The organism is Corynebacterium sanguinis (genome assembly GCF_007641235.1).
Classification (GTDB): domain Bacteria; phylum Actinomycetota; class Actinomycetes; order Mycobacteriales; family Mycobacteriaceae; genus Corynebacterium; species Corynebacterium sanguinis.
In genome coordinates this window covers 1,196,570-1,253,258 of record NZ_CP038157.1, presented here as the reverse complement: position 1 = coordinate 1,253,258, position 56,689 = coordinate 1,196,570, and the positions used below count along the sequence as shown (strand labels likewise).

50 protein-coding genes, 7 tRNA genes, 3 rRNA genes and 1 pseudogene (2 of these 61 cut by a window edge) are annotated in these 56,689 nt (G+C 61.8%); 15 read left to right on the top strand and 46 right to left on the bottom strand.

Annotated elements, in window-relative coordinates; genetic code table 11:
- Window position 1, top strand: a 1-nt sliver of a protein-coding gene (locus E3227_RS06115) for a FadR/GntR family transcriptional regulator (RefSeq protein ID WP_136652899.1). 701 nt of this gene lie to the left of the window's left edge; only 1 of the gene's 702 nt is visible here; its start codon lies beyond the left edge, outside the window; the stop codon is cut by the window's left edge — 1 of its three bases falls inside, at window position 1.
- A 25-nt stretch (window positions 2-26) separates the two neighbouring features.
- Here the strand turns inward: E3227_RS06115 and nrdE are convergent, their stop codons facing one another.
- The 4 genes and pseudogenes from nrdE to ykgO form a co-directional block, all read right to left on the bottom strand.
- Complete coding sequence (gene nrdE / locus E3227_RS06110) at window positions 27-2,192, bottom strand: class 1b ribonucleoside-diphosphate reductase subunit alpha (protein WP_144317898.1); 2,166 nt, start codon at window positions 2,190-2,192, stop codon at window positions 27-29.
- A gap of 126 nt (window positions 2,193-2,318) precedes the next feature.
- Window positions 2,319-2,750, bottom strand: a pseudogene (gene nrdI / locus E3227_RS06105) (class Ib ribonucleoside-diphosphate reductase assembly flavoprotein NrdI); the annotation flags it as partial.
- A 54-nt stretch (window positions 2,751-2,804) separates the two neighbouring features.
- A complete protein-coding gene (nrdH, locus tag E3227_RS06100) occupies window positions 2,805-3,035 on the bottom strand; it encodes a glutaredoxin-like protein NrdH (protein ID WP_006839680.1) in 231 nt (76 codons plus the stop codon).
- Window positions 3,036-3,342: 307 nt separating this feature from the next.
- Window positions 3,343-3,465 (bottom strand): type B 50S ribosomal protein L36, encoded by a 123-nt coding sequence (gene ykgO / locus E3227_RS06095; RefSeq protein WP_006839679.1) that lies wholly within the window; start codon window positions 3,463-3,465, stop codon window positions 3,343-3,345.
- Window positions 3,466-3,582: 117 nt separating this feature from the next.
- Here ykgO and nadE point away from each other — a divergent pair, with 117 nt between their 5' ends.
- Window positions 3,583-4,419 carry an ammonia-dependent NAD(+) synthetase gene (gene nadE / locus E3227_RS06090; protein ID WP_186309891.1) on the top strand — a complete coding sequence of 279 codons (837 nt, stop codon included), beginning with the start codon at window positions 3,583-3,585 and terminating at the stop codon, window positions 4,417-4,419.
- 725 nt (window positions 4,420-5,144) lie between these two features.
- Here the strand turns inward: nadE and bioD are convergent.
- From bioD to pgm, 11 genes are all read right to left on the bottom strand, one after another.
- A complete protein-coding gene (gene bioD / locus E3227_RS06085; RefSeq protein WP_144317896.1) occupies window positions 5,145-5,816 on the bottom strand; it encodes a dethiobiotin synthase in 672 nt (223 codons plus the stop codon).
- A complete protein-coding gene (locus E3227_RS06080; RefSeq protein WP_144317895.1) occupies window positions 5,813-6,955 on the bottom strand; it encodes an 8-amino-7-oxononanoate synthase in 1,143 nt (380 codons plus the stop codon). Before E3227_RS06080 ends, bioD begins: the two co-directional genes overlap by 4 nt.
- Complete coding sequence (locus E3227_RS06075) at window positions 6,945-8,225, bottom strand: adenosylmethionine--8-amino-7-oxononanoate transaminase (protein WP_144317894.1); 1,281 nt, start codon at window positions 8,223-8,225, stop codon at window positions 6,945-6,947. Before E3227_RS06075 ends, E3227_RS06080 begins: the two co-directional genes overlap by 11 nt.
- Entirely contained in the window at window positions 8,225-8,992 is a 768-nt protein-coding gene (locus E3227_RS06070; protein ID WP_006839674.1) for a fructosamine kinase family protein, read from the bottom strand. Before E3227_RS06070 ends, E3227_RS06075 begins: the two co-directional genes overlap by 1 nt.
- Before the next feature lie 104 nt (window positions 8,993-9,096).
- Window positions 9,097-9,606 (bottom strand): methylated-DNA--[protein]-cysteine S-methyltransferase, encoded by a 510-nt coding sequence (locus E3227_RS06065; protein WP_144317893.1) that lies wholly within the window; start codon window positions 9,604-9,606, stop codon window positions 9,097-9,099.
- Window positions 9,607-10,440: 834 nt separating this feature from the next.
- Window positions 10,441-10,812, bottom strand: coding sequence for a DUF4440 domain-containing protein (locus E3227_RS06060; RefSeq protein WP_006839671.1), 372 nt, complete (start codon window positions 10,810-10,812; stop codon window positions 10,441-10,443).
- A 69-nt stretch (window positions 10,813-10,881) separates the two neighbouring features.
- Window positions 10,882-10,954 (bottom strand) — tRNA-Ala (locus tag E3227_RS06055).
- A 30-nt stretch (window positions 10,955-10,984) separates the two neighbouring features.
- Window positions 10,985-11,057, bottom strand: a tRNA-Ala gene (locus tag E3227_RS06050).
- A 93-nt stretch (window positions 11,058-11,150) separates the two neighbouring features.
- Window positions 11,151-11,897, bottom strand: coding sequence for a DsbA family protein (locus tag E3227_RS06045; RefSeq protein WP_006839670.1), 747 nt, complete (start codon window positions 11,895-11,897; stop codon window positions 11,151-11,153).
- A gap of 50 nt (window positions 11,898-11,947) precedes the next feature.
- Window positions 11,948-12,382 (bottom strand): MauE/DoxX family redox-associated membrane protein, encoded by a 435-nt coding sequence (locus E3227_RS06040; protein WP_144318606.1) that lies wholly within the window; start codon window positions 12,380-12,382, stop codon window positions 11,948-11,950.
- Between the two features lie 116 nt (window positions 12,383-12,498).
- On the bottom strand, window positions 12,499-14,157 hold the full coding sequence (gene pgm / locus E3227_RS06035) for a phosphoglucomutase (alpha-D-glucose-1,6-bisphosphate-dependent) (protein WP_144317892.1): 1,659 nt from the start codon (window positions 14,155-14,157) through the stop codon (window positions 12,499-12,501).
- Between the two features lie 103 nt (window positions 14,158-14,260).
- On the opposite strand from pgm, the gene E3227_RS06030 reads away from it, so the two are divergent.
- Together E3227_RS06030 and E3227_RS06025 are read left to right on the top strand one after the other, a co-directional pair.
- Window positions 14,261-14,596, top strand: a complete 336-nt coding sequence (locus tag E3227_RS06030) for a CrcB family protein (protein WP_144317891.1) — start codon at window positions 14,261-14,263, stop codon at window positions 14,594-14,596.
- Window positions 14,548-14,964, top strand: coding sequence for a fluoride efflux transporter FluC (locus E3227_RS06025; RefSeq protein WP_144317890.1), 417 nt, complete (start codon window positions 14,548-14,550; stop codon window positions 14,962-14,964). The genes E3227_RS06030 and E3227_RS06025 overlap by 49 nt, the downstream gene beginning before the upstream one ends.
- On the opposite strand, the gene E3227_RS06020 is transcribed toward E3227_RS06025, so the two are convergent.
- The 9 genes from E3227_RS06020 to ramA form a co-directional block, all read right to left on the bottom strand.
- Window positions 14,961-16,619 (bottom strand): hypothetical protein, encoded by a 1,659-nt coding sequence (locus E3227_RS06020; protein WP_144317889.1) that lies wholly within the window; start codon window positions 16,617-16,619, stop codon window positions 14,961-14,963. The genes E3227_RS06025 and E3227_RS06020 overlap by 4 nt on opposite strands.
- A 123-nt stretch (window positions 16,620-16,742) precedes the next feature.
- On the bottom strand, window positions 16,743-17,279 hold the full coding sequence (locus E3227_RS06015; RefSeq protein ID WP_170228641.1) for a DUF3558 family protein: 537 nt from the start codon (window positions 17,277-17,279) through the stop codon (window positions 16,743-16,745).
- A 214-nt stretch (window positions 17,280-17,493) separates the two neighbouring features.
- Window positions 17,494-20,037, bottom strand: a complete 2,544-nt coding sequence (locus E3227_RS06010) for an ABC transporter permease (RefSeq protein ID WP_246062631.1) — start codon at window positions 20,035-20,037, stop codon at window positions 17,494-17,496.
- A gap of 12 nt (window positions 20,038-20,049) precedes the next feature.
- Window positions 20,050-20,823 carry an ABC transporter ATP-binding protein gene (locus tag E3227_RS06005; RefSeq protein ID WP_144317886.1) on the bottom strand — a complete coding sequence of 258 codons (774 nt, stop codon included), beginning with the start codon at window positions 20,821-20,823 and terminating at the stop codon, window positions 20,050-20,052.
- A 1,145-nt stretch (window positions 20,824-21,968) separates the two neighbouring features.
- Window positions 21,969-22,086 (bottom strand): 5S ribosomal RNA (gene rrf / locus E3227_RS06000).
- A gap of 128 nt (window positions 22,087-22,214) precedes the next feature.
- Window positions 22,215-25,303, bottom strand: a 23S ribosomal RNA gene (locus E3227_RS05995).
- A gap of 478 nt (window positions 25,304-25,781) precedes the next feature.
- Window positions 25,782-27,302: ribosomal RNA gene (locus tag E3227_RS05990) — 16S ribosomal RNA — on the bottom strand.
- The 16S, 23S and 5S rRNA genes sit together here, the layout of an rRNA operon.
- A gap of 575 nt (window positions 27,303-27,877) precedes the next feature.
- The gene (murA, locus tag E3227_RS05985; protein WP_144317885.1) at window positions 27,878-29,137 is read right to left on the bottom strand and encodes a UDP-N-acetylglucosamine 1-carboxyvinyltransferase; all 1,260 of its coding nucleotides are present in this window, start codon (window positions 29,135-29,137) and stop codon (window positions 27,878-27,880) included.
- A 24-nt stretch (window positions 29,138-29,161) separates the two neighbouring features.
- The gene (ramA, locus tag E3227_RS05980) at window positions 29,162-30,001 is read right to left on the bottom strand and encodes an acetate metabolism transcriptional regulator RamA (protein WP_136648870.1); all 840 of its coding nucleotides are present in this window, start codon (window positions 29,999-30,001) and stop codon (window positions 29,162-29,164) included.
- A 286-nt stretch (window positions 30,002-30,287) separates the two neighbouring features.
- On the opposite strand from ramA, the gene cysK reads away from it, so the two are divergent.
- Window positions 30,288-31,223, top strand: a complete 936-nt coding sequence (gene cysK / locus E3227_RS05975; RefSeq protein ID WP_144317884.1) for a cysteine synthase A — start codon at window positions 30,288-30,290, stop codon at window positions 31,221-31,223.
- A gap of 116 nt (window positions 31,224-31,339) precedes the next feature.
- On the top strand, window positions 31,340-31,939 hold the full coding sequence (gene epsC / locus E3227_RS05970; RefSeq protein ID WP_136648872.1) for a serine O-acetyltransferase EpsC: 600 nt from the start codon (window positions 31,340-31,342) through the stop codon (window positions 31,937-31,939).
- A gap of 3 nt (window positions 31,940-31,942) precedes the next feature.
- Here the strand turns inward: epsC and E3227_RS05965 are convergent, their stop codons facing one another.
- The 5 genes from E3227_RS05965 to E3227_RS05945 all read right to left on the bottom strand — a co-directional run bounded on the left by E3227_RS05965 (window position 31,943) and on the right by E3227_RS05945 (window position 32,859).
- A complete protein-coding gene (locus E3227_RS05965; protein ID WP_136648873.1) occupies window positions 31,943-32,230 on the bottom strand; it encodes a GNAT family N-acetyltransferase in 288 nt (95 codons plus the stop codon).
- A 109-nt stretch (window positions 32,231-32,339) separates the two neighbouring features.
- A tRNA-Phe gene (locus tag E3227_RS05960) sits at window positions 32,340-32,412 on the bottom strand.
- A gap of 29 nt (window positions 32,413-32,441) precedes the next feature.
- A tRNA-Asp gene (locus tag E3227_RS05955) sits at window positions 32,442-32,515 on the bottom strand.
- A 165-nt stretch (window positions 32,516-32,680) separates the two neighbouring features.
- A tRNA-Asp gene (locus E3227_RS05950) sits at window positions 32,681-32,754 on the bottom strand.
- A gap of 32 nt (window positions 32,755-32,786) precedes the next feature.
- Window positions 32,787-32,859 (bottom strand) — tRNA-Glu (locus E3227_RS05945).
- 95 nt (window positions 32,860-32,954) lie between these two features.
- Here E3227_RS05945 and E3227_RS05940 point away from each other — a divergent pair.
- Both E3227_RS05940 and E3227_RS05935 read left to right on the top strand, forming a co-directional pair.
- Window positions 32,955-33,284 (top strand): metal-sensitive transcriptional regulator, encoded by a 330-nt coding sequence (locus E3227_RS05940; RefSeq protein ID WP_144317883.1) that lies wholly within the window; start codon window positions 32,955-32,957, stop codon window positions 33,282-33,284.
- Window positions 33,284-33,868, top strand: a complete 585-nt coding sequence (locus tag E3227_RS05935; protein ID WP_144317882.1) for a CG0192 family protein — start codon at window positions 33,284-33,286, stop codon at window positions 33,866-33,868. The genes E3227_RS05940 and E3227_RS05935 overlap by 1 nt, the downstream gene beginning before the upstream one ends.
- Here the strand turns inward: E3227_RS05935 and E3227_RS05930 are convergent.
- Window positions 33,865-34,239: a YccF domain-containing protein gene (locus tag E3227_RS05930; protein ID WP_144317881.1), complete on the bottom strand. Its 375-nt coding sequence runs from the start codon at window positions 34,237-34,239 to the stop codon at window positions 33,865-33,867. The genes E3227_RS05935 and E3227_RS05930 overlap by 4 nt on opposite strands.
- Window positions 34,240-34,316: 77 nt before the next feature.
- Here E3227_RS05930 and E3227_RS05925 point away from each other — a divergent pair, with 77 nt between their 5' ends.
- Window positions 34,317-35,375 (top strand): hypothetical protein, encoded by a 1,059-nt coding sequence (locus tag E3227_RS05925; RefSeq protein ID WP_144317880.1) that lies wholly within the window; start codon window positions 34,317-34,319, stop codon window positions 35,373-35,375.
- Here E3227_RS05925 and E3227_RS05920 read toward each other — a convergent pair.
- Window positions 35,372-35,788 carry a hypothetical protein gene (locus E3227_RS05920; RefSeq protein ID WP_144317879.1) on the bottom strand — a complete coding sequence of 139 codons (417 nt, stop codon included), beginning with the start codon at window positions 35,786-35,788 and terminating at the stop codon, window positions 35,372-35,374. The two genes, E3227_RS05925 and E3227_RS05920, sit on opposite strands and share 4 nt — an antisense overlap.
- A gap of 445 nt (window positions 35,789-36,233) precedes the next feature.
- Window positions 36,234-36,920, bottom strand: a complete 687-nt coding sequence (locus tag E3227_RS05915; RefSeq protein WP_144317878.1) for a hypothetical protein — start codon at window positions 36,918-36,920, stop codon at window positions 36,234-36,236.
- Between the two features lie 627 nt (window positions 36,921-37,547).
- Here E3227_RS05915 and E3227_RS11940 point away from each other — a divergent pair.
- Window positions 37,548-37,790 carry a helix-turn-helix domain-containing protein gene (locus E3227_RS11940; RefSeq protein WP_144317876.1) on the top strand — a complete coding sequence of 81 codons (243 nt, stop codon included), beginning with the start codon at window positions 37,548-37,550 and terminating at the stop codon, window positions 37,788-37,790.
- 11 nt (window positions 37,791-37,801) lie between these two features.
- Entirely contained in the window at window positions 37,802-38,452 is a 651-nt protein-coding gene (locus E3227_RS05900) for a hypothetical protein (protein WP_144317875.1), read from the top strand.
- Here E3227_RS05900 and E3227_RS05895 read toward each other — a convergent pair.
- From E3227_RS05895 to scpC, 9 genes are all read right to left on the bottom strand, one after another.
- Window positions 38,442-41,267, bottom strand: coding sequence for a DNA methyltransferase (locus tag E3227_RS05895; protein WP_144318605.1), 2,826 nt, complete (start codon window positions 41,265-41,267; stop codon window positions 38,442-38,444). The two genes, E3227_RS05900 and E3227_RS05895, sit on opposite strands and share 11 nt — an antisense overlap.
- A 248-nt stretch (window positions 41,268-41,515) precedes the next feature.
- Window positions 41,516-42,073, bottom strand: a complete 558-nt coding sequence (locus tag E3227_RS05890; protein WP_144317874.1) for a helix-turn-helix domain-containing protein — start codon at window positions 42,071-42,073, stop codon at window positions 41,516-41,518.
- A 2-nt stretch (window positions 42,074-42,075) separates the two neighbouring features.
- Window positions 42,076-42,204 (bottom strand): hypothetical protein, encoded by a 129-nt coding sequence (locus E3227_RS11805; RefSeq protein ID WP_259810506.1) that lies wholly within the window; start codon window positions 42,202-42,204, stop codon window positions 42,076-42,078.
- A gap of 153 nt (window positions 42,205-42,357) precedes the next feature.
- Window positions 42,358-43,623, bottom strand: a complete 1,266-nt coding sequence (locus tag E3227_RS05885; RefSeq protein ID WP_144317873.1) for a DUF3631 domain-containing protein — start codon at window positions 43,621-43,623, stop codon at window positions 42,358-42,360.
- Window positions 43,624-43,930: 307 nt separating this feature from the next.
- The gene (locus E3227_RS05880; RefSeq protein ID WP_144317872.1) at window positions 43,931-44,419 is read right to left on the bottom strand and encodes a hypothetical protein; all 489 of its coding nucleotides are present in this window, start codon (window positions 44,417-44,419) and stop codon (window positions 43,931-43,933) included.
- Between the two features lie 114 nt (window positions 44,420-44,533).
- Window positions 44,534-44,725 carry a helix-turn-helix domain-containing protein gene (locus tag E3227_RS05875; protein ID WP_144317871.1) on the bottom strand — a complete coding sequence of 64 codons (192 nt, stop codon included), beginning with the start codon at window positions 44,723-44,725 and terminating at the stop codon, window positions 44,534-44,536.
- A gap of 225 nt (window positions 44,726-44,950) precedes the next feature.
- Window positions 44,951-46,198, bottom strand: a complete 1,248-nt coding sequence (locus E3227_RS05870; protein WP_144317870.1) for a tyrosine-type recombinase/integrase — start codon at window positions 46,196-46,198, stop codon at window positions 44,951-44,953.
- Window positions 46,199-46,354: 156 nt separating this feature from the next.
- Window positions 46,355-46,427, bottom strand: a tRNA-Lys gene (locus tag E3227_RS05865).
- A 115-nt stretch (window positions 46,428-46,542) separates the two neighbouring features.
- On the bottom strand, window positions 46,543-48,051 hold the full coding sequence (scpC, locus tag E3227_RS05860) for a succinyl-CoA:acetate CoA-transferase ScpC (RefSeq protein WP_144317869.1): 1,509 nt from the start codon (window positions 48,049-48,051) through the stop codon (window positions 46,543-46,545).
- A gap of 185 nt (window positions 48,052-48,236) precedes the next feature.
- On the opposite strand from scpC, the gene dusB reads away from it, so the two are divergent.
- Both dusB and phoU read left to right on the top strand, forming a co-directional pair.
- Entirely contained in the window at window positions 48,237-49,406 is a 1,170-nt protein-coding gene (gene dusB / locus E3227_RS05855; RefSeq protein ID WP_170228640.1) for a tRNA dihydrouridine synthase DusB, read from the top strand.
- Window positions 49,407-49,442: 36 nt separating this feature from the next.
- The gene (gene phoU, locus E3227_RS05850) at window positions 49,443-50,171 is read left to right on the top strand and encodes a phosphate signaling complex protein PhoU (protein WP_136648881.1); all 729 of its coding nucleotides are present in this window, start codon (window positions 49,443-49,445) and stop codon (window positions 50,169-50,171) included.
- 97 nt (window positions 50,172-50,268) lie between these two features.
- Here the strand turns inward: phoU and pstB are convergent, their stop codons facing one another.
- The 5 genes from pstB to mshD form a co-directional block, all read right to left on the bottom strand.
- A complete protein-coding gene (gene pstB / locus E3227_RS05845) occupies window positions 50,269-51,042 on the bottom strand; it encodes a phosphate ABC transporter ATP-binding protein PstB (protein WP_144317867.1) in 774 nt (257 codons plus the stop codon).
- Between the two features lie 41 nt (window positions 51,043-51,083).
- Window positions 51,084-52,094: a phosphate ABC transporter permease PstA gene (gene pstA / locus E3227_RS05840; RefSeq protein WP_186365393.1), complete on the bottom strand. Its 1,011-nt coding sequence runs from the start codon at window positions 52,092-52,094 to the stop codon at window positions 51,084-51,086.
- Between the two features lie 15 nt (window positions 52,095-52,109).
- Window positions 52,110-53,186 (bottom strand): phosphate ABC transporter permease subunit PstC, encoded by a 1,077-nt coding sequence (pstC, locus tag E3227_RS05835; protein WP_144317866.1) that lies wholly within the window; start codon window positions 53,184-53,186, stop codon window positions 52,110-52,112.
- 177 nt (window positions 53,187-53,363) lie between these two features.
- On the bottom strand, window positions 53,364-54,497 hold the full coding sequence (gene pstS / locus E3227_RS05830; protein WP_136648884.1) for a phosphate ABC transporter substrate-binding protein PstS: 1,134 nt from the start codon (window positions 54,495-54,497) through the stop codon (window positions 53,364-53,366).
- Window positions 54,498-54,699: 202 nt separating this feature from the next.
- On the bottom strand, window positions 54,700-55,590 hold the full coding sequence (gene mshD, locus E3227_RS05825; protein ID WP_144317865.1) for a mycothiol synthase: 891 nt from the start codon (window positions 55,588-55,590) through the stop codon (window positions 54,700-54,702).
- A 28-nt stretch (window positions 55,591-55,618) separates the two neighbouring features.
- On the opposite strand from mshD, the gene E3227_RS05820 reads away from it, so the two are divergent.
- Together E3227_RS05820 and E3227_RS05815 are read left to right on the top strand one after the other, a co-directional pair.
- Window positions 55,619-56,386 (top strand): LmeA family phospholipid-binding protein, encoded by a 768-nt coding sequence (locus E3227_RS05820; RefSeq protein WP_136648886.1) that lies wholly within the window; start codon window positions 55,619-55,621, stop codon window positions 56,384-56,386.
- Window positions 56,387-56,407: 21 nt separating this feature from the next.
- On the top strand, window positions 56,408-56,689 hold the 5' portion of the coding sequence (locus tag E3227_RS05815; protein WP_144317864.1) for a heme-binding beta-barrel domain-containing protein. 366 nt of this gene lie beyond the right edge of the window; the window shows 282 of its 648 coding nt (coding positions 1-282); the start codon lies at window positions 56,408-56,410; its stop codon lies off the right edge, out of view.

The following is a 56,689-nucleotide window of genomic DNA, read 5'->3' as shown; positions in this document are numbered from 1 at the left end:
GCAGGGGGGCGTCGATACGCACGCTCTTAGAGCATGCAGGAGACGCAGCCCTCGACCTCGGTGCCTTCGAGTGCCATCTGGCGCAGGCGGATGTAGTAGAGCGACTTGATTCCCTTACGCCACGCGTAGATCTGGGCGCGGTTGATGTCGCGGGTGGTGATAGTGTCCTTGAAAAACAGCGTCAACGACAGACCCTGATCAACGTACTTCGTGGCCACGGCGTAGGTGTCGATGATCTTCTCGTACCCGATTTCGTAGGCGTCCTTGAAGTAGGACAGGTTCTCGTTGTCCATGTGCGGGGCCGGGTAGTAGACGCGGCCGATCTTGCCTTCCTTGCGGATCTCGATCTTCGAGGCGATCGGGTGGATCGACGAGGTGGAGTTGTTGATGTACGAGATCGAGCCAGTCGGCGGCACCGCCTGCAGGTAGCGGTTGTAGATACCGTCGCGCGCGACATCGGCCTTGAGCTGCGCCCACTCCTCGGCGGTGGGGACGGCAACGTTGGAGCGGGCGAAGAGCTCCTTGACCTTGTCCGTCTTCGGCTGGAAATCGGCCGGGTCGTAGCGGTCGAAGAACTCGCCCGTGGCGTACTCGGACTTGTCGAAGTCGGCGAAACGCTCCCCCTTTTCCACGGCGATGGCATGGGAAGCCTTGATCGCCTCGTACATCACGGCGGCGAAGTAGGCGTTGGTGAAGTCGAGGCCCTCCTCGGAGCCGTACTCAATGTGCTCGCGGCCGAGGTAACCGTGCAGGTTCATCTGGCCCAGGCCGATGGCGTGCGAGGCGTTGTTACCGTCGCGCACGGGCGGCACGGACTCAACCGACGTCTTGTCAGCCACTGCGGTCAGCCCGCGGATCGCCGTTTCGACCGTGCGGGAGAAGTTGTCGGAATCCATCGTCTTCGCGATGTTGAGCGAGCCCAAGTTGCACGAGATGTCGTGGCCGACCTCCGCGTAGCTCAAGTCCTCGTTGAGCACGGACGGCGAGTTGACCTGCAGGATCTCGGAGCAGAGGTTGGACATGTTGATGCGGCCCGTCTTCACCGGGTTGGCCCGGTTAGCGGTGTCCTCGAACATGATGTACGGGTAGCCGGACTCGAACTGGATCTCCGCGATCGTCTGGAAGAACTGGCGCGCGTTGATCTTCGACTTGCGGATGCGCGGGTCCTCGACCATCTCCTCGTACTTCTCAGTCACGGAGATGTCGGCGAAGGGCACGCCGTAGACGCGCTCCACGTCGTACGGAGAGAACAAATACATAACATCGTTGCGCTTGGCCAGCTCGAACGTGATGTCCGGGATGACCACGCCGAGCGAGAGGGTCTTGATGCGGATCTTCTCGTCGGCGTTCTCGCGCTTGGTATCCAGAAAGCGCATGATGTCGGGGTGGTGCGCGTTGAGGTACACCGCGCCTGCGCCCTGGCGCGCGCCAAGCTGGTTGGCGTAGGAGAAGGAATCCTCGAGCAGCTTCATTACCGGGATGACGCCGGAGGACTGGTTTTCAATGTGCTTGATCGGCGCGCCCGCCTCGCGGATGTTCGACAGCAGCAGCGCCACGCCGCCGCCGCGCTTGGACAGCTGCAGCGAGGAGTTGATCGCGCGGCCGATGGACTCCATGTTGTCCTCGATGCGCAGCAAGAAGCAGGAGACGAGCTCGCCACGCTGTGCCTTGCCGGCGTTGAGGAAAGTCGGGGTGGCGGGCTGGAACCGGCCGGTCATGATTTCGTCGACAAGCGCGGAGGCGGTCTCCTCGTTGCCGCTGGCGAGGAACAGGGCGGTCATGGCGACGCGGTCCTCGAAACGCTCGAGGTAGCGGCGCCCGTCGAAGGTTTTCAGCGTGTAGGAGGTGTAGTACTTGTACGCGCCCAGGAAGGACTGGAAGCGGAACTTAAACGCGTAGGCGCGCTTGAAGGTTGCCTTCACGAACTCCCAGTCGTAGGCCTCGAGGACCTCCGGCTCGTAGTACTTGTTCTTTACCAGGTAGTCGATCTTTTCCTCCAGGTCGTGGAAGAAGACGGTGTTTTGGTTGACATGCTGGATGAAGTACTGGTTCGCGGCCTCGCGGTCCTTCTCGAACTGGATTTCGCCATTCTCGTCGTACAGGTTGAGCAGCGCGTTGAGCGCGTGGTAGTCGAGCTGCTCAGCCTGCGACACGGGCTCTGCGACGTTCTTGCCGAGGGTAGGGGTAGACACGGTTCAAGGCTCCTATGCTGTTTTCTTGGTGTTGTGGCGGTCGTACTTCTTACGGAGTCTTTCGAGGCGCTGCGCGGACTCCTGCTGGATTTCGTCCGCGCGAGCAGCGAGCTTATCGACGTCCGCCGGATCGAGCGGGTTCAGCCCCAAGGCCTGGGCGTTGTCGACGAGTTGTTCGCGCACGTAGACCACGTCGTTTTCATCGCCCATTAATTCAAAGCGGTACAGGTGCGGGACGCGGCACTTGCGGGAGATGACTTCACCCGCAAGGCAGAAGTCCGGCCCGAAATTAGAATTGCCCGCGGCGATCACGCCGCGGATCAGTGAGCGATTGTGTTCGTTGTTGAGGAACTTGATCACTTGCTTCGGCACCGGACGGGTGTTTTCGCTCGTGAGCGACGCTCCACCGCCGTAAGTGGGGCAGACGAGGACATAGGGCTCGTTGACGATGAGCTCGTCCTCGGTGCGGTACAGCGGGATACGGGCGGCGGGTAGGCCGACCTTTTCAACAAACCGCTGGGTGTTTCCGGTGGCGGAAGAGAAGTAGACGATAAGCATCGCTTCCCTCGAACTCCCCTCTCCGTTTTTAGGTGTGTGGCGCCTTTCGGCTGTTTAAGCGGCCTGTGCCAAGCGCTGGATGCGCTCCGGGCGGAAACCGGACCAGTGCTCCCCGCCGACCTCGACGACCGGGGCCTGAAGGTAACCCAGCGCCATGACGTAGTCGCGGGCCTCGTTGTCGACGGTGATGTCAACGAGGGTGTATTCGAGTCCGGCCTTGTCGAGGGCCTTGGTGGTGAAGTTGCACTGGACGCAAGCTGGCTTGGTGTAAACGGTGATGGACATAACCTGTGCGCTCTTCCTCGGTGAGATTGAACTTGTCTTCTGGGCGGTCTAGCTCGGCTCCGAACCCCGTCGGAGTAACACTGATAAACACTATACTTTGTGGCCGATTTAGGCAACCGATACTATATATAGTAGTTACACCGGTGGAATTACCAGGATATAAGCGAGTCGCGGCCCACATGTAGGCCTACGTTTGCTCTCGCGACTTACATCAGTGTGCTTTCACGCCCCGAAACAGCAAAGCGCCCCGCTTCCTCTGCGTGAATGAGAGGTGGCGGGGCGCTTTGTTGTAGCGGAGTCTGCGCGACTAGCCCTGGCGGGCCTTGAAGCGCGGGTCGCGCTTGTTGATGACGTAGACCTTGCCGTGGCGACGCACAACCTGGGCGCCCGGCTTGTTCTTCAGCGACCGAAGCGACTTGCGAACCTTCATCGGGCGCTCCTTTCTTCTCTCGGTTTCCTCAAACACGACCCCCGAGCGGGAGTCGCAACACGAAGTACGAGATTACCTCACCCAGGCCGGATAACCAAAAGCGCTACGATGAACGTCATGAACGCGCAGAGCACCACCCTCCAACAGGCAATTATTGAGCAGCTTGGCGTCAAACCCAGCATCGACGCCGCCGCGGAGATTGACGCGCGTGTCGACTTCCTCGCCGACTACCTCATCGCGTCCGGGGCCAACGGTTTCGTCCTCGGGATTTCCGGCGGCCAGGATTCCACGCTTGCGGGCCGGCTTGCGCAGTTGAGCGTCGAGAAGCTTCGGGCGAACGGGACCGAGGCCACGTTTTATGCCGTGCGGCTGCCCCACGGCACCCAGGCGGACGAGGCCGACGCCCAGCGCGCGCTCCAGTTCATCCGGCCGGACGAGCGGGTCACCGTGAACATCAAGCCCGCCACCAGCGCGCTTGCCGACGCCGTCACCGACGCCCTCGGAAGCGAGGAGCTGCGCGACTTTAACAAGGGCAACGTCAAGGCCCGCATGCGCATGATCGCGCAGTACGCGATTGCCGGGGAGCGCGGCCTGCTGGTCATCGGTACCGACCACGCGGCGGAGAACGTCACCGCGTTCTTTACCAAGCACGGCGACGGCGCGGCCGACCTGCTGCCGCTCGCAGGGCTGAACAAGCGCCAGGGTGTCGCGCTGCTTCGCGAGCTCGGTGCGGATAAGCAGTTCTGGGAGAAGATCCCCACCGCGGACCTCGAGGATGACCGCCCGGCGCTTCCCGACGAGGAGGCACTCGGCATCACTTACGCACACATCGACGATTACCTGGAAGGCAAGAGCATTCCTGACGACGCCCGCGAGCGCCTCGAACACCTCTGGCGCGTCGGCCAGCACAAGCGCCACCTTCCGCCGGCGCCGTTTGATACGTGGTGGCGTTAGGTTCTCTGCTTTGTGGGATCTCACGGTCGGGCAGTGGCCGGGGGCAAAACTCCGGGTCAGAAACCCCCGAATCGGCTTCATCGTGACATCTCGCGCGGTGCAATGTCACGGTCAGGCAGCTGCCAGCCGCAGAACCCCAGGTGGGTAACCCCCGTATCGGCTTCACCGTGGCATCTCACGCGGTGCAATGTCACGGTCAGGCAGCCACCAGCCGCAAAACCCCAGGTGGGTAACCCCCGTATCGGCTTCATCGTGACATCTCGCGCGGTGCAATGTCACGGTCAGGCAGCTGCCAACGGCAAACCCCCAGGTCAGCAGTACCCAGACAGGCTTCATCGTGACATCTCACCCGGCGCAATGTCACGGTCGAGCAACCACCAGTCACAAAACCCCAGGTCGGCGACACCCGAAACGGCTTCACCGCGACATCTCACCCGGTGCAATGTCACGGTCAAGCAACCACCAGCCACAAAACCCCAGGTCAGCGACACCCGAAACGGCTTCACCGTGACATCTCACGCGGTGGAATGTCACAGTCAAGCAGCCACGGGCGGCAAAGCCCCAGGTCGGCAACCCCCGTATCGGCTTCACCGTGACATCCCACCCACCGCAATGTCACGGTCAAGCAGCCCCGGGAAACAAAACCCCAGGTCGGCAACACGCAGTCCGCCTTCACCGTGACATCTCCCCCGCCCAACAACCAGCGCCAACCCCCACCGCGACATCTAACGGCGAAACCAGCCTGGTGCCCGGCGCGCAAACTCCTCCGGCGCGAGGGATCCCGCCCCGCGGGGCACTGCGCCCAGCAGTTTCTCCCCCGTCAGTCGTGGGAGATCTTCGACGTTGCACCTCTGGGCCAGGTCCGGGGCTTCCGGCCACGAACCGATCATCATGCCCAGGCACTCGAGGCCCTCGGCGCGCAAGCATCGCGTCGCAAGCTCGGTCGCCGACAGCGTGCCGAGCTCGGCGGAGGTAACCAGCACGACCGGCGCGTTGAGCTCGCGCGCGACGTCGATGATCGTCACGTCGGTGCCCAACCGCGCGAGGACCCCTCCGGCGCCCTCGAGGAACACCACGTCCAGGTCTTCGTTGCCTGACCACCGCCGCACCGCATCCGCAAGCTCAATGGCGGTGGACTGTTCTTCCCCCGCGCGGTGCGCCGCCGTCTCCGGGGCGAGCGGCTCGAGCAGGCGGCGGTACTCGAACGCCGCCGCAACCCCGGCGAGCCGCGCCGCCACTTGGCAGTCCCCCTCCTCACCCGGTTCAAGTCCGGTCTGGATGGGCTTGGCTATTCCCACGCGACTACCTGCCGCCACCTCGCGGGCCGCTAGCGCCGCGGTGGCGATTGTCTTGCCAATCTCGGTGCCTGTGCCCGAGACCACGATGAACTTCGTCATAGGTGCGAAAACTCCTCTACTACGTCGCGCAGAATGGCCTCGGCACGGGAAACATCGGCATCACTTAAATCGGCGCGGGCCGTCAAACGCAGCCGCGACGTGCCCGCCGGCACGGACGGCGGACGGAAACACCCCACCTCGAGCCCGCGTTCACGCGCGGCGTCGCGGGCGGCCACCGCGCGCTCCGGGTCGCCAAGAATGACCGACACGACCGCACTCTCCGGCTCAATCGCCCCCGTCGCCTCAGCCAATTGCTTAGCGACGCCCAACACCCGCGCAGCTCGATCCGGTTCGCGCTCCACAATGCCCAACGCCGCACGCGCCGCGCCGACCATCGGCGGGGCCAGAGCGGTATCGAAGATAAAAGAGCGTGCCGTGTCCACCAAGTGCGCGCGCACCCGCGGAGAGCCGAACACCACCCCGCCCTGCGCGCCCAGCGCCTTCGACAGCGTCGCGGTGACAACGAGGTCCTCCTGCCCGGCAAGTCGCAGCTCATGGACAAAGCCGCGCCCGCCGGAGCCGCGCACCCCAAGCCCGTGCGCCTCGTCGACAACGAGCACGGCGCCGTGCTCCCGCGCAACGCCGTGCAGCGCAGCGACTGGCGCGAGCGTCCCGTCTGCGGAGTACACGCTGTCGGTGAGCACCACAGCGCGCTGCTCGATACGCGAGCTCAGCGCCTCAGCCACCGCGTCGACATCGCCGCGGGGCGTGACGACGACCCGGGCACGCGATAACCGGCAGGCGTCGACAAGCGAGGCGTGCGAACCCGCATCGGAGACCACCAGCGCGCCTCGCCCGCTCAGCGCCGTGACGAGACCCAGGTTGGCCATGTAGCCGGAGGAAAACACCAGCGCCGAGGGCTGGCCGCAGAACGCAGCGAGCTCGCGCTCGAGCGCCTCATGCTCATCGAGAGTGCCGGTGACCAGGCGCGATCCCGTCGAACCTGCCCCGCAGCGCTCCAGGGAGCGGCGCGCCCCGGCGATGACCTCCTGGTGACACGAGAGCCCCAGGTAGTCGTTGGATGCGAGATCCAGCAGGGGCGCTGCCGGGTCCCGGGGCCGCAGCACGCGGTGCAGGCCGGCCGCGCTGCGCCGGCGGCTGTCGTCGTCAAGCCAGTCCAGAGGCGATTTAGCTTCCATGGGAAAACGACGTTACTCCCGCAATCGCCGCGCGGCAGATCGCGGCGATGTCGTCGTGGGTGCAGATGTAGGGCGGCATGGTGTAGATCAGGTTGCGAAACGGCCGCAGCCACACGCCGTGCTCCGTGACCGCATCGGTGGCGACCTGCATGGGTACGTCGCGCTCGAGCTCGATCACGCCGATGGCGCCCAGGACGCGGACGTCGCGCACACCGGGGAGCTCTCGCGCGGGTGCGAGACCTTCCTCGAGCCAGCCGCAAATACGCGGCACCTGCGTGCGCCACTGCCTGCCGTCGACGAGGTCCAGCGAGGCGTTCGCGATCGCGCAGGCCAGGGGGTTGCCCATAAACGTCGGGCCGTGCGCCAGCCCGCCGGCCTCCCCGCGGCTGATCACCTCGGCGACGTCTTGCGTGGTCAGCGTCGCCGCGAGCGTGACGTACCCGCCGGTCAGCGCCTTGCCTACGCACATGATGTCCGGCACCACCTGCGCGTGGTCGGCGGCGAAAAGCTCGCCCGTGCGGCCGAACCCGGTGGCGATCTCGTCGAAAATCAGCAGCACGCCCGTCTCGTCGCACACGCGGCGCAGCTCGCGCAGGTAGGCGGGGTCGTGGAAGCGCATCCCGCCGGCGCCCTGCACCACCGGCTCCACGATCACGGCGGCGAGCTCATGGGCGTGGGACTGCACCATCTGTCTCAGTTCGGTGGCGTAGGCCGCGTCGAACTCGCGCGGCGGGGCGTCCGCGAACACCTGCGCCGGCAGAACCGCGCGCCACATCGCGTGCATCCCGCCGTCTGGGTCGCACACGCTCATCGGGGTCAGCGTGTCACCGTGGTAGCCGCCGCGCCACGTCGCCAGCTTCGTGCGCCCAGCATGGCCCCGCGAGCGCTGGTACTGAATCGCCATCTTGGCCGCGACCTCCACGCTCACCGAGCCGGAGTCCGCGAGAAACACCTTGTCCAGCTCCCCCGGCGCCATCGCGGCGAGGCGCGCGGCGAGCGTTACAGCCGGCTCGTGCGTCAGCCCGCCAAACATCACGTGGCTCAGCTCGTCGACCTGGCGGTGCGCCGCGGCGTCGAGATGCGGGTGGTGGTAACCGTGGATCGCCGCCCACCAGGAACTCATCCCGTCGATAAGCTCGCGGCCGTTGGCAAGCTTGAGGCGCACGCCGCTTGCCGACGCCACAGGCAGCGGCGCCGTCGTCGGAGGAAACGCGCCGTAGGGGTGCCACACGTGGCGTGCATCGAGGGCCAGCAGGCTTTGGTCGTCCATCACACACCAGAATGTACAACCCGCAGTGTCTGCTCCGCCGCGCGCACCAGCGCATCCGCGTAGCTCGGCCCGTGGGTCTGGGCGTGCACCGCCAATGGGTGCAGCTGGTGGATGGGGATTCTGCGGCGCCAATCGGCGCCAAGGACACCCTCTTCTAAGTACCCCTCGGCGATCTCCTCGACAAACGGGGCGCCGAACAGCTCCAGCATCGCGATATCGGTCAGCGGGTGCCCGCCGTGGGCCGCGGGGTCGATAAACCGCGGACCATGTGCGGAAAACAGCAGGTTTCCCGACCACAAGTCGCCGTGGATGCGCGCGAGCGGGGCGTTTTCGTCTTCCTCCAGCAGCGCCTCGCATGCGCGCTCGACCGTTTCGAGGCCGGTGTCCCGCAGGTTTCCCGCCGCGTGGGCCCTGTGGGCGAAGGGCAGGACGCGCTGGTGTACGTAGAAGTTGGCCCACCTTTCGGTTGGAGTGCATTCCTGCTCGACGCGCCCGATAAAGTTCGGTCCGCCCCAGCTGGCCGGCGGAGCGCCGAAGGCCTGCGCACCGCAAGCGTGGATCTTGGCCAGTTCGCGGCCCGCCCCCATCGCCGCGGCGGGTGTTGGCCGGACGGTGTCGACGTGCTCTATGGTGAGCGTGTTGGCTGCGGCGTCAACGTCGTAGACTTCCACCACCGCGTCGCTGCCCTCACGCAGCCAACGCAGGCCCGCGGCCTCCGCAGTGGCGGATTGAGGAGCACTCCCGTGCTTTGTAAATTTGCGACTCATGTCGCGCCACCGTACCTCACCTCCCGCCGTTGCTTCAGGTGAAGACCGGAAGGGAAAGAATGCGTCCAAAACCGACTAAACGGCGCATTCTTGCCCGTCCGCTCTTAGCCTGAAGTAGGTGCATTACCTGACTCCAGCTCAAGCAGGTACTGCTTGATCTCCAAGCCGCCTCGATAACCGCCGAGGGAGCCGTCGCTGCGCAGCACCCGGTGACACGGTACGACGATCGGCAGCGGGTTGGTGGCGCAGCCGCTGCCGACCGCGCGCACGGCCGTGGGGCTTCCCACACGCTGCGCGAGCTGGCCGTAGGTCTGAGTCTCGCCGTAGGCGATACCTGTCAATGCACGCTGTACCTGGGCTCGAAACCCCGTGCTCAGGCGCCAGTCGAGCGGTAGGTTGAATTCCCTGCGCTGGCCTGCAAAATACTCGGCGAGCTGCTTTTCTGCCTGTCCGAGCGGACCTGGCTCAAGCTGCTCGCCGGTGCGGTCCGAGATGTTGCGGCGCACGTCATCGAGGTCCTCGCACTCAAACGCGATGCGCACCACACCTTCGGGGGACCCGACGAGCAACAGCTCACCGATCGGGCTGTCGATGGTGGTCCAGGAAAGTGGCATGCCCCCTAGTGTAGCGGTGCACCCGGGGGCGAAAATGAATTCGGACAGACGAGAAAGCGCCCCGGCACGGTTCTTCAGGCAGGGCGCTAAGGTTAATAGATCAGTGCGACGCTTAGAACCTCAGACTTTTCAGGCGAAGGTAACTCGACGGCTTCATCGAACGGAGGCACGATTTCGAGACCGGAAGGTCAGTCGTTATCGATGAACAGCAGAACCAAGATGTTGTCGTCAGTGTAGGCATTGAGGATGATGCGATTCCCGCACTCGACGGGTGCACCTTTGTAGGCGAAATCGACTGACGGACACAAGCCACACCCGCAGCCCCGAAATACCGTAAGGCCATCGAGGCAAGAGCACCACCGTTGACGGTCAACGCGGGTCACCGAGCGCGCATCGTCGTTGTCGTGACGGATCATCGCTGCACACACGGCACGCTCTGCTGCCGTCAATGCCCTTTGCTCTGAAACCCTCAATCCTGAATCCCAGCAGTAATGGTGTCGTCGACCCCTACAACACCGTTTAAGGAGGCCGCATGAACCGGTCCCAATCGGGCTCGCGCCGGTCCTGAGATCGTCAGGTTACCTGTTTTATCGAAAGGCAGATACTCCACTCGTGTGGGCTTGACCTTTTGTCCCCATCATTGAACATGACCTCACGTGAGGCGCAAGCCCCCATCATCAATACTTTGGATGGCACTCAAGATTCGGTTGTGGGTGTTTTTGCATGATCGCACAACGTTGAAAAGCCCGTGGAACCGAAGGGTCAGAAGGTTTCCATTTTCGAATCACCAAGCTCAATCACTTCGTGGGCCCCACAGTAGGTGGGCGGCGCAATTCAGTGGGTGATTGTCGTCTGCTGGTAGAGCGCGAGCCGGGGCTTACCGTCCACCAGCGCGTAGGTGCTGCTCATTATCGCCTCAAATGGCTCCTGACCACCGCGACTCGCCATGGCGTTGTAGACAATGGTGGCCGCCCCGTCTCCAACTGCAACTATCCGGGCATCTGTGATCTCGTAGGTGTCCCAACTCGGAGCCTCGTTAAGGGAGAGGATGACGGCTTCGCGGTCCAACACGAACCCGTTCACCAGGACCATAAGTCCATCTACCGTCATAAGCTCCCCGTAAAAGTCGGCCCCCGAGCTATTACAGAGTGAATCCCATCCTGCTCTCTCGAGGTGCAAAAGGGAATCCAGAGACAACTGATCCATGGCCAGAAACTTTAAAGCAGTGCGTAGCCTTCGGCAACAGTGCACGAAGCGCAGCAACGCTCAAAATTGTGGAGCTAAGGGGATTCGAACCCCTGACCCCCACACTGCCAGTGTGGTGCGCTACCAGCTGCGCCATAGCCCCATGGTGAAAAACGTATGTGGTTGTATGAAGTGGAGCTAAGGGGATTCGAACCCCTGACCCCCACACTGCCAGTGTGGTGCGCTACCAGCTGCGCCATAGCCCCAAGTTGCACTTGTGACCCGCGGGCGTTACCTGCGGACAACTCCGCTCAATATACACCCGGGCGCGAAGTGCAACCAAATCCCCTGTAATCGGGTTACGCGGTGGCCGCGTCGACCCAGTTGGTGATCTCCTGGCCCTCGACGAGGTCCTTGTCGTCGCGCATGACGCGCGGCGTGTAGGCGGTGCCGGTCTTTTCGTTCTGGTAGTTCAGGTTGGCCTCGCCCATCGCGGTGGCCTGCTCCTCGAACGCGCCGTCGCGGATGGCCTGGACGGCTTCGTCAGAGGCGCCAAACTCCTTGGCGCGGTCGGCGAAATCGTCCTTGTCCAGCTTGTTGAACACGCTCTGCTGGTTCTCAAAAAGCATTGCGCGCAGGTTCCACAGCGCCTCGGCCTCACCGTTGGCGGCCAAGGCGAGCTCAGCGGCCAAGGCGTGGGTGGAGTGGCCCGGGCTGTACTGCCCGCCCTGGGAGTCGAGAATGGTCATCGGGCGGACGTTGACCTCAAGTTCGCCGGCCTGGATCTTCTCCAGGGCATCGCCGTCGGTCGTCGTTGCCAAGTCGGCGCAGTAGGAGCAGGAGAAATCCTCGAACAGATCGACCGACTTGGCGCCTTCGCCGCCCTCGGCGGCCGAGAGGGTGAAGTAGGGGTCACCCTCCGTGTAGCTGACCTCGAGGTTCTCCACGGGGACCATTTGTTCGGCGATCGCCTGGCTGCGCTGGGAGCGCCCGTTGAAGACGATCAGCCCAATCACCAGAGCTGCGATGGCGACGACGGCGACGAGAGCCCAGATGAAGGCGGCGCCGCCCTTGTCGTTGGGGTTTTGAACTTTACGCGTGGTCATGGTTTAAACACCTTCGCTTTGATGACTCGTACACAAACTTCCCCTTTAGTTTAGGGGTAGATCGCCCATTTCTTAAACGGGCGGTAGATCATGAACAACGTGATAGCGATGTAGAACACGTCTCGGGCCATCGTCGCCAGGATGTTGGTGCCGGTTTCCGTCGGCTCCGGGTTAAAGCACCCGCAGTCGATGACCAGGCCCCGCGACCACGCCGAGCCCAATCCGATGATGAACAGGATCAACACCCCGATGGAGACCCATCCCGCCGGGCGTAGCGTGATGCCCAGCAACAGCAGCAACCCACCCGCCAACTCCATCGGGCCGATGAGGCGCGCCAGCAAGTCCGACCAGGCTGGGGTGAAAATCTCATACGCCTGGATGGTCTGAGTGACATCCATGTGCGCACCGATCTTGGACCACCCAGCGGAGATCCAGATGTAGGCCATAAAGAACCGCGCTGCGGCAGAGAGGATGTCGAGCACCATCTCGCGGGTGCCTCCAGGCGCTTGAGACACCTGCGCTTCGTGGGCATCGTACGTCGTTATCACCCCTAGCACCTTAGCCGAGACCCCTGACAGGTCATACCCCGGTAAACTGTGAGCTACTGCCCAAGTACCTCGGAAACTAATGCTTGGGCCTCCTCTTGTACCTTTGCGAGGTGCTCGTCGCCCTTAAAGCTTTCGGCGTAGATCTTGTACTTGTCCTCGGTTCCCGACGGTCGCGCGGCGAACCACGCGCTTTCCGTGGTCACCTTGAGCCCGCCGATGGCGGCGCCGTTGCCGGGGGCGTCGGTAAGCTTCGCGGTGATCTCCTCCCCCGCGAGTTCGGTCGCGGTGACCTGCTCCGGGGAGAGCTTCTTTAGGGTGGCTTTCTGCTCGCGGTTGGCGGGGGCGTCGATACGCGCGTAGGCGGGCTCGCCGAATTTCCCGGCCAGCACGCGGTAGCGCTGCGACGGCGTGTCCCCGGTTACGGCGGTGATCTCGGCTGCGAGCAGGTCCATGATCAGACCGTCCTTGTCGGTCGACCACACGGTTCCGTCGTGGCGCAGGAACGAAGCGCCCGCGGATTCCTCGCCGCCGAAGCCGATGGTGCCGTCGATAAGCCCAGGCACGAACCATTTGAACCCGACGGGAACCTCGACGAGCTCACGGCCCAGCGAGGACACGACGCGATCGATCATGGATGACGACACCAGCGTTTTGCCCACCGCGGTGCGCTCGCCCCAGCAAGGGCGGTGCGAATACAGGTACTCAATCGCCACCGCCAGGTAGTGGTTCGGGTTCATCAGCCCGGCATCGGGGGTGACAATGCCGTGGCGGTCCGCGTCCGCGTCGTTGCCCGTCGCGATGTCGAACTTGTCGCGGCTGGCCACCAGCGACGCCATTGCGTCCGGGCTGGAGCAGTCCATGCGGATCTTGCCGTCCGTGTCCAGCGTCATGAACCGCCAGGTGGCGTCGACAAGCGGGTTGACCACGGTGAGGGTGAGCTTGTGGGTCTCGGCGATGGCTTGCCAGTAGTGCACGCTGGCCCCGCCCATCGGGTCCGCGCCGATTCTCAGCCCGCTTGAGCGGATCGCGTCGATGTCGACCACGTTCGCCAGGTCAGCGACGTAGGAGCCCATAAAATCGAACTTTCCGGCCCGCTCATCGAGCACGCCGCTTATCGACGCCCTTTCCACGCCCCGCAAGCCATCCCCGATGTAGGAATTGGCCCGCGCCGCGATCCAATCCGTCGCATCGGTGTCCGCCGGCCCGCCGTTGGGCGGGTTGTACTTGAAACCACCGTCGCGCGGCGGGTTGTGCGAGGGCGTGATCACGATGCCGTCGGCACGCTTCGGGTCCGTGCCGGTCACGCCGCCGCTGAGCGCGGCGTTGTGTCGCAGGATCGCGTGCGAGACCGCGGGGGTCGGGGTGTAGGCGCCGGCGGCGTCGACAAGCACCTCGATGCCGCCGGCGATGAGCACCTCGAGGGCCGAAATCATGGCTGGCTCGCTCAACGCGTGGGTGTCGCGCCCGATGTAGATCGGTCCGCCGATGTTGTTGTCGCGGCGGTAATCCACGATCGCCTGCGTAATCGCCCAGATGTGCTGCTGGTTAAACGCGTTGTCCAGTGACGACCCGCGGTGCCCGGACGTGCCGAACGCAACCTGCTGGTCGGGATTGTCCGGGTCAATCTCGCGGGTGTAGTACGCAGAGACGACCTCGGCGATGTCAATCAGGTCGCTCGGCTGGGCGGGCTGACCCGCGCGTTCGTGTGTCATGTCGGAAATGCTCCTTCGCGTCGATAGGTAACGCCATCAATCATTCCCGCACCCGCCGGTTTTCGCCACGGATCCGCGGCTGCGAGGGGTAAGGTGAGCGTTCGTGAAAGAAGCCCTCATCGTCGGTGCCGGTGCCACGCTCGGCGCGCTGACCAGGTGGGCAATCACCCTCGCGCTCCCCGTCGTACTCCCCGTGCCGCTCGACGGCATCCACCTGGTCAACGTCCTCGGCTGTCTGGCCATGGGCTTCTTCGCTCCCGGCAAGTTCTGGGGGACCGGCTTCTTAGGCGGCTTCACGACGTTCTCCGGCGTCGCCATCGCCGCCGCGCTCAGCTCGCCCCTGGGTGCGATCGCCCTGCTCGCGGTCTACTTCGTGGTCTGCGTCGGGGCATGGCTGCTTGGCGACGCCCTGCGCACCCGCACCAGGGGCACCGCATAATCTCCCTGGCCATCATCTTCGTATTGATGCCCGCCGGGGCCGTCACCGTCGGCGCTTTCCTCGGCGGGCTCGCCCGCTGGGGGCTCAGCCGCATCCCCGGGGGGCTGACGGGAACGCTGCTGGCCAACCTGTTCGCCTCTATCGTGATCGGGCTCTCACTCGGTCTGGAACCCCGGTGGCAGGTGTTTCTCGGTGTCGGATTCGCCGGGGCGCTGTCGACGTGGTCCACGCTTGCGAAAGAGCTCGGGCAGCTTGTCAAGGAGCAGGCCTGGCGACGGGCCGGGGTGTACGCCGTGGCAACCGCGGTTCTGGGTGCTGGCGGCGCGTACCTCGGCTACCTGACATCGGGTGTGGGCCTCGCGTCCTAGATTGTGTGTCGTGGGGTGCGGACGTCGTCGCCGATAACGTCGGGCAGTACTGCGGGGGCATCACCGAGCAGGGCGCGGAGGTTGCCGTTGCGTTCCACCGCGCTGGTTACCGCCCGCACGCGACGCTTACGCGACCCACCATTAGCACCGTGCCCACCCGGACCGATCGGTCCACCAAATGCTGTCGCGTGATTGATGGTTTGAGCTGCGTTTGCAGTCGATGCGGCGCCATAACCGGTCGTGGCGACTGGGGTGTTCGGGGCATATCCGGCGAGCGGAGTAGCTGCGGTCAAAGGCGTGCTCGCGCCGCGGCCAACGAGTCCGACCACGGAACCCGCACCCGCGCCCGCAGCTGAACCCACACCATGCCTGCCACCAACACCCCGGTGCGCACCCGAATGACCAGCTGTACGACCCGGAACAGCACTGAGACCACCACGCGGGCTCAGGGCCGGGGTCAACCCAACCGCCGGCGCACCATAACCCCCGGAAGCAGTCGCACCGGGTGAAATTTGCGGTGCCGACGCCAACTGCGCCGACGGGGTTAGCTGCGGCACAGTTGCCACAGAGGCGGCCTGTGTGACAGGACTCACCGGTGACACCCCACCGAGTGCAGCCACATCTCCTCCCGGCACAGCGGCAATAACTTCTTGCGGGGTGCTCGCGTACGCCATATCACCAAACCCGTTAGCCACCATCGCGTCCTGAACAACCCGCGGCAAGACAATGCGCTCAAACGACGGCGCAGCGGGAACCTTAATCGCCTCCGGCGAAAACGGCGTCACCGGCATCGCATCCAACGCTGGCAGCAACTGGTTAAACGACGGCACCGTCGGCATCAGGCCCGTGTTCAACCGCGGAGGAAACGCCGCCATATACGCCTGCTCCAGCACCGGTTTCGCCTCTACCGGCGCCGCCAACCACGACGCGTACGCGGCAGCCGCTGTCGCTTTCTCCGACGACGCCACCGCCGCCAGATTCCCGGCATGAACCCCCATCGCCGACGCATGCGCCGCGAACTGGCCCCCCGCCCACTGAATCCGACGCACCCGGTCAATAGCCTTTTCCACCCACGCAGTCTCCGCCGACGACACCAAGGACGCCACCACCGCATCCAACCGGGACACCACCTCAGATACATTCGCAGCCGTCGACTGCCAAGCCTGAGCCTCGGAAACCGCCAACGCCGGATCCGTGAGCTGAAACTGGCCATGCAACACCGGCAACGACGCAACAAACCCCGCCACCGGCCGCCCGAACACAAACGGGTTCGTCGATGGGTTCTCCACCTGCGCCATCTTCATATCCACATCAACCGCCGACGCCGGCGCACCTAACACACCCGACAGACCAATACTGCCGACCATCTGCGAAAACGCCCCGTCAGCACCAATTACGCTATCCAAATTCGCCTCAAGCAACACCGCCGCATCCAGCACATGAGCAGCCAACGCCTTCAACGCCTCCGGCCGACTCACCGACGACACACGCCCATGCGACACACCCGACTCGTCAAGACCCGACACGGGAGAAAAGCCGGTGAGGTCTGGTCGTTTAGCGAGGAGAGTCTCCTTGCTTGCCAAAGCCCCAATTTGCTTCAGCATGATTACCGCGTGCTCGACTGCGCCTTGTTCGAAGATCATACGACCGATCATGTCCCCCCACCTCGTAAAATAGCCAGCTCGTTCATTGAGACGAGCGACAAATTTGTGACAATGCAAATACTAGGTATTACTGCTAACAACCACCCCACTCCCGCTGCACAACATAGTGAGCATCTAAAGATTGTTGGCTACGAAAAGACGATTAAGCAGCTCCCCCGCTTCCTCGCATAGAGTGTCAGCATCTGTACCGCTCTTTAAAGTGCCGATGCTTACCGAAAAGGTTCCTCTGTCGGTCTCAACCGCCACGTCACACATATCGTCGCTTCCATCAGTTGAACCGTAAGCAAAAGATTCGGGTGGTTCAGAAATGGGTGAACCCAATTCTGGCGAAGAAGCTAAGATTATGTTCTTATCTGCGGCATTGGTAACCAAAAGGATCGTTTTATACGGGTCATTGGTTTCGACCGAGCAACCCTTCACAAACTGAACTGTTGTGGTTCCCGGTTGCACGTCGCTCTTGACAAGTCCCGCCGCCGCAAACTCCGCATCGGAGATTTCCGTGCACGGATTGAAGAGGTTGTGCTTTACCTCCTCGGGGTTAAACGGCCCGATGATCAGGTCGCCACTGTCAAAATGAAACGCAGCAGGCCCCGCCGAATCAGACTCCGACACCACCGGCTCTGAAACACTTGTCTCCCCCGAAACAGTCACATCCGCCGTCGCCGAACACCCCGAGATTAAAACAACCCCAAACAGGACTACAACCACACCACACCGACGCACCGACAAACCCCCACATTGTCGCGAAGCCAAAAAACACAACTAATTCTGCCTGCCCCAACCACCGTCAGCAACAGCACAACCACGATTACCGACTCCGCCACGGCGGAGTGCGACACTCTCCGGGCCCTACAAGGGGCCACCGCTAATCCGCGATAGCGTCCAGCGGCGGCGTCTTCGCCGCCCGGTGCCCCGGCCATAGCGCAGCGAGGATGCCGACCACAACCGTGCCGCCGAGCATGGTGCCGATAAGTGCCCACGGCACGACAATGTCCTCGAGGCCCTGTCCGGAGAGCACGGTGAGGAAGGCCCATCCAAGCCCAAGGCCCATGAGGATTCCGAGCAGCGCACCGAAGACTGCCATCTGGACGGATTCGAGAATGATCATCGTCCTGATTTGCCCGCGCCGGCTTCCGACGGCACGCAGCATGCCAATCTCTTGGCGACGCTCAATAACCGACAGCGTCAGCGTGTTCACGATGCCCAGGACCGCGATGATCACCGCAAGCGACAACAGCGCATAGAGGATGAACAGCATTTGGTCGATCAGGCCCGTGACCTGCCCGGCCATTTCCTCCGTCGAGCGCACCTGCACGATGATGTCGGGCCGAACCTCTTCCTCGAGGTTGGCGCGCAGCTGCTCGGGATCGACCGTGCCGTCGCCGTTGACCCCGACCATGTTGATACTGAGGGCCTCGGCGGGCACCACCTTTTGCGCGGTCTCGTAGCCAATCGCCGGTGCCCTGACCGTGTTCGATTCTGCGAAGATGCCGCCGATCGTCACCTCCACGGAAGCCGGTGTCAGACCCGGGGCGGTAAGCGTGACCTTGTCGCCGAGGTTCCATCCGCGCTCCGTCGCCCACGGCTCAGGGGCGATGATGGTGTCCCCCTCGACCGAGGAGGTGCCCTGGAGCATCTCAAGCTTCATCAGCTTTGTGGGGTCGCCGGAAAACACCGGCGACGCGCCGTAAGGCCCGAACTGGTAACCAAATTCACCGTTAATGGCGATCGGCGCCTCCGAGTACGCGACCACGTCGCCCACCCCGTCGACGTCGTCAAGCCTGCTCGGCAGGTCCGGCGGAATGGGGAAGGAGCCGTTTTGCGGCCCGGTGAGCACGTAGTCCGCGGTGATTTCGTTCTCGGTGACGTCCGCGATGGATTGTTTCATGGTCGCACCCAACATGCCGATCACAGTGACCAGCGCGATGCCCAGCATGAGCGCAAAGGCGGTCGCCGAGGTGCGGCGCGGGTTGCGCCGCGTGTTGGTGGAGGCAAGCCGACCCATCGCCCCGAACGGGGCACCGATGAGGCGCCCGAGCGGCGGCACAATGGGCAGCGAGAATGCCGGTCCCGCGAGGAACAGCCCCGCGATAACACCCACCGCGGCAACTCCGACGAGGATCGCGCGATTCGCGGTCGTCCCGTCCTCCCACAGAACGCCCGCCGCCGCGGCAATAATCGCCGCAACGATCAGGACTGTGCCGATAATCGTGCGGATCTTCAGCGGCTGGGGCGACGACGACTCGCTCGCCCGCATCGCCTCCACCGGCTGCACCTGGCCCGCGCGTCGCGCTGGTGCCCAGGCGGAGATCATGGTGACGATGACGCCGACGACGACCGGAACGACCACAGCGCGCGTCGATAAGCCAAGCCCTCCTTCGGGCAGGGGCATGTCGTTGGCGCCCATCACTGCCTTGATGATGGCGACCAAGCCGACACCTGCGACGACGCCGAGGAACGAGCCGAGCAGGCCGACGATGAACGCTTCGATCGTGACGGAGCGCGTGATTTGGCGTCGCGACGCCCCCAGCGCGCGCAGCAGCGCGAACTCTTTCGTGCGCTGCGCAACGATCATGGAGAAAGTATTCGCAATCAGGAACGTGCCCACGAGCAGGCCAACCAGGCCGAACGCGATGAGGAAGTAGCTGACAAAGCTTAAGGCGTCGCGGATCTGCTTCGTGGCTTCCTCCGCCAGCACTTCGCCGGTGTCGATTTTCAGCTCGGGGTGGGCGTTGCGCAGATCGTCGACAAGCTGCTGCGCCGTGGTGCCATCCACCGCGGACAGCGAAACGCTGGGCACGGAAGTGCCGTCAGTGTAGAACTGGCTGTAGGTTTCGGGGCTGACCTGGAAGGCGAGGGAGGAGCTGGGGGTCATGTCGTCGTCGTAAAGCCCGACAATGCGGTACGTTTCGCGCCCCATTGTGTCGACGACAGTGAGTTCCTGATCGAGCGCGATGCCGTACTTCTCGGCGGCGTTGCTATTGACGATCGCCTCGCCCAGCGCCGTCGGCTCCCGGCCCTCAGCGATGCTCGGCGCCTGCCCGGCCGCCTCCGCCGGCGGGTAGTAAATGCCGGCCGTCGACGTGCCCTGGCCGGTCTGGATGGGGTTGTTGTCGGTCGTCGCCGCGACCACCGTCTGGCTCGCCTCAACATTAAGCTTGTCGACGCCCGGACCACCACGCAGCTCATCCACCACGTCGTTCGGGATGGCCTGCATCTCCTCCCCCGGGGCGGCGACCGCGTCGACGCCCTCGAACTGGGAGCTGACCGCGCTGTCGAAGGTGTTGCCCAGCATGTTCGTGAACATGAGCGACCCGGCGATGAACGCCGTGCCGAGGACGACCGCGAGCACCGTCAGAGCGAGGCGGAGCTTGTGCGCGACAATGTTGCGCAGCGAAACCCGAGTCATAGCGGATCGCATCTAGCCCTCAATCCCCGACATGACCTGCAGAATGGACTCCATCGTCGGCTTCCACAGCTCATCGACGATCTGGCCGTCGCGAAGGAAGATAACCCGATCGGCGTAGGAGGCCGCGCGCGCGTCGTGGGTGACAATAACGACGGTCTGGCCGTCCTCATCCACCGCCGTGCGCAGGATCTGGAGAACTTCGCGCGAGGAGTTCGAGTCAAGGTTTCCGGTCGGCTCGTCGCCGAAGATGATTTCCGGCCGGCTCACCAACGCGCGCGCACACGCGACGCGCTGCTGCTGACCACCCGAGAGCTCGCTCGGGCGGTGCGACAGGCGCTCCGCAAGGCCAAGCCGCGTAGTGATCTCATCGAACCAAGCCTTGTCCACCTCGCAACCAGCGATGTCCGACGGCAGCGTGATGTTTTCCGCGGCAGTCAACGTTGGCACCAGGTTGAACGACTGGAAGATGAAACCGAGGCGGTCACGACGCAAATCCGTCAGGTCGCGGTCGTTCAACCCCGACAACTGGGTGCTGCCGATGTACGCCGCCCCCGAGGTGAATGAATCAAGACCCGCCATGGTGTGCATCAGCGTCGACTTACCCGAGCCCGACGGGCCCATGATCGCGGTGAACTGCCCGCGCGCGAACTCGACCGTCACACCGGCGAGCGCCACGACCGCGGTATCACCCGAACCGTACTGCTTGGACAGCTCAACCGCTCGAGCCGCAGCCTCCGATCTTTCATCCTGCTGCCCGAGTCTGTCTTCCGCCCGATGTTTCGCCATAGCCTTGGACCCGCCTCACCTTGTGCCAAATATTTCTTCCGGTTCATGCTACGTGGGACAGCCCCACAACGTCGCAACCGGTACACATGTGGCCGTAGGTATCTCCGCTCCTCAAGCCGTTCGCGGGGATGGGAGCACTTGCTTATCGACGCTCAAACTCTGCCACGGCGAAGCCCGTGGGTGTCGAGGGGGGCCGGGCTCTGCCGATGCAGAGTTGCCTGCCGGGAACCCGCGGCGAGAATCCCGTGGGCGGGACCGGAGCGATGCGCGTGCCTGTGGACTCCCGGACTGGTGCTTCTCACTCTGCAGCAGCAGAGTTGGTGGAGCCCGCCGTGCTGGCTTTACCGCGCGAGCTCGATGGACCCGTTCCCAACTCTGCCGTGGCAGAGTCGGTGGAGCCCGCCAGTGGACTCAGCAAGGAGGGCCTCTCTGGATTTACTGGGCCGGCTAGCTTAGCGGCGGCTCGACTCTGCCGTGGCGGAGTCCGCGATCTGGCTAACTCCAACCGGCTGGACTCTGCCGTGGCGGAGTCCGCAATGCGGATTCAGCTAGGGAGGGCGCTCCTCGATTGATTGGGCCGGCCGGTTCACAGCCGCCTCGACTCTGCCGTGGCGGAGTTGGCGGAGTCCGCGATGCGGAGTGGCAGGGGGTGGAGCGCTCGTGGATCGAGCGATGCGTTGGTTCGAGCATCATCTCACTCTGCCGTGGCAGAGTCCGCAGTGTGGACGAGCCGAGAGCGAAGTATGTTGGCGCACAACGAAACGGCTTCGGGAAACGCCACCTAACTCTGCCGCTGCAGAGTTGTGAATACTTCGTGCTCGCTTTACTGAGCCGGCTCGATGAATTTGTTCCCGACTCTGCCGTGGCGCAGTCCGCAATGCGGACCATAGCGCCATCCTGACTCTGTGGTGGCGGAGTCGGTGGAGTCCGCCATGCGGACTAGCCGTGAGAAACACCCTAAAGGCGTGCTGGGTCGGCCGGGTCAAAGGCGGCACGACTCTGCGGTGGCGTAGTTTGCTGGAGGAACCAATCAGGCAACCCATGTGTAGTGGGCAAAAGCAGAACGCACCCCCCGACTCTGCAGATCACCTGGTGTGGGTGGCCCTGCTTGGTTGGGGGGTGCGATTGTTGTTGTTAAGTTGTTGGGTCGGCGGTAACTTACTCTCCCACCCCCTCCCGGGGGCAGTACCATCAGCGCGGGCGGGCTTAGCTTCCGGGTTCGGAATGGGTCCGGGCGTTTCCCCGCCGCCATCAACCACCGACACAATCGTGGGGTACACATATTTTATTGCTGTTGTGACACTGCCACCGTGCTGTTAACGGTGGTGGGGGGTGTGGTGTGTCAGATACTGCATAGTGGACGCGTCGCACACACACTTTTGGTGTGGTGTTTGTGTTTTTTGTTGGTGTATTAGTACCAGTCACCTTCAACGGTTGCCCGTCTTCTAGATCTGGCCTATCAACCCCATAGTCTGTGGGGAACCTCAAAAGAAACCTCATCTTAAAACAGGCTTCCCGCTTAGATGCTTTCAGCGGTTATCCCTTCCGTACGTAGCCAACCAGCCGTGCTCCTGGCGGAACAACTGGCACACCAGAGGTACGTCCGTCCCGGTCCTCTCGTACTAGGGACAGCCTTCTTCAAGTTTCAACGCGCGCGGCGGATAGAGACCGAACTGTCTCACGACGTTCTGAACCCAGCTCGCGTGCCGCTTTAATGGGCGAACAGCCCAACCCTTGGGACCTACTCCAGCCCCAGGATGCGACGAGCCGACATCGAGGTGCCAAACCATCCCGTCGATATGGACTCTTGGGGAAGATCAGCCTGTTATCCCCGGGGTACCTTTTATCCGTTGAGCGACACCACTTCCACACGTTGGTGCCGGATCACTAGTCCCGACTTTCGTCCCTGCTCGACATGTACGTCTCACAGTCAAGCTCCCTTGTGCACTTACACTCTTACACCTGATTGCCAACCAGGCTGAGGGAACCTTTGGGCGCCTCCGTTACTCTTTGGGAGGCAACCGCCCCAGTTAAACTACCCACCAGGCACTGTCCCCAACCCAGATCATGGGCCAAGGTTAAGGTATCCACTACGGTCAGAGTGGTATTTCAACAACGACTCCACCACCACTAGCGTGACGGCTTCACAGTCTCCCACCTATCCTACACAAACCGCACCGAACACCAATACCAAGCTATAGTGAAGGTCCCGGGGTCTTTTCGTCCTGCCGCGCGAAACGAGCATCTTTACTCGTACTGCAATTTCACCGGGCCTGTGGTTGAGACAGCAGGGGAGTCGTTACGCCATTCGTGCAGGTCGGAACTTACCCGACAAGGAATTTCGCTACCTTAGGATGGTTATAGTTACCACCGCCGTTTACTGGGGCTTAAATTCTCCGCTTCGAACCACAAGGGCTCTAACAGGTCCTCTTAACCTTCCAGCACCGGGCAGGCGTCAGTCCGTATACATCAACATCACGTCTTCGCACGGACCTGTGTTTTTGATAAACAGTCGCTCCCCTCTATTCTCTGCGACCCCCACCAGCACAACAACCGTAAAAGCTGCGCACCGGTAGAGGTCCCCCTTCTCCCGAAGTTACGGGGGTATTTTGCCGAGTTCCTTAACCACAGTTCACCCGACCGCCTTAGTATTCTCTACCTGACTACCTGTGTCGGTTTCGGGTACGGGCCGTGTACACACTCGCTAGAGGCTTTTCTCGGCAGTACAGGATCACCTACATCACCCCTTAAGGGGCTACGCATCACGCCTCACACTTTGTGACAACAAGCATTTCACTCATCGTCGTGCCACACGCTTACACCACAATCCAATAAGTGGCTAGGCTACCTCACTGCGTCACCCCATCACTGGGCTACTACGGTTCAGGCCCCACGCATCACACACCACCGACCAACCCCCGAAGGGATCATCATATGGTGCGGTCAGGGTGGTTAGTATCACCGATTCACCCTTGGGCGCATATACACGGGTACGGGAATATCAACCCGTTAACCATCGACTACGCCTGTCGGCCTCGCCTTAGGACCCGACTCACCCTGGGAAGACGAACTTGACCCAGGAACCCTTAGTCATCCGGCGGATAAGATTCTCACTTATCACTCGTTACTCATGCCTGCATTCTCACTCGTGTACAGTCCACAACCCCTTACAGTATTGCTTCACCCCATACACGACGCTCCCCTACCCACACAAAAATAGTGTGCCGCGGCTTCGGCGGTGTACTTGAGCCCCACTGAATTGTCGGCGCAGAACCACTCGACCAGTGAGCTATTACGCACTCTTTCAAGGATGGCTGCTTCTAAGCCAACCTCCTGGCTGTCTTCGCGATCCCACATCCTTTTCCACTTAGTACACCCTTAGGGGCCTTAACCGGCGATCTGGGCTGTTTCCCTCTCGACTATGAAGCTTATCCCCCACAGTCTCACTGCCATAGAACACTTAAACCGGCATTCGGAGTTTGGCTGACATTGCTAAGATGATAGTCCCGCTCAACCAACCAGTAGCTCTACCTCCGGCAAGTTACTACAACGCTGCACCTAAATGCATTTCGGGGAGAACCAGCTATCACGGAGTTTGATTGGCCTTTCACCCCTACCCACAACTCATCCCCTCAGTTTTCAACCTAAGTGGGTTCGCGCCTCCACAACCTCTTACAGCTGCTTCACACTGGCCATGGGTAGATCACCCCGCTTCGGGTCCAGGACATGCCACTAACACACCCTTATTAGGATTCGCTTTCGCTACGGCTACCCCACACAACGGGTTAACCTCGCGACATGCCGCTGACTCGCAGGCTCATTCTTCAAAAGGCACGCCATCACACACACGAGGTGCTCTGACGGATTGTAAGCGCACGGTTTCAGGAACTATTTCACTCCCCTCCCGGGGTACTTTTCACCATTCCCTCACGGTACTATTCACTATCGGTCACACTGAGTATTTAGGCTTACCGGGTGGTCCCGGCAGATTCACAGCAGATTCCACGAGCCCGCTGCTACTCGGGACACAATCAACGCACACATTGCATGTTTTCACGTACAGGGGCTCTCACCCACTACGGCGCACCATCCCAAGTGACTTCCGCTAACACACAACACACACGCACCAAGTCGACAGCCCTGGTAACAATCACATCCCACAACCCCACACACGCAACCCCTGCCAGGTATCACACGCACATGGTTTAGCCTCATCCACGTTCGCTCGCCGCTACTAGCAGAATCATTATTATTTTCCTCTCCTGCGGGTACTGAGATGTTTCACTTCCCCGCGTACACCCCCACACAAGCTATGAATTCACCTGCGGGTAACACCACACAACTGGTGCTGGGTTTCCCCATTCGGACATCCTCGGATCAACGCTTAGTTGGCAACTCCCCGAGGCATAACGCAGCCTCACACGTCCTTCATCGGCTCAGCATGCCAAGGCATCCACCGTACGCCCTTGATAAAAAACACTACAAAACACACACACAAAAAATAAAGATGCTCGCGTCCACTATACAGTTCTCACACACCACACCCCAACCCCCCCACCCGTGCACACACGCACACAAGCAAGAGACACCAGGATCACAAGGAAACAACACACGTGCTGCCCCAGACACCCAACAGCATGCCAACAACTTCCCACACAACCACACCCAACCACCACAAAAAACAGCAGAGTAGGTGCCAGCCGTACGCGTTTTTGTTTGCTTCACACGGTTCATCACATTCAGTGCACACCAACACGTGGCGCACCCACACACCACCAACACGCATCACAGGCCCACCATCGAAGTAGCACCCCACGTGCCAGTAGCGGGTGTCTCCACAACTGGACATTTCAATTAAAAAACAGGTGGCAGGCACACACTCGGCACCTCAACCACCACACCACACACCCCAACACAGTCAGAATAAGTGTGGTGTGTAAAAAATATAAGCTCCTTAGAAAGGAGGTGATCCAGCCGCACCTTCCGGTACGGCTACCTTGTTACGACTTCGTCCCAATCGCCGATCCCACCTTCGACAGCTCCCTAACAGGTTTAGGCCACTGGCTTCGGGTGTTACCAACTTTCATGACGTGACGGGCGGTGTGTACAAGGCCCGGGAACGTATTCACCGCAGCGTTGCTGATCTGCGATTACTAGCGACTCCGACTTCATGGGGTCGAGTTGCAGACCCCAATCCGAACTACGACCGGCTTTAGAGCGATTAGCTTCACCTCACAGTGTCGCACACGCGTTGTACCGACCATTGTAGCATGTGTGAAGCCCTGGACATAAGGGGCATGATGATTTGACGTCATCCCCACCTTCCTCCGAGTTAACCCCGGCAGTCTCTCATGAGTCCCCACCATCACGTGCTGGCAACATAAGACAAGGGTTGCGCTCGTTGCGGGACTTAACCCAACATCTCACGACACGAGCTGACGACAACCATGCACCACCTGTACACCAACCACAAGGGAAAACGCATCTCTGCGCCGATCTGGTGTATGTCAAGCCCAGGTAAGGTTCTTCGCGTTGCATCGAATTAATCCACATGCTCCGCCGCTTGTGCGGGCCCCCGTCAATTCCTTTGAGTTTTAGCCTTGCGGCCGTACTCCCCAGGCGGGGCGCTTAATGCGTTAGCTACGGCACGAACCCCGTGGAAGGGACTCACACCTAGCGCCCACCGTTTACGGCATGGACTACCAGGGTATCTAATCCTGTTCGCTACCCATGCTTTCGCTCCTCAGCGTCAGTTACTGCCCAGAGACCTGCCTTCGCCATCGGTGTTCCTCCTGATATCTGCGCATTTCACCGCTACACCAGGAATTCCAGTCTCCCCTACAGCACTCAAGTTATGCCCGTATCGCCTGCCATCCCACAGTTAAGCCGTGGACTTACACAAACGACGCGACAAACCACCTACGAGCTCTTTACGCCCAGTAATTCCGGACAACGCTCGCACCCTACGTATTACCGCGGCTGCTGGCACGTAGTTAGCCGGTGCTTCTTATCCAGGTACCGTCACTTTCGCTTCGTCCCTGACGAAAGGAGTTTACAACCCGAAGGCCGTCATCCCCCACGCGGCGTCGCTGCATCAGGCTTGCGCCCATTGTGCAATATTCCCCACTGCTGCCTCCCGTAGGAGTCTGGGCCGTATCTCAGTCCCAATGTGGCCGTACACCCTCTCAGGCCGGCTACCCGTCGACGCCTTGGTAGGCCATTACCCCACCAACAAGCTGATAGGCCGCGAGCTCATCCCATACCGCAAAAGCTTTCCAACCACACACCCACATGTGATTCCTATCCGGTATTAGACCCAGTTTCCCAAGCTTATCCCGAAGTACAGGGCAGATCACCCACGTGTTACTCACCCGTTCGCCACTCGAGTACCACAGCAAGCTGTGGCCTTTCCGTTCGACTTGCATGTGTTAAGCACGCCGCCAGCGTTCATCCTGAGCCAGGATCAAACTCTCCACAAAAAAGAAGAAATTCAGAACTCGTGAAAAGCCCAAACCCAACAAAAACAAACCACACCACCCCACAAGAAAAACCCGCGAGGCAGTACTGGCAAAACCTTCAATTCAAAAATATTTACCGTGCAACCCCAACACAGACCATGCGCATCCGACGAGGAAAACCACACAACCCATGCATCAAACAAGGCCACACCCGCGATTCATTACGATCAAACCGCACACCATGACACAAAACGTGCGCCACAGGGTGACATCGCCATCAAAGGTTCACGACACCACCACCAGCACACACCCACCCACACCACAGTGCAGGCCAGGCACGCCACAATGCACACCACAACAAACCACAAACAAAAACAAAAAAGTACATTGGCACACTATCGAGTTCTCACACAACACACGCACACCCAACCAGCCGCGACACTAATCGCAACCAATCAAAGGAGGCACCAGCGGTAGTTTTCCTGTCCGCCATCTCACCAGAACTCACTCCGGCGGGGCGTTGTCGGTCTCGCTGACTCACACAAAGTTACACACCCCCACAACCAAACACAAACCCCCAGGCAAAACAGGGTTTTCTAGCGCCCCGATTCGCGCTGTACGTTCGCTCCTAAGGCCACAAGGTTCTCCACGAACCTGGGGTAGCCGCGGTCGATGTGGGCGACGTCGTGCACCGTGGTGACACCGTCTGCAACCAGTCCGGCAAGCACCAACCCTGCGCCGGCGCGGATGTCGGAGGCCCACACGTCCGTGGAAGACAGCGTGTCCACCCCGCGCAGCACAACGTGGTGCCCATCGACGTTGGCGTCGGCACCGAGGCGCAGCATCTCATCCACAAAGCGGAACCGGGCCTCGAAGACGTTCTCCGTAATCACGGACACACCGTCGGCAATCGAGGCGATACCGATTGCCATGGGCTGCAGGTCCGTGGGGAAGCCCGGGAAAGGAAGCGTCTGATAATCAACTGCCTTCGGGCGCTGATTTTGGCGGATCCGGAAGCCGTTGTCATAGGTCTCGATGTCCGCCCCCGCGGTTTTCAACTTCGACAGTGCCAGGTGGAGGTGGCGCGGGGCGATGTCGCCAACAGTGATGTCGCCCTGCGTCATCGCCGCGGCGTAGGCCCACGTGCCGGCAACAATGCGGTCACCCACCACGACGTGCTCGGTCGGCCGAAGCTTGTCCACGCCGTCAATGGTGATGGTGGAGCTGCCGGCTCCCGAAATGCGCGCGCCCATAGAGTTGAGCATGTCGCACAGGTCGACGATCTCAGGCTCGCGGGCGGCGTTTTCTAAGGTGGTGCGGCCGTCGGCAAGCGCTGCTGCGGTGACGATGTTCTCGGTCGCTCCCACGGATGGGAAGTCGAGCGAGATCGATGCTCCAGTGAGCCTCTCCGCGCGGGCGACGACAGCGCCGTGCTCAATGTGGGTGGTCGCGCCGAGCTTCTCCAGGCCGGATTGGTGCATGTCCAGGGGGCGCGAACCGATCGCGTCGCCGCCCGGCAGCGCGACGTAGGCCTCCTTGCACCGTGCGACCAGCGGGCCGAGGACGGCCACTGAGGCCCTGAACTGGCGCACCGCCTCGAAGTCGGCGTGCGGCGAGACAGCCGCGGGAGTGGTGATGCGGACCACGGGGCCGTCGATTTCTACGCCGCAGCCGAGGCCGACAAGGACGTCGCGCATCAGGGGGACGTCGAGGATTTCAGGGCAGTTGTGCAGGGTGGTTGTGCCCTCGGCCAGCAGCGCGGCCGCCATGAGCTTGAGCACGCTGTTCTTGGCGCCGTCGACACGCACGACGCCCTCGAGCCGAATACCACCGTGGACCAGAAATCGTTCTTTCACGGCCCCTAGCGTACAGAAACGCGGCTACGGCAGAGCGCCGATGCGGCGGGCGGCATTGACCGCCTCGTAGCGGGTATGCGCACCGAGCTTGCGCATCACGCTGCGCAGGTAGGACTTCACGGTTTCCGCGCCAATGCCCATTTCCTCGGCCGCCTCGACGTTGGTGTGGCCGAGTGCCACGCAGGAGAGCACGTCGAGCTCGCGGGCGGAGAGCTTAGTCGTCTGCTTGATCCGCACGGGCGACACCATCTGGTCGCACAGCTGCTCGAGGTCTTTGCGCAGGTCTTCGTCGGTGACGCGGTTAGCCAGCATGCGCAGCTTTGAGTGCGTGGAGCGCACTTGCTCCCACTCCGCGCTGTTCATCACTCGCCCAGCCTTGGCCGCGCCCTTGCCGCCGTCGGTTTGGCGCAGCGCGGCGTTGATGGCCAGGTCCTGCTCCAGACAGCGGGCGGTCATGGTGACCTCCTCGATCACCTTGTCGCCGAGGCGGACCGGCGAGTGCACGCCGACGTAGAGCACGCCGCGGATCTCGCGCTGCACGATCACTGGCACCGCGACGATCGAGTGCAGCCCCTCGTCCTGGATCTGGCGGTCGTACTCATGGGAGATGACGTTGGCGCGTGTGTAGTCAGAAATACCCACGGCCCTGCGGGTGGTGACAACGCGGCCACCGACGCCGGCGCCCGGTTCGATGACCAGGTTCTGCAGCGCCGGGGTACGCAGGCCGATCCACTGGGTGATCTGAATGCGGTTGTCGGCCAGGAGCGTTCCGTACATGGCCACGGGGATCCCGGTGGCAGTCTTCAACGTCGTAAGGGCGGCGCGGATTGCGTCGTCCTCGTCCCTGATCGTTTGAGCGTCCATCACATTCCTCACGGACCTCACCTAAGCATCTAGGCCCACCCGTGTGGGTGTCCCCGCCGGGGGGAGGTGTCCTGCCTCAAGTTGACGTATAACTGTCTGAAGCATATCGCACTTTTGGGGGTAGCCAAATTTCACAACGGTTACGGTGCCATAGCGTCAATTCCCCCATACCGAGTGGTTCAAAGAGAACATACTGCTTTGTCTACCTAACGAGTGTATAATGGGCTACGATTGACAAAGGATCAGGGGAACCAACCCCCTAGACAAACACTTCGAAGGAGCAATCATGGCAAAGATCGCCGCTAACGTACTCGACCTTGTGGGCGGAACCCCGCTCGTTGAACTGCAGCGCGTGTCCAAGGACACCGGCGCCCGCGTGCTGGCCAAGCTGGAGTTTTACAACCCGGCTAACTCCGTCAAGGACCGCATCGGCAAGGCAATCGTCGAAGCCGCAGAGAAGTCCGGCGAGCTCAAGCCGGGCGGCACCATCGTCGAAGCCACCTCGGGCAACACCGGCATCGCACTCGCGCTCGCCGGCGCAGCCAAGGGCTACAAGGTAATCCTCACCATGCCGGAGACGATGTCCACCGAGCGCCGAGTCGTCCTGCGTGCCTTGGGAGCGCAGATCGAGCTGACCCCGGGCGCCGCCGGCATGAAGGGTGCTGTGGAGAAGGCCAACGAGATCGTCGAGAACACCGACAACGCGATCCTGGCCCGCCAGTTCGAGAACGAGGCCAACCCGCAGATGCACTACGAAACCACCGGCCCGGAAATCTTCAACGACACCGACGGTGAGATCGACATCCTTGTCGCAGGTGTCGGCACCGGCGGCACCATCTCGGGCGCCGGCAAGTACCTCAAGGAGAAGAAGTCGGACGTCAAGCTCGTCGCCGTCGAGCCCGCCGCTTCCCCTCTCCTGACCAAGGGCGAGGCCGGCCCGCACAAGATCCAGGGCATGGGCGCCAACTTCATCCCGGGCACCCTTAACCGCGAGATCGTCGACGAGATCATCACCGTCTCCAACGAAGACGCCTTCGCCGCGTCCCGCGAGCTCGCCCGCGAGGAGGGCATTCTCGGCGGCATCTCCACCGGCGCAAACCTCAAGGCCGCGCTCGAGGTCGCATCCCGCCCCGAAAACGCTGGCAAGACCATCGTGTTCATCGTCTGCGACTTCGGCGAGCGCTACATCTCCACCCCGCTCTACGAGGACATCCGCGACTAAGAGCCGCTTTTTCGCTTATCGACGCCCCTTCGCCGGGCGTCGATTTTCTTTTATTGTGAATCAAAAGCGTTGCGACCCTTCGGGCGTCGTCACGCGCGCTGATAAGCTCGAGCACCATGATAAAGGTGCTGAGAAGGATCACGGCGACGATCAAGGAAGACCTCGACAACGCCCGCCTGCACGACCCGGCCGCGCGCGGCGACGTGGAGAACGCCATCGTGTACTCGGGCCTGCACGCGATCTGGATCCACCGCGTGTGCCATTCGATGTGGAACAAGGGTTTCAAGGGCCCGGCGAGGGTGCTCGCGCAGTTCAACCGCTTCCTGACCGGCATCGAGATCCACCCCGGCGCCACCATCGGCCGGCGCTTCTTCATCGACCACGGGATGGGCATCGTCATCGGCGAGACCGCCGAAATCGGCGACGGCGTCATGCTCTACCACGGCGTCACCCTCGGCGGACAGGTGCTCACACAGACGAAACGCCACCCCACGATCGAGGACAACGTCACCATCGGGGCTGGCGCCAAGGTGCTCGGGCCCATCACCATCGGCGAGGGCTCCGCTGTGGGCGCGAACGCGGTGGTTACCAAGTCCGTTCCGCCCCACTCGATTGCCACCGGGGTCCCCGCGAAGCACCGCAAGCGGATGCAAGGCGAGAAGACGCACCTGGTCGACCCGGACCACTACGTCGACCCCGGCAGCTACATGATTTAACTGCTAGCTGGCGACGAGGTCGCGGTAACCTTCGTTCTTGCTCAGAAAGTGAGCCACCGCCGAGCAGGTCGGGATGATCTTTTTGCCGGCGGTGCGGGTGTCGTCAAGCGCATGCTGGATCAGGGGCGTCGACAAGCCCTGGCCGCGAAACTCGGGCTGGATCACGGTGTGGTTGAAATCGCGCACACCCTCGCCCGTCTCGCGAAATGCTGCGTACCCGGCGACCTTGTCGTCGACGAAAATCTCATAGCGGTTTTGGCCCTCGTTCAGTTTGACGGTCTGATCTGCCATGGTTTGATCCTTTCACTTGGGTGATGTGACACCCACCCTAGTGAACTCCGGCGCAGCGTGCCGTAAATGCAAACATCCCCTCCACCTAGGTGAAGGGGATGTGCAGGTGTGGCCAGAGCCAGGATCGAACTGGCGACCCCACACTTTTCAGGCGTGTGCTCTACCGACTGAGCTATCTGGCCGTAAACCGCCTCATCACAAAGCGATTCGGCGACCCTGACGGGACTTGAACCCGCGACCTCCGCCGTGACAGGGCGGCGCGCTAACCAACTGCGCCACAGGGCCAACTGTGTAATTTTCGCGCTCTTCCGCGACCCTCAAGACCGCGTTGTGCACGAGTGTTCACTCTACACAGAGCGCTTGAGCGAGCACAAATCGCCAGCTCTTCGCGCCTTTTGCCCGACAAACGAAAAACGGCCGAGGTGCTTCCTCGACCGTTTTTGTGTATTGCGACCCTGACGGGACTTGAACCCGCGACCTCCGCCGTGACAGGGCGGCGCGCTAACCAACTGCGCCACAGGGCCGTATTTATTTTGTTCGAACCGTGGGGCTCGAGTACCCCCAACGGGATTCGAACCCGTGTTGCCGCCGTGAAAGGGCGGAGTCCTAGGCCTCTAGACGATGGGGGCCAAGCGCACCAAAACAAAAGCGTTGAGGCAGCCCGATCATCATAAACCAGCGCGAGAACATGGAACAAACCTGCAGGCCATGTAGAGTTTCGGCCATGACTACTCCCGCCACCGAGCACAACCACGGCTACAGCCACGACAGGGACCGTTACTCCGCTCGCCTCAAGCGCATCGAGGGGCAAGTTCGCGGGTTGCAGCGCATGATCGAGTCCGACCAGTACTGCATTGACATCCTCACCCAGATCTCCGCGATCACCTCCGCGCTGGAAAACGTGGGGCTCTCGCTTCTCGACGAGCACCTCAAACACTGCGTCGCGGGGGCCGTTACCGGGGCCAGCGCTTCCGGCGACCAAGTAGCGGCCGACGCTGTGGACGCTAAGGTGGAGGAAGCAATGAAAGCAATCAAGAGAATGGTGAAAAGCTAATGGCTGAAGCAAAGATTTACGACGCAGAACTCAACCCCAGCAAAGACGAAATTGCCCAGAAGTACTCGCTGATTGCGAAGCAACTCGGCTCCTACCGCGCCGTCGACTCCGACGGCAAGGTAGGCATTGAAATTCTTGTAGGCGAAGACTCCGAGGGCAACCTCACGCAGCTCGGCCTGTCCTACCGCGAGGCCGGTGAGGCGCTTGACGACGAGTTGACCCCCATGACGCACTCCGAGCTCGGCGAGCGCTCCGTCGCACAGCTCACGGCCGATCCCGTCGCCGTGCGCGAAATTATTTCGTTGATCCTCACCGGCGGCCACGGCGCAGACTTCTCCACCGGCGAGCCCGTCTTCGACGTCTACGGCACGGGCACGAACCCGGACGCCAAGGTCACCTCCGTCGACGTTCAGGAGCACAACACCTACACCTCCCTCGGCGAGGTCGAGGTCGACGGCGAGGAGAAGAAGTTCCAGCTGCGCATCCAGAAGCGGGTCGTGCCGCAGCAGCGCGCGGCCGAGGACGAGCTGGCCCTGGTTAAGGAAGGCGATATCACGCTGATCCGCCTCGAGCTCTGGCGCTAGCTAACGATCTCCTTGCCAAACGGGAAGCAGGTCACCGGGATGAGCTTCAGGTTCGCCCAGGCCAGCGGGAGGCCGATGATGGTCAGAGCCTGCACCACCGCGGTGGCCACGTGGCCGAGGGCGAGCCACAGGCCAGCGACAACGAACCACACGACGTTGCCGATCGTGCTGGCCGCACCCGCATCCACTTGCACGACCTCGCGGCCAAACGGCCAGAGGACGTAATTGGCAATGCGGAACGACGCCACCCCGAACGGGATGGTGATGATGAAGATGCACGCGATCACCCCGGCGAGGATGTAAGCGATAAACAGCCAGATTCCCGCAGTGATCAGCCAAATGATATTGAGGATTAAACGAATCAGGCCCATATCCTCGACACTACTCGCAGCGCGCGGCCGGTGAATCCGGTTGCGCGCCCTTTCACCAGCGTGCGAGCCTAGATGGCATGGACGTGATCCCCCACTCGCACTTGGGCACCCCCGATAACCCCTCGCCCGCGGCCCACGACGCCGTCGCGGTCTGGGCTGCCGACGAGGCAGCTCAGTTCGGCCACGACGACCTCGCCTACTCCGCGCGGGAGCTGGCGGCGGTCTACGGTGACCAGGTGCGAGCGCAGCGCGCGATGCTACTCGCGTACGAGCACGACCGCTGCCTCGGTCTTGCGAACGTGGAGTTGCCTTTAGCCGACAACCGTCACATGATCGCGGTCGACTTCCGCCTGCGTCCCGAGGCCCACGGAGAGGGCGTGATGGATGCGCTTCTTGCCGCAATAGGCAACCACGCAGACGACGATCGCAGCACGCTTTTGTGCTGGACCCCGCCAACCCGGCTGTCCGACACCGGGTTGACGCCGAAAACGGGAACGGGGACACTTCCCCGCACCCCGAGTAACGATTGGTTTGCAGCGCGCGGGTTCGCTCTCGAGCAGGTTGAGCTCGTGAGCACGCTGCGCGTCGCCGACGTGGTTGAACGGGCGAATGAGGTGGCGGCGAAAAGCCCCGAGTACGACGTCGTCTCCTGGGTCGGCCCGACACCGGAGCGCTGGCGGGAAGCGATGGCGCTGCAACGGGCGTCGATGAGCACGGACGTGCCGCTCGGAGGCATCGACATGGAGCCGGAGGTCTGGGACATCGCACGTCTTCAAGAATTTGAGGCCGTCGAGCGAGCAATGGGCCGGTCGATAGTATGGACGATCGCCGTTGAGCGAGCTACCGGGGAGGTAGCTGCCCACACACTGATCGTGTGTCCGGAGGCTGGCCGCACCGACGTTGGCTTTCAGGGAGACACCCTGGTTCGCCCCGCCCACCAAGGGAAACGGCTTGGCTTGCGGGTAAAGGCCGCGAATCTGCGTCAGCTCGCCGACGCACACCCGGGCGTTGAACGCGTTTACACCTGGAACGCCGGAGAAAACCAGTGGATGCTGGCGATTAACGAGCAGCTCGGCTTCGCACCAGCTGCGGCGGTGGGCTGTTGGCAGCGGGGCGTCGACAAGCGAGCGGATTAGTCCCACCAAAAGTCCCAGTCGTCCTGTCCCCTGCGCAAAACGGGCGAATAGTTGTCGACGCTATCCCAGCCTTGCTCCAGAATGTCGGGGGCGAACACGCACGCGGCGAGGCGCCGGAGGACAACTCCACCATCCGGCACGTCGTCCACCTGATCAGGGCTAGAGATCGGGCCTTCGACGACGAGCGGCCAGAAACCGAGCTGCGGGAACCTCCCTTTCAGATGTCGGGCAAGGTCCGCGAGCCTCGGGTCAGGATCGAGGTGAAATCCCGCCGTTACCTCGCGTCGCTCGGGCATGGAGACAACCCGGGGCAGGGGATGAAAGCCGGCGTCAGCGAGCAGCGACGCGAGCGCGTCTATGCTTCCGGGGTGTTGGCAGAACAGTTTCTGAGATGGGTGCGCGTCGCGGGGCACTGTTTCATTCCCCCAAAAACCAAGAAAAGTGCAGGGTGCACAAGGGGGTTTACCCTGCACCCCTCGGAAAAACCCCGCCTACGCTTCGTGGACAAACACGGTTAAAAGTGGGCCCTCCGGGGCTCGCCGTATTGCCCCCTGTATGTGCTGGTAAAACGGTTTTTCTCGGTTTCAGCGCTCGGGGAATTCCCTCTATATTCCCTAAACACCCCAATTCGGAGGCGGTTCTGGTTCCTGATTCCCTCCATACTTTCCCTCGATCCTAACGCCGTGCGGGGGCCTACAGCCCTGCGCGGCGCTTCCCCTTCCAGGATTATGCAACTGGCCCGTTGGGGGCAGTCCAGCAGAAGTTTGTTACGTGTAGATAGCGAACCGCAGAGGTTCACCAGTTTTCGAGGGTCTAACCCCGTTTTTGTCCATCCTCAGAGCGCGGAAAGGTAAATAGTTACCACTCACAAGAATCGTCAGCAGGTGGGTATTCGTACCCGGCAGGGGGCGAGACTCTGAAACCGATCTCTTCGAGAATTTCAGATGCTAGACGCGTGTTCTTGCTAATGATTGTTTCAGCTTGTCGCTTTCGGTAATCGCGCCTGCCTTCCTTTACTCGCGCTTCCCACCCAGCCAAAGATTCAGCATTGAACTCTCGAATAACAAGTTCGATAATATCTTCGAGACAAACTCGGTACCGGTGCCCTCCCATAGGAAAATGCAAATTCTGCTGCTGAGCGGAATCTTCGTGCTTACCTGCTCTAGCGAGCATCAAGCCCAAGGGAACTGAGTCTGAGTGAAAGTGAAAATGGGATACCGGCTTAGAGTTCGCATTGCGGTCATACTCAAATCTCACCACTGGAACAGGGCGACTATTGGCTTGGTATTCCAGTGAGAAACTGCTTGCTTCTACAGCTATATGTCGACCGGTCGAATTGGCGCAAAGATTATAACCGCAAACCAAGGAAGCACGATCCGAGCTTCGGATATCGAGCTTTTTGGTTGCGCCGAAAGATGCACGAAGGGTGTCTGAGGAGATACGTGCATTTTTGAACTGAGTATTGCCGGGTAAGCACGCATCTAGCAGTTCGCGAATTTCGCTCGCAAACTCACCTACCCGCCTTTCAAACTCGTCAATATCCACTGAGGTAATTAACCATCAATGAGCCAGGAAAGTGAATCGTACCTATCGAGTAACTCTGCCTCGTCCTGACCAATCGCGTCGACAGCACGGAGGCGCCGCAACGTGTCAAGGTTAAGAGGATGCATAGCATGTAAAACCTGTTCCCGCTCTTCAATGAGCTGATGAGTGGTTTTACGGGCAAATAAGGGCGTTGACATGATTTCTACCTCCTAACGGGTGAGGGCGCGATCTAGGTGACTCACATTGTATTGAGGTTTGAACGATCTCGAACATCCGGATAGCTACCAACTCAGAAGCTGCATGTCAAATGCCCTGAAGGTTATCCACAGGGGGTGAACCTCGGGGGCATCCAGGATATAACCCAATCACGCCACCCGGTTCTACACCACTATCAGACTCGAAACTCAGTTTCCCATCCACCCGTTGCCGGTTACCACCCGTCTGCTATGCGCGTCTTCCCCGGTGAACTCGCGCCGGGCTTGCGCGTGCGCGCGTATGGGAGCGTGTGTGAACGTTGCGTTTCCAATGTGGCGGGTTTAGTTGTTCGTGTTGTTCCGGGTTGTTTCTTTTCGTTCTGTAGGGTGTGGGTTGTAGGTTTTTCGTCACTGTTACGTTTAGGAGCGTGTTATGCCTGTTCAGCCACTACAGGGTTTGGGTAACTTGGCCAGCGTCGAGGATTTCGCGGCTGCTGTTGGTTCGCACACGGTTACGATTCGGCGGCTGTGTCGTGAGGGGCAACTACCGGCGATCCGCGTAGGTGCTCGGTGGTTGATCCTCACGGACGAGTTGGTTACCGCTGCGCGTGCCCGCTGCTTGGACGTTGATAACGGTGAGGGCCTACGACCTTATTCCGACTTCCTCAATGACTAAAGGACTTCCCTATGCCAGAACTACGTTTTACCTCTGCCAGTGATCCCGCCTACCTTGACCTGTTTAAGCAGGCTATGGTGCGTGTGGGCGTGTTCCCGTCCGCGTACGATATTGACCGCTTAGCTCGTGATGTTTACGCCCTGGTGCCCGCTGACATGCGCGTGGTGAACGCTAACTACATGATGGGGCACCTGCCGGACGGTGTGACGCTGTTTAAGGCGGTGCCCGCATACCGTCACAACGCGGCCAACGACTACCCAGCGTTGCCTAAGCCCTCGGACTTGGACGGTGCCGACTACGCCGGGACGGGTCTCACTTTCGACGGTTGGGCCGATCTAGTGGCCGGTGTGCGTGACATGGTGCATAACCTGACCGGGAACGAGCCAAGCGCATACCGCTGCGTTGACCTGGCGGTGGATTTGCTCGCGTCGTCTGGGGTTGCTGTCTCGGCGGATAACCCGCGTGCATTCGCGCGGCGCGTGGCCGGTGCACTGGGTATGCAGGAGTTGGCGGCGCTCGTCGAGCGTTACCGCGTGGGTGCTGGTTTCTACCGCTGGGACAGTGAACTTTCAGGCGCGCCGGTCGCACCCGCGGGGGCTGGTGGGCCGGTGTCGTTGAATGGCGCCGCGTTCACCTTTCAAAGTGGCGTCCCTACTCCGTAGCGGTTAGCGTACCGTAGTTGGCGAACAGTAGCTCTTGCCGCTGTCGCTCCGTAGTGAGCTTGCGTGGCGCCCCCATCGCCTTGTCCACCTCCCGGTCGAGAGCGTCGTGCGCCTTGACCAGGGCGGGGTCCATCGCTAGTGGGTTGTAGTGCTGCGCCAGGGAGCGTCCAGGATACAGCTCGCGCGCAGCGAGGACTTTCTCACCCGCAGCGATGATGCGCTGGCGCGAGGAGTCGTCCAAATCAGGGATCGGAAACGTGTACCACGTCAACGTTGAACCGAAGCGTAACCGCGATTCTAACCGGCCGCCCACTGTCTTCTGCCAGGTGATGAACATCGAGGACGAAATCAACCCGAACTGCACACCAGTCGGGTCGGCGAGTTGGAAGTTCGCATTACTCGAAATGACATCAGGGCCAAAACGCTCAACAGGGTAATATCGTCGAAGTTCACTGACATGGATGGGTATCGACAGGTATTCCGTATGCATCTTGGCTCGCTGGCGGAAAAGGCTCGGGAACTGCGCAAAATCTCGCGTGCTGGCCGCTTTTGACACTGCGCGGAAGTCCCGGACCGCTTCCACTCGCTGTTTGAGGATCGGGGAACGGGCAATGTCATCCGGGTCAGCCCCATCGAGCCACAGGCACCATCGTTGCTCCCCATGCAGTAGCTCGCGGGCGCCAACGTAGCGGTGGACATACTTCGCGGCGATGGGGTCAGCCGTAACTTCGTCGAACTCGTGTGGTTCAACGATCAGATGCCCACCATCAGTCGGCTTGGAACCATAGGCTGTTTTCTCGACTACAGGTGAGATAGGCTTTGATTCTTTCTCGACGAGCACGTTAGGCCCGTCCACGAGGTAGGCGTTGATCGCGCGCTCTACCGGAACTTCTACTGGTTCTGCTTTCATCCTCGGGTAGTCCCACAACCGAGGGCGCGGTTCATTAGCACGGTCAAAACCGACAATGACGCAGTGAACAGCCGCCTTGCCGGGAGCCTCGGAGTCCCACGAAAACGTGCGGTGAGCAAAACGGATACGCCAGCCCGCCTTAAAGATCGGGCCGAACAGACGCGGCACTTGATCGCCTTGCACGATGGAGTTCGTCGTCACGAAAGCGAAAGAACCACGTCGGTTGGCTAACAGATCCAAGCTCTTAGCATGCCAGCCAGTCACAAAGTCCAGGCGCGAAAGGGCGGCGGTCTTCCCAGCCCACACCCGTGCCAGGTCTGCCTGCTGCTCTTTCTCCCGCCCATCCCCACGAAACGGTGGGTTGCCGAACACGTAGGTCTGTCCGGTGACCTCTGGCACGAAGTCCGCCCAGTCCACGGCCAGGGCGTTGCCATGGTGGACATGCGCGGTAATCGTGATGGGCAAGCGCTCCGGGGCCATGCCCACCGCATCGGCCAGCTCCCGGTTGGCCTGATGATCGACCAAGAACATGGCAGTCTCGGCGATCTTCGCCGGCCACCAGTTCAACTCGATGCCGTAGAACTGGCCGATGGAAAGTTTTTGCTCCCACGTAATGTTCAGCGCGTCCTCGGTCAGTCCCTCGCGCTGCCGGATAGCCACGATTAAGTCCGTCTCTATGCGACGCAGTTCGCGGTAGGCGACGATGAGAAAGTTTCCAGACCCGCAGGCAGGGTCGATGAACACGTGGGTGGCGAGCTGGTCGAGGAATACTTTGAGGTTCTCCGCCTGCTTCTTCGCACTACCCGTCTTGGCCGCGATCAACCGGTCAGCTTCGGCACGCAGTTCGTCGAGGAACAGCGGGCCCAGGGTTTTCAGGATGTTTTTCTCGGAGGTATAGTGCTCACCATCACCGCGTCGTGCTTCCTTGGACTTCACCAGCTGGAACAGGGAACCGAAGATAGCGGGGGAAATGTCCGTCCACCGGAAACGACAGGCATCGAGCAGGGCATGGCGCATCTCGGGGCTGAAAAACGTCGTGGTGCGCAGCTCACCCGCCCGGTCAAACAGTGAACCGTTGACGTAGGGGAATGCGGCCATCGCCTCCGGGACACGACGCCGCTTTCCCTCCGGGGTGTTGAGCACATCGAACAACGCGTCGAGCTGTGAGCCGAGGTTCTCACTTGTCGTGCTCTCGAGTACGAAACGGTAGAACAAGTCCTGCTCCCACAGGCCGGCATCGTCGCCGTAAAGCAAGAACAGCAGACGGGTGAGGAACACCGATGTTCGTTGAACATCCGCGTCCTCGTCCTCCGGGTTCGTCGGCGCGGCGTCGGCGACGTTTTCGTCTACGTCGTCACCTGCCATGGCAGTGAACAAGTTGGCCATGACTTTCGACGCCTTGATGGACGCCGCTTCTTCTTCCTCGCGGGTCATGGTGTCGTCGTAGCCTGCGAGGAACTTCAATTCATCGACATGGTCGGTGACCTCGGCGAGGGGAAAGGCGATGTCGAAGCGGTACTCCGGAGCGCCGAGACGCAGCAGGCGGAAAGTCTCGAAGTCGGTGGCGACGATGTAGCGGGGCTGCTCAGTGTCGGAGACAGACCCGCCTTGGAGATAGTCGCGGGCTTGGTCGACCGCAATTTGGAGGTCGACGCCTGGCTTCTTCGCCTCGCCGATGACCACCGACGGCCAGAACAGGTCGATGTAACCGGTGTTGCCACTTGAGCCGCGGCGGGCATCCTGCTCGAACAAGTCCATGCGCGTGGCAGGGATACCAAAGCAGGCGAGGAAATCTGACCAGAACGACTGGGCATACTTCTTCTCAATCGCCCCTTGGTCGGCGGCAGTCCAGCTGTCGAGGCGGGTGCGCCAGTGGAGCTTGAATCGGTCGAGGTTGTGCCGCATCTCTGAGCGGTCCGGGCGGCGAGGGGCAGGTGAAGTCACGGGACTAGCCTAACGTCGCTGTATATGTCCTGCGGTAGAAACCTGACCGATAAGCGCTGCCGCGTGGTCGGTGGTATGTATCGCGGGGACGGTTAGCCGGTGCGTGATTCCGCGCCTGCGGGTGCTGGTGTGCCGATGTCGCTGGATGGCGGCGCGTTCTCGTTCCAGGGGGTCGCTGTAGGGGTCGTGGTGTGCTGCTACGGCCCCTTTTACTGCTGCTGTTCGGGGTCTGTGTTCACGTCGTAGTCGCTGTCGTAAGTTCCTGGGTTGTTGTCTGGTTCTGCTAGCGCGGCAACCATTTTGAACCCCTCGAATAGGTCTTGGAGGATTCCGCGCGCCTTATCGGTGTCGCTGCCCCGGTCGATCTGCTCTTGAAGTTGGTGGATTTGTACCGCTGTTTTGCGCATTTGGTCTGCGATTCTCGCCACCTCTGACAACGGTGGTTCGGCGAGGGTGACGGCGACGGGGCCGTCCGGGCCGTTGAGGTAGGTTGTGTACGGCTCCCACATGCGGGCACTTAGGCTGTCGATGTCGTCGAGCAGATTAGCCAGCATGTCATAGGACGCTGCCCGGGCGTTCTCCCAGCGTGCCTGCGCTGCTTCCAGCGTGATCGACGGGTTAGTGTCGACCCCAGCGTTGCGGAGGGTTCGGGAGACGGTCGCCGGTGAGCAACCGATTTCCCGGGCTATTTCTCTTAGCGTCCAGCCGTCGGCGCGGTGGTCGAGGATTGCCTGTCGTTGTTCGTCGGTGAGTTGTTTCTGTGGCATGGTTATTCGATTCCTTTCGGGTCGTTGTTGTCGATTTGATCCAGGCGGTCGTGGAGGGTGTCGGCGAGTTTGCGGGCCTGGTCGGCGCGAAGTGAGACAACCTGCCCGGTGTTGCCGATCCGAACACTCACGAAGTGTTGCCCTGTCCGGCTAGTTGTCACCCGGATTGGCAGATTGATAAAGGGCGCGCCTTGGTCGCTGTAGAGCTTTGCCTTAACTGTTCTTGCGCTCATTGCTTTGTGTATTTCTGCGTAGTTGTTGGTGTCGTCCTTTTGGTCGTCCGGTTAGTGGGTGGGGGTGTGGTAACCGGACGAACCGGACGAACCGGACGAACCGGACGAGTTCGCGCCGGGCTGGGCTACACCAAATGAGGAAAACGCTTGGTAGAAGTCCGCCAGGCAGTATCCACGCTCCCGGTCGCCGCCTGTTGCTCTCTGTGACCTGATCGAAAACTTGTGAGCGAGTAACCTTCCTAGGCCTTGGGCTTTCAGTTCGCCGCGATCTGCTCCGGTACCCCAGTAATCTGGATTGGCCCATGTGACGTGTCGCAGTAGGTCGGCGGTTGGGGTGAACGATTGCGGGGTGCCGTTGGTATCGGTCGGCCAGCCTGCCGCGATGTCGCGTAGCAACTGAACGTGTCGGGGTACGCGGGTTAGACCTGCTTCCCGGTCGTCGCTCTGTTGGTCTAGGTCGTTGAGGATTAGGTGTTTCGCTCGGTCTGGCCAGTCGCCCCCGGCGGCTCGGGCAACTTTGAGTAGTGGTGCCCACCTTTCGCGGTTTCTGCCCCGTAGGCCTGCGAGGGTGCGTTGTTCGCCGGTTGCTGGGTCGGTGTAGGTTTCGGTGGCGTAGTCAATCTGATCGGCTTCTACCTGACCGCGTACCAGGTCGGCCCATGCGGTGATATGGCCCTGTAGCGTAAGCGCGTCCTGCTCGATGTGTTGCCAGTCGCTATCGGCGACGGTGCCGTCGAGGTCTGGCAGTAGTAGCACGGTGATACAGCGGCTCCGGGTGTCGTCCGGGAGGTTCGGGCTGTTACCGGCCAGGGCTACCGGCCCGTAAGTGGACATTTCAACGGGTTGCCATTCGGTTACGCCGTTTTCGTCTTTTCGCTGAACGAGGACGGGCCGCGACGCTCCGCGCCTGTATCCGCTGTTGAGGACGGCTAGCAGTTCTTTCGAGCCGTCGTTCCTGGGGTCGAGGGTTCGGTCTACTTCATCTACGAGCACGGTTCGGGGTTCCCGTTCGAGCAGGCGGGCGAGTAGAGAGGGGCTGGATAGGCTAGCGGCTTGTACGGCTTTGTAGGTTAGCCTTTGGAGGTGGTCGAGCGTGGTTGTCTTGCCGCTCCCTGGTGCCGGTGAGTCAAGCAATAGGCGCGGTGATGTCCATGTCTCGTTGGCGAGGTGGGTTGCCACGGCCCATAGCGTGAGTGTTGCGAGGTCGTCACGGTGAGCGGTTTTAATGTAGGTGCCTAGCCATTGCTCGGTCACGTTGAGCACGGCTTCCCCGCTGGTGGGGTCGAGCACGTCGATAATGTTTGCGAGTTCGTACATTATTTGCCTTTCTTGGGCGTAGTCGTCCGGTTCGTCCGGTTCGTCCGGTTCGTCCGGTTCGTCCGGTTCGTCTAGGGGGGCTTACTGAACCGGCCACATGGGCGCTAGTCGCTTCTCGGTTTCACGTCTGCGTTCTAGACCTGCCCTGGTCTGCTGCCAGTCCAATGGCTGCGGTGGTTCGCGCCTGGCGCTAGCCCGGCGGCTGATTGCTGCCGCTACTTGCTGTGCTCTTAGGTGTTCAAACTTGAACGTGGAATGAGTAAAGCCCCCGCGTTGTGGCGAGGGCTTGGAGGTTTTTTGCTGGGCGCTAGTCATCGACGCTCACCCCGGCGCGGGCTGCGTAGGTGGGTAGGTAGCGGGTGTAACGCACGGCTCGGCGGATCGCGTCGTCTCCGGCGTCTGCGGCCTGCTGTAGGGCTTCTGCGGTTGCTTTGAGCACGTTTAGCAGCCGGTAGCGGCGTAGTAGGTTTGCTAGCCGTTCGGTGGCTTGTGGCGGGGTTGAACGCCCACCGCGAACCGTCCCTACCGCGTCGAGTAGCACGGCCCGGACGTATTCGTTGTTCATGTCTCCGGCCTGGGTGAGTGCTCCGGCCACGTCCTCGATAACCGGCAAGGTAGCACCCTGCCCGGCGCGGGTGAGGTCGTCGGCGTGTGCGGCGATTGCCTGCCAGACGGTGCGATGGGCGGGTGTCGGCCAGTCGCGGGATTGTAGAGTCGCTGCGACTTCGACGATCACCTGCGCGGGTGTCGCGGTGAGCGCAGACATGAGCAGCGCCGTCGCGGTTTGCTGGTACATGCGTGTGGTATAGTCGCTGGTAGACGCTTCGACTTTGGTGGTTGCTTGTGTCTGGCCCTCGGTGTGCTGTGGTGGCACCGGGGGTGTTTTCGTTGTAGTGGTCATTTTTGATCCTTAGTTGTAGACCTTGACTTCTTGGAACATCGCGTCGAGGTCGTCGGTTTTTACGCGGTAGTCGCGGCCCGTTCGTGACGCTTTTAAGGTCCCGTCTTGGATGCGGCGGCGGAGGGTTTTCACGCTGTACCCGGTGTAAACGGCGGCTTCTTTGAGGGTGAGCCACTTCCGGGTGATTGTCTGCTGCGTCATGCGTTCCTCGTTGACGTAGTTGCCGTGTGTTGGCTTGTTGTGTTTGCGGGGTCTTGGTTAGCCCGCGCCCGTCTTATTTGGGGCATGAAAAAAGGCCCGTTACCTGCTTGTTTTAGCAGTTCGGGCCTTGCTGTGTGTGGACATAGTTGGTCCACGTGGGAAAGTGTATACGGTTTTTTGGGTTGATTCAAGCCCTCCTGTCCGCTTTAGTGGCTGCTTTGGTTGTTAGTGTCCTGCGATCTGGTTAAATGCGGCGGCTGCACGGTCTCTGTAATCGCTCTGGGCGCGCATGTATTCCATGAGTTGTTCAGTTGTTTCGTGCCCCATGAGCCGCCTTGCATCCTCCAATGAAAACGACCCGGCGAGGGCGAATGTGACGAGCTTCGTTCCGTAGTAGCGCCGCGTGCTGTGCGGGGTGATGTCAGGGCGGCCTATGTGGCGTTTTGCGGGGTTGAAGTAGTTATCGCGGTAGTTGCCCTGGGTGAACTGCGTTCCGCCCTTACGGGACACGACGAGCGCTTCTGGGGCGCGCTTATGGAAGTCTGCGAGGTGTTGGCGGATCGCGTCGCTGGTCACGATATCGAGGGTGATTGAGCGTACGGCGGCGGCTGTTTTCGGGGTGTCGTTGATCAGGACTTCCTTGCCGCCGGTGGGGGTGTTGGTGTCTTGCATGTTGCGGGCTATATGGATTGTGAGCGGGGTGCCCGGCGCGGTGGTGCCGTCGAGGTCTTTCACGCGCAGTTCCAGCAGTTCGCCCAGTCGTAAGCCCGCGTACAGCATGATTCGCGGTGCGTGCTGAAGCCAGTCGGGGAATGCGGCTATGAGCGCCTGGGCTTCCGCGTCGGAGAGCACGGTCTGATCCTTCGTGGTGTTGCGTGGCGGCTTCATCGAGACGGTGGAAACTGGGTTTTCGGTGATTAGTTCCAGCTCGTCAATAGCCCATTTGAACGCTGTGTTAAGGCGTTTCTTAGCGTGGTAGGAGGTGCTGTAACCGGGGCTGTCCTGCGGCCACGCTGATTCCACCTCGCGCACCCATTGTCTGATTCGTTGCTTGTCCACGTCGATGACGCGCACGTCGCCTAGCGGGGTTACGCCGTTGAGTTGAAGCACGTTGCGGCCTAGCGGGTCAACTTCGCCCAGTACGCGCAGGTTAAGCCGTTTGCGGTGACTGCGTTTTGTGGCTTCTTTCAGCGGGGCGCGGGTAAGCCAGTCATCTATGAGTTCAGCGACCGTGAGCGATTGGGCGGCTTCTAGTTCGGCTAGGCGCTTTGCTTCGTCGCGGCGTTGCTTCGGCGGTACCCATCGACCTTCGGCTATGAGGTCGGCTTCGCGGTCGAGCCATTTCTGGGCTTGGTGCCGTTTGGTAAAGCCATGACCGGGTGTGTGTTTGGCCGCGTCGTGCGAGTACTCCGCGTAGTACTTGCCGTTCTTCGCGGCGATTTTGCCGAATGTGGCGCGGGTGCGTTGTGCCATGTCGTGCGATTCCCTCTAGATTCCCTAATTATTCCCTATTCGGTGGGCTGTCGTGTCCCCTTTTGGGTTGCTAGGTCTAGATAGTAATATGGCCTGTGACGTGTGCAAACATGACAAAACCCCCGGTCAGTGGTGACCAGGGGTTTTAGTGTTTCGTGGGCCCTCCGGGGCTCGAACCCGGGACCTGCGGATTAAAAGTCCGTAGCTCTACCAACTGAGCTAAAGGCCCGACGCACACATGGTAGCGGGTCAGCACAGGCGGATAGAAATCGGGCTGGCCCAATGCGCGCGCCCCGCTTTTACCGGTTTAGGTAAGCGGGGCGTCGAATAGCGAAGGCGAGCTTTTAGCCCTCGGTCTTCATGGTTCCGGTCTCGAGGGAGCGGATGTGGAAGTCGAAGGCGTGGCGCAGATCGTGCGGGGTCTGCTGGAACTTGGAATTCCCGGCGCGCTCAACGTACTCCTCGAGCAGCGGTCGGTAGGAGGGGTGCGCGATCGAGATCATCTTGGCCACGCGATCGCGCGGGGCCAGGCCGCGCAGGTCGGCCACGCCGTACTCGGTGACAAAGACCATTGCGTCGTGCTCGGTGTGGTCCACGTGCGAGACGAACGGGACGATCGCGGAGATCGCGCCGCCCTTCGCCTCCGAGGGGGAGATGAAGGAGGAGACGAACGCGTTACGGGTGAAGTCGCCGGAGCCACCCAGGGCGTTCATCAGGCGGGAGCCGTTGATGTGGGTCGAGTTGGCGTTGCCGTAGATGTCGGCCTCGATCAGGCCGTTGGTGGCGATCAGGCCGACGCGGCGGATCACCTCGGGGTGGTTCGAGATCGACTGCGGACGCAGGATGATGGAATCGCGGTAGCGCGACGCCTCGTTGTTCATCTTCTCCGCGTACTCCGGCGACAGGGAGAACGAGGTGGCGGAGGCGACGGTCATCTTGCCGGCGTCGATGAGATCGACCATGCCGTCCTGGATGACCTCGGTGTAGGCCTGGATGTTCTCGAACTTGGACTCCATCAGGCCCGCCATCACGGCGTTGGGCACATTGCCGACGCCCGACTGCATGACGTAGCGGTCGTAGGCGAGGCGGCCGGCCTTGACCTCGTTCTCGAGGAAGTCGAGGAAGTGGCCAGCGATCTGCTCGGAGACCTCATCGGGGGCCTTAAACGGAGCGTTGCGGTCCGGGGCGTCCGTCTCCACAATCGCGACGATCTTGGACTGGTCAACCTCGATGTAGGAGGTGCCGATGCGGTCGCCGGCGTTGGTAATCGGGACCGGGATGCGGTTCGGCAGCGGCGGCACGAGCCAGATGTCATGCATGCCCTCGAGTTCCTCCGACTGCCAGGAGTTGACCTCGATGATGATCTTCTTCGCGGCGTTGAGGAACTCCACGGAGTTGCCCACGGACGACGAAGGCACGATGTTGCCGTCCTCGGTGATGCGAACGGCCTCGACGATGGCGACGTCGAGGTCGCCGAAGAAGCCCTGCTCCACCATCATGCCCGAGTGGGAGAGGTGGAAGTCCTGGAACTTGATGGCGCCTTCGTTGATCTTGTTACGCAACTGCGGGTCGGACTGGTAGGGCATGCGGTAGCGCAGCGCGTCCGCTTCGGCGAGGACGCCGTCGCACTCCGGTGCGGTCGACGCGCCGGTGAACAGATCGATGGCGTAGCCCTGGCCCTTATCGTGGGCCTCCTTCGCCTTTTGCGCGATCGCGCCCGGCAGGGCCTTGGGGTAGCCAGCACCGGTAAACCCGGACATGCCTACCTTGTCGCCGTGGTTGACGAACTGCACGGCCTCCTCAGCGGACATCACCTTGTCGCGCAGCCCGGCGTTAGCAATACGTTCAGTCATAGTTCAATCCCTCATTCGGTTTTTTGTTGGACTCTTTACGCCTCCACCATATGGGGAGTGCGGAAACAATGCTAGGCACTACTTTTCTTGTACTAAATTTTAGTGCAATAGGCAACGTCAAACGCTTTTCAGGGGGTGCTTCGAATTGGACTGTTACGCCACCTGCGTGGACAATGGTGCGTACTATGACTCAGGCACTCTCGGCACCACTCGCGCTGCGCATCGGGGATTTCACGCTCAACTCCCCCGTCATCCTCGCGCCCATGGCGGGAGTGACAAACATGCCGTTTCGCGTGCTCTGCCGCGAGATCGAGCAGGAACTGACCGGCACCTCGTCTGGGCTGTACGTCTGCGAGATGATCACGGCCCGAGCCCTCGTCGCACGCAACCAGAAGACCCTGCACATGACCACGTTCGCCGACGTTGAGATCCCGCGCTCCATGCAGCTCTACACCGTGGACCCGAAATTCACCTACGAGGCCGTGCGGATGATCGTCGAGGAAGATATCGCCGACCACGTCGACATGAACTTCGGCTGCCCCGTACCCAAGGTCACCCGCAAGGGCGGCGGTTCGGCGATCCCCTACAAGCGCAGGCTCTACGCCAACATCGTCGCGGCAGCCGTGCGGGCCGCGGAGGGATCCGGCATTCCGATCACCGTGAAGTTCCGCATCGGCATTGACGACGCCCACCACACGCACCTCGACGCCGGGCGCATCGCCGCGGAGGAGGGCGCGGCAGCCGTCGCGCTGCACGCCCGCACCGCCGACCAGCGCTACTCCGGCCAGGCGCACTGGTCCGAGATCCGCCGACTTGTCGAGCACATGGAAGGCACCGGCGTCCCCGTCATCGGCAACGGCGATATCTTCGCCGCCGACGACGCCGCAAAGATGCTCGAGACCACCAACTGCCACGGGGTTGAAGTCGGCCGCGGTTGCTTGGGGCGGCCCTGGCTGTTCGCGCAGCTCGGCGCGCAACTGCGCGGGGAAGAGATCCCGCCAGAACCCACCCTCGGCGAGGTCGCCCGCATCATCTACCGCCACGCTGAGCTGCTCGCGCTTCACGACGGCGAGGAGCACGCGTGCCGGGATATCCGCAAGCACACCGGCTGGTACCTGCGCGGATTCCCCGTCGGCGGCGAGTTCCGCAAGGACCTTGCCCGCGTTGCCTCACTAGCCGAACTCTCCGCTCTGCTGGACACCATCGCCGACTCCACCGAGCGCGCCGAGCACGCCGAGGATGCTCGCGGGCGCCAGGGCTCGTCATCGAAGGTCGCGCTGCCCGACGGTTGGCTCGACGACCCTGAGGACGACACTGTCCCGGAGGGTGCCGAGATGGACAGCAACGGCGGATAGCCCCAACCGGCGCGTGGTGCTTGTAAGGTGAGCGATATGCGGACCAACTACAGGGAGCACCTGGACGCGTTCTCGCGCGACCTCATCGAGATGTGCCAGAACGTCCGCACGCTGATGGATAACGCCACCGTCGCGCTGCTGACACAAAGCCTCGATCACGCCGAGGACGCGCTGTCGTTCTCCGACGGCCTCGACGTGATCCGCCAGCGCTGCGAAACCCGCAGCATGCAGCTCCTCGCCCTCGAAAGCCCGGTTGCGTCCGACCTGCGGCAGGTTGTGTCGTCGATCTACATCGTCGAAGATTTCGAGCGCATGGGCGCGCTGGCGACCCACATTGCCAGGCTCGCCAGGTTGCGCCACCCCCACCCCGTTCTACCTGAGCCCATGGTGGTCCTGGTCGAGGAACTCGCGCGACTCGCCCACGAGCTGGGGTCGCAGACCGAGGACCTGCTTTACGCGCCCGACGCCGATGCCGCCGTGGGGCTGCGCAACGCCGACGACGAGGTTGACACGATGACCAGCTACATCCTCAACGTTGTCACCAACCGGCACTGGGAGCATTCAACTCGCGAGGCCGTCGACCTCGCGCTTTTGTGCCGCTACTTCGAGCGCTACTCGGACCACTGCGTCAACGTCGCCGCTCGCACGGTCTTTTTGGTCACCGGGATGAAGCCGGAGGCCTACCTAGAGCATCGGCGATCCGGTGATAGCTTTGATATGGATGAGCGCTTCGCCGTTATCGAGCAGCGCTTCGACCGCACCTAGAAGAAGCACCTAGAAACAACGACACCCCGGCTGCCGCGCGCCCCATCCGTACGGGGCGGATGCGGCAACCGGGGTGGACTCGCGGTTGCTTTGGCGATTAGCCGAAGCGGCCTGCGATGTAGTCTTCGGTTTCCTTGCGCTCAGGGTTTTCGAAGATGGTCGTGGTGTCGTTGAACTCGATGAGCTGGCCCGGCTTGCCGGTTGCCTCAAGGGAGTAGAACGCGGTCTTGTCAGACACGCGCGCTGCCTGCTGCATGTTGTGGGTCACGATGACGATGGTGTACTGATCCTTGAGCTCGTGGATCAGGTCCTCGACTGCCAGGGTCGAGATCGGGTCGAGTGCCGAGCAGGGCTCGTCCATGAGGAGAACCTCGGGGCGCACTGCGATCGCGCGGGCGATGCAGAGGCGCTGCTGCTGACCACCGGAGAGGCCGCCGCCCGGCTTGTCGAGGCGGTCCTTGACCTCTTCCCACAGGTTGGCGCCGCGCAGGGACTCCTCCGCGACCTCCTTGAGCTTCTTGCGGTCACGCTCACCGGAGAGCTTCAGGCCGGCAACGACGTTGTCCTCGATGGACATGGTCGGGAACGGGTTGGCCTTCTGGAACACCATGCCGACCGTGTTACGCACCGACACCGGGTCGATGTTCTTGCCGTAGATGTCGTTGCCATCGAGCAGGATCTCACCCTTGACGGATGCGCCGGGGATGACCTCGTGCATGCGGTTGAGGGTGCGCAGCACGGTGGACTTGCCGCAGCCGGACGGGCCGATGAAGGCGGTCACTGCCTGGGCAGGGATGGTCAGGTTGACGTTCTGCACGGCGTGGAAGTCGCCGTAGTAGATGTTGACGTCGTTGAGTACGAGCTTAGACATCAGTTTCCTCCTGGGAATGTTGGATTCGTGGGTGCGACGATTTACTTCTTGACCGAGAACTTCGAGGCGATGAGGCGCGCGATGATGTTGAGGGAGACGACCATAATCACGAGCGTCAGGGCGGCGCCCCACAGGCGGTCGTTGGCCGCACCCGTCGCGCCGGACTTCCACATGTCGAGCATGAACAGCGGCAGCGAGGACTGCGGCTGGTCGAACATGCCGAACCAGTTGGTCACCGGCGTGGAGCCGACGAGGATCAGCACCGGGGCGGACTCGCCCATGACGCGGGCCACGGCGAGCATGACGCCGGTGACAATGCCGGACAGGGCGGTCGGCAAGACGATGCGCGCGATGGTCTTCCACTTCGGAACACCCAGGGCGTACGAGGCTTCACGTAGATCCATGGGCACGACGCGAAGCATCTCCTCGGTGTTGCGCACCACGATCGGAACCATCAGCAGAATGAGCGCAAGCGACACGGCGAAACCGGAACGCTGCTGGCCGAGGACCGTGATCCACATGGCGTAGATGAACAGTGCGGCGACGATCGATGGGACACCGGAGAGGATGTCCACCATGAAGGTGGTGAGCTTACCCAGGCGGTTACCGTTGGAGTACTCCACCAGGTAGATCGCGGTGAAAATACCGATCGGAATGGAGAAGACCGAGGCGACCAAGGTTTGCATGATGGTGCCGGCAATAGCGTGGAGCGCTCCGCCGCCCTCGGCGCTGTTGCGCACGCCCAGCATGTCCTGGGTCCACCAGTCCACGCTGAAGACGGCGCCAGCGCCACGGGAGATAACCGTGAACAGCAGCCACATCAGTGGGATCAGTGCAATGATCATGCAGGCCCACATGAGCAAGCCCATGATCGAGTTCGTGGTCTTGCGGCCCGAGGAGATTTCGGTAAACGGGGTGCCGTCGCCGGACTCGCCGCGAGCAGGGGTGGTGGTAGCGGTAGCGACGGTCGAGGAACCCGTCGTGGTGCTACGGACAGTCGAAGCATCCACGGACGCGGAGTGGGAGCCGTTGTTTGGTACTGCGGTACTCATTGTGGCCTCTACCTCCTATTTCTTGTTGACGATCGTGCGGGCGATCGAGTTGACGACGAAGGTCAGGATGAACAGCACCAAACCGGCGGCGATGTAGGCGCCAGCACTGGTCGGGTTGTTGAACTCGGCAGACGCGTTAGCAATGTGGGTTGCGAACGTCGAGCCGCCGTCGAACAGCGATGCGCGGAACACCGGCGACGGCGAGACGACCATGTAGAGCGCCATGGTCTCACCGAGGGCGCGGCCGAGGCCGAGCATTGAACCTGCGATGTAGCCGGACATACCGAACGGGAGGACCGTCATACGGATCACTTCCCAACGGGTTGCGCCCAACGCCAGAGCTGCCTCGATCTGGCCGGGAGGCGTCTGCACGAAGACCTCACGCGCGGTCGCGGCGATGACCGGGAGGATCATGATCGCGAGCACGATGCCACCGGTGAGCATGTTGCGGCCGGTGTAGTACGAGGGGGTGTTCGGGTACACCGCGAAGAGGAAGAACCCTCCAGCCCAGGAGTGGAGCCAGTTGTAGAACTGCCCGAGGAAGGGGCCGAGCACCTGCGCGCCCCAGAGGCCATAGACGATGGACGGCACCGCGGCAAGCATGTCCACGAGCGTGCCCAGTGGACGGACGAGGTTCTTCGGCGCGTAGTTGGACAGGAACAGCGCGATACCAAGCGCGATCGGCATCGCGATGATCAGCGCGATAAGGGAGATCGTCACCGTGGCGAAGAAGAGGTTCGGGATACCGAACTGCATCGCGTCCAGGTTCGACGTTTGCCACGGGCCGGTGTAGGTGAAGAAGCCCCAGAGGCCGCCTTCGTTACGCGCGAGCGGCGGGATAGCCTGCAGGAGCAGGAACAGGCCGATCGCGGCGATGATGACCGTAATCAGCGTTGCCGAAGCGGTGGAGAAAAATTGGAAAACTCGGTCGCCGGGGCGGATCACACCGGCGCCGCGTTGCGGGTCGCCTGTGTTCGGGGTGCCCTCCAAGGCGGGGTCTTGGCCCTTCTTAATGGGCGTGCCGGTAGAGCTCGGGATCACGGGATCTACCCTTGTCGCGTGGCCGTTACCAGGCAGTTCATTGTCAGCCATGTTCACGAATCCTTATTTATTGAATTGCAGCAGCAAAGTTTCAGCGTGTTTCTATGACATCTGTTAGTCATTGATTGCACATGTCTCGTTAACCGAGCCCATACACGGGTCTGCCCCCACCCGGCGGGGCCGCGAGGGGGCAGACGTTTTCCCTATTGAGGGGAAAGAACAGCTGTGTTAGCTGATGGCGTTGACAGCCTCGCGCAGGCGGTCAGCGTGTGCGCCGGAGACCGGGATGAAGCCCTCGGAAGCGAGCTCCTCATCCTGGGAGTCGAGTGCGACGGTCAGGAAGTCCTTGACCATGTCGCGGGTCTGGTCGTCGTAACCAGCGGAGCAGACGATCTCGTAGGTGGTCAGGATCAGCGGGTAGGTGTCAGCACCGTCCATGGCGAAGAGCTTGGCTGCGTCGACGACCATGTTGTGGCCCTCGGTCTCGAACTCGAGGCCGTCGAGTGCGTTGCCCACAGTCTCCTCGTTGAGCTCAACCGGGCCGTTGCCGAAGTCGATGTTGGCAGCCTGGTCAGCGAAGCCAGCCTCGACGTAGGTGATGGCGCCCGGGATAGCCTTAACCTGCTCAGCAACACCGGTGGAGCCGTTGGCGCCAGCGCCGACAGCCTGCGGGAATGCCTTGCCGGAGCTCTCCCAGCGGCCGTCGGAGGCAGCGGAGAGGAACTTCTGGAAGTTGTCGGAGGTGCCGGACTCGTCGGAGCGGTAGATGACGGAGATGTTCTCGTCCGGCAGCTCGGCGCCCGGGTTAGCCTCGGCGATGGCCGGGTCGTTCCAAGAGGTGATGTCGCCCTTGAAGATGTCAACGAGGTTATCAACGGTGAGGTTGAGGTCCTCGACGCCGTCGAGGTTGTAAGCGATGGCAACCGGGCCGATGACCATCGGCAGGTGCCAAGCTTCGTTGCCGCCGCAGCGGTCAGCTGCCGGCTGGACCTCGTCGTCCTTCAGCGGGGAGTCAGAACCTGCGAAAGCAGCCTGGTCACCGATGAAGTTCTTGACGCCAGCGCCAGAACCGGTTGCGTTGTACGCCAAGTTTGCACCCGGGACAGCCTCAGCGTAGCGGGCGCCGAAGTAATCCATCGCGTTCTGCTGGGAGGTTGCACCCTCAGCGACGAGCTGACCCGTGGTGCCGGTCAGGTTGGAGTCACCAGCAGCGGCGTCGTTGGTGGCCGTATCTGCGTTGGTAGCTGCTGCGGTGGTGTCGTTGGTGGAAGCGTCGTTGGAGTCACCGCAAGCGACGAGGGATGCGGAGGATGCTGCGACGACACCTACGATGGCGGCGGTGCGCTTAAAGTTGCGAATCACGGGGTACCTTTCCGGTGCGAATTCAGATGAAGAGTTCGAGCATCGGATCCTGGTGGAAAGAGAAGCCCAACTGGATTTTCATGGTCCAGACAGACTTCATCCGATTACTCACACTTGGATAAGGTACGTGTCAACGGTTAACCGTTGGTGTCTAACGCAATGAACAGTAGGTTAACTTTTGCGGATATTCACATCTTCGCAGCTAGGAGGCGTTTTGTTGGTACACAATATGCTTTTGCACTGTCAGGAACCCGAGATTTTCATACCGCGCCACCGCCGCACCGTTATCCGCCTCAACATACAGCTTGACCTCGGAGGATCCCTGGCCCACGAGGTGGTTCAGGCCGATCCTAAGCAGCGGATCTCCTAGCCCCTTTCGGCGGTAACTGGAATCTAGCCCCACCACATAAACCTCACCTGTCACGTCCGGGTGCATCTTGGTCCAGTGGAAGCCCGCAAGGGAGTCACCCTCGTAGAGAAACCTCACCCCTTGCGGGTCAAACCACTCGGCCTCCATCCCGCGGTGCAGCCTGTCCAGATCCCAGCCGCCCTGTTCCGGGTGCCATTCGAACGCGTGATTGTTGGCGTCCAACCACGCCTGCTCAACCGTTTCTGTACCCCAGCGCTCTACCGCCTCGGAGTAACCCAGATCACTAAACCCCTCAGGCAGCTCCACCTTCGCGGCCTCGCGCAGCTCATCGCCGTTAATCGCCATCACCAGCAGCTCACGGGTGACGCCAAGCCCACGGCTCTTCGCCAAGGCGCGAGCGGCCGGCAAGTCCCCGTGTGCCCACAGCCCGGCCTTCGGATTGCGCTCAAGGAGGACGTCGACAAGCTGCGTGCCGATGCCGCGGCCCCGGTGTTCAGGGTCAACGGCGAGCTCTGCGGAGTCGTCCGGGGCGAGCGCTGCGATGGCCACGAGGTCACCGTCGGGGCCCATGCAGGCGAGGTGGGTGTGCTCCAGGCGGGCGTCGTCAAGCCCTGCGAGAAACTGCTCGGAAAACGCCGCGACCTTATCGTGAGCCTCGACCGTGGTCAGGAGGCTGCGGGCGGAGTCGCCGGGCAATGTCACTTCAGCAATCTTGTTCGTCATAACTTCAGGCTACGGTAGAAATAAAGGCATGAGTGTTCTCTCGCGCGTCCGCGGGATCAAAGTGGCCGCCACGATCATCGTCGTGGTGCTGGTCGTGGCTGCCGTGGCGCTGCTCGTGGACACGGCGGCGGCTTCGCGAGTCGAGCGCACCCTCGCCCTTCGCGCCAGCGCCGACGAAAGGCTCTCCGCCACCCCCGACGCTTACGTCGCGGGGTTCCCGTTTTCCCTGGTCGCGGTCACCAGTACGATCCCCCGGGTGTCCGTCTCCGCGCTCGACGCGACGGTTGAGGGCCTCGGCACGGTCAACACCACGGCGGAGGCCTTCGATGTCGATATCGATGCTGAGGCCGCGTTCGCCGGAGAGTTCGCGGGCGCGCACGCCACCATGGTGCGGCGCAAAGTGCGCCTCGACGGTGTCGCGTTCGGCGAGCTGCTCGGCATGACCGACCTCGACATCGCCAACCCCTACAACATCTCTCCCTCGGGCGGCACGGCATCCGAAGCCCAGCTCACCGGCACCGTCCCCGGCACGGACGCGCCCAGCACCGTGGTGGTCACCCTTCGCCTCGACGGTTCCACCTTCCAGATGCGGCCGAGCCTGCTTCTCGACGCCCCGCCCGGCGCCGAGGACAAGATCCTCGACGCCTACACCCTCGACCGCGACACCCGCGATCTGCCGCTGGGCGGGCCAGCGGACGCGGTCCTGCTCTCGGGGGGTTCGATCGAGTTTTTCCGCCAGCGCCTCAACGTCACCTTGAGCGATTTCGACCTCGCCCCGCTGCCGCCGGAGAGCTAGCCAGAGGGTAGCGTGGGGGCCATGAGCGAGACGCCGACATCGGATAACACTGCCCGCCTCGACGGCAGCGAGGCCGTCAACTTGGCCGCGAAGCAGTCGAAACACACCGCCCACCGCAACATCCCCGGCCTCGGGTTCGAGGACTTCCCCCTGGCCGATGACACCGCCAACCTGCGCCAAGGCCCGTCGCTTCACGACGGCCTGCTCGCGCTCCTGCCGCTTGTCGGCGTGTGGTCGGGCCGCGGCCAGGCCAACGACGGCGGCGAAGAGTACGCCTTCGGCCAGCAGCTCGTGGTTTCCCAC

Excerpts from the sequence above, each read along its gene's own strand:
- nrdH (WP_006839680.1), bottom strand. The coding sequence starts at position 3,035 with ATGTCCATCACCGTTTACACCAAGCCAGCTTGCGTCCAGTGCAACTTC.
- ykgO (WP_006839679.1), bottom strand. The coding sequence starts at position 3,465 with ATGAAGGTTCGCAAGTCGCTTCGGTCGCTGAAGAACAAGCCGGGCGCC.
- nadE (WP_186309891.1), top strand. The coding sequence starts at position 3,583 with ATGAACGCGCAGAGCACCACCCTCCAACAGGCAATTATTGAGCAGCTT.
- bioD (WP_144317896.1), bottom strand. The coding sequence starts at position 5,816 with ATGACGAAGTTCATCGTGGTCTCGGGCACAGGCACCGAGATTGGCAAG.
- E3227_RS06080 (WP_144317895.1), bottom strand. The coding sequence starts at position 6,955 with ATGGAAGCTAAATCGCCTCTGGACTGGCTTGACGACGACAGCCGCCGG.
- E3227_RS06075 (WP_144317894.1), bottom strand. The coding sequence starts at position 8,225 with ATGGACGACCAAAGCCTGCTGGCCCTCGATGCACGCCACGTGTGGCAC.
- E3227_RS06070 (WP_006839674.1), bottom strand. The coding sequence starts at position 8,992 with ATGAGTCGCAAATTTACAAAGCACGGGAGTGCTCCTCAATCCGCCACT.
- E3227_RS06065 (WP_144317893.1), bottom strand. The coding sequence starts at position 9,606 with ATGCCACTTTCCTGGACCACCATCGACAGCCCGATCGGTGAGCTGTTG.
- E3227_RS06060 (WP_006839671.1), bottom strand. The coding sequence starts at position 10,812 with ATGGATCAGTTGTCTCTGGATTCCCTTTTGCACCTCGAGAGAGCAGGA.
- E3227_RS06045 (WP_006839670.1), bottom strand. The coding sequence starts at position 11,897 with ATGACCACGCGTAAAGTTCAAAACCCCAACGACAAGGGCGGCGCCGCC.
- E3227_RS06040 (WP_144318606.1), bottom strand. The coding sequence starts at position 12,382 with ATGGTGCTCGACATCCTCTCTGCCGCAGCGCGGTTCTTTATGGCCTAC.
- pgm (WP_144317892.1), bottom strand. The coding sequence starts at position 14,157 with ATGACACACGAACGCGCGGGTCAGCCCGCCCAGCCGAGCGACCTGATT.
- E3227_RS06025 (WP_144317890.1), top strand. The coding sequence starts at position 14,548 with ATGGCTGCTTGGCGACGCCCTGCGCACCCGCACCAGGGGCACCGCATA.
- E3227_RS06020 (WP_144317889.1), bottom strand. The coding sequence starts at position 16,619 with ATGATCGGTCGTATGATCTTCGAACAAGGCGCAGTCGAGCACGCGGTA.
- E3227_RS06010 (WP_246062631.1), bottom strand. The coding sequence starts at position 20,037 with ATGACTCGGGTTTCGCTGCGCAACATTGTCGCGCACAAGCTCCGCCTC.
- E3227_RS06005 (WP_144317886.1), bottom strand. The coding sequence starts at position 20,823 with ATGGCGAAACATCGGGCGGAAGACAGACTCGGGCAGCAGGATGAAAGA.
- ramA (WP_136648870.1), bottom strand. The coding sequence starts at position 30,001 with ATGGACGCTCAAACGATCAGGGACGAGGACGACGCAATCCGCGCCGCC.
- cysK (WP_144317884.1), top strand. The coding sequence starts at position 30,288 with ATGGCAAAGATCGCCGCTAACGTACTCGACCTTGTGGGCGGAACCCCG.
- epsC (WP_136648872.1), top strand. The coding sequence starts at position 31,340 with ATGATAAAGGTGCTGAGAAGGATCACGGCGACGATCAAGGAAGACCTC.
- E3227_RS05965 (WP_136648873.1), bottom strand. The coding sequence starts at position 32,230 with ATGGCAGATCAGACCGTCAAACTGAACGAGGGCCAAAACCGCTATGAG.
- E3227_RS05940 (WP_144317883.1), top strand. The coding sequence starts at position 32,955 with ATGACTACTCCCGCCACCGAGCACAACCACGGCTACAGCCACGACAGG.
- E3227_RS05935 (WP_144317882.1), top strand. The coding sequence starts at position 33,284 with ATGGCTGAAGCAAAGATTTACGACGCAGAACTCAACCCCAGCAAAGAC.
- E3227_RS05930 (WP_144317881.1), bottom strand. The coding sequence starts at position 34,239 with ATGGGCCTGATTCGTTTAATCCTCAATATCATTTGGCTGATCACTGCG.
- E3227_RS05925 (WP_144317880.1), top strand. The coding sequence starts at position 34,317 with ATGGACGTGATCCCCCACTCGCACTTGGGCACCCCCGATAACCCCTCG.
- E3227_RS11940 (WP_144317876.1), top strand. The coding sequence starts at position 37,548 with ATGCCTGTTCAGCCACTACAGGGTTTGGGTAACTTGGCCAGCGTCGAG.
- E3227_RS05900 (WP_144317875.1), top strand. The coding sequence starts at position 37,802 with ATGCCAGAACTACGTTTTACCTCTGCCAGTGATCCCGCCTACCTTGAC.
- E3227_RS05895 (WP_144318605.1), bottom strand. The coding sequence starts at position 41,267 with ATGCGGCACAACCTCGACCGATTCAAGCTCCACTGGCGCACCCGCCTC.
- E3227_RS05890 (WP_144317874.1), bottom strand. The coding sequence starts at position 42,073 with ATGCCACAGAAACAACTCACCGACGAACAACGACAGGCAATCCTCGAC.
- E3227_RS05885 (WP_144317873.1), bottom strand. The coding sequence starts at position 43,623 with ATGTACGAACTCGCAAACATTATCGACGTGCTCGACCCCACCAGCGGG.
- E3227_RS05880 (WP_144317872.1), bottom strand. The coding sequence starts at position 44,419 with ATGTACCAGCAAACCGCGACGGCGCTGCTCATGTCTGCGCTCACCGCG.
- E3227_RS05875 (WP_144317871.1), bottom strand. The coding sequence starts at position 44,725 with ATGACGCAGCAGACAATCACCCGGAAGTGGCTCACCCTCAAAGAAGCC.
- E3227_RS05870 (WP_144317870.1), bottom strand. The coding sequence starts at position 46,198 with ATGGCACAACGCACCCGCGCCACATTCGGCAAAATCGCCGCGAAGAAC.
- scpC (WP_144317869.1), bottom strand. The coding sequence starts at position 48,051 with ATGACTGAACGTATTGCTAACGCCGGGCTGCGCGACAAGGTGATGTCC.
- dusB (WP_170228640.1), top strand. The coding sequence starts at position 48,237 with ATGACTCAGGCACTCTCGGCACCACTCGCGCTGCGCATCGGGGATTTC.
- phoU (WP_136648881.1), top strand. The coding sequence starts at position 49,443 with ATGCGGACCAACTACAGGGAGCACCTGGACGCGTTCTCGCGCGACCTC.
- pstB (WP_144317867.1), bottom strand. The coding sequence starts at position 51,042 with ATGTCTAAGCTCGTACTCAACGACGTCAACATCTACTACGGCGACTTC.
- pstA (WP_186365393.1), bottom strand. The coding sequence starts at position 52,094 with ATGAGTACCGCAGTACCAAACAACGGCTCCCACTCCGCGTCCGTGGAT.
- pstC (WP_144317866.1), bottom strand. The coding sequence starts at position 53,186 with ATGGCTGACAATGAACTGCCTGGTAACGGCCACGCGACAAGGGTAGAT.
- mshD (WP_144317865.1), bottom strand. The coding sequence starts at position 55,590 with ATGACGAACAAGATTGCTGAAGTGACATTGCCCGGCGACTCCGCCCGC.
- E3227_RS05820 (WP_136648886.1), top strand. The coding sequence starts at position 55,619 with ATGAGTGTTCTCTCGCGCGTCCGCGGGATCAAAGTGGCCGCCACGATC.